The sequence below is a fragment of the Thermoflexus hugenholtzii JAD2 genome, from assembly GCF_900187885.1.
Taxonomy (GTDB): Bacteria; Chloroflexota; Anaerolineae; order Thermoflexales; family Thermoflexaceae; genus Thermoflexus; species Thermoflexus hugenholtzii.
On the sequence record NZ_FYEK01000027.1, the window covers coordinates 1 to 57302 of the forward strand.

Here is a 57302-nt window from a genome sequence, read left to right on the forward strand (position 1 = left end):
GAGGCCCAGGCCCGCACGGAGGAGCGGGTGGCTCGCTTGGAGGAGGCGATAGCGCGTCTGACGGAGGCGCAGGCGCGGTCGGAGGAGCGTCTGAGCCGGCTGGAGGAGGCACAGGCGCGCACGGAGGAGCAGTTGAGCCGGCTGACGGAGGCCCAGGCCCAAGCGGAGGAGCGCCTGAGCCGGCTGGAGCGGACCGTTGCGGAGCTGACAGAGCGCCTGATCCAGCTGGAGCAGACTGTGGCGGAGCTCACGAAGCGCTTGATCCAGCTGGAGGAGCAGGTGCGCCAAATGGTCGAGGTGATCCGCCATCTGGCTTGGGAACAGCGGGATTTGCGAGACCAGTTGAATCGCTTCGGCTCCATCGTAGGGCTCAGCGCGGAAGGACGGATGGCCATCTACATGGAGCGGTGGCTGCAGGCCCAGGGCTATCGCCTGCTGATGCCGATCGCCTCGCTGCCGGTCGATTCAGAAACGGAGATCGATGGGATCACCCGGATTCAGGACGCTTCAGGAAACATGGAATGGGTGCTGGTCTCGGTGCGGGTGAAGGTCAGGCGACGGGATTTCGAAACCTTCGCGGGCGTGCTCCAGCGCCAGAAGATCCGGGAGCTGCTGAAGACCTACGGGATCACCGGGAAAGCCCGGCCCTTCATCTTCGGGATCGCCATGGAATGGGGGGTCGAGGAGGCGGCCCGCCGCCATGGGATCGGGCTGGTGATGGATGAGCGAGGGGAGATCGTATCTGCGGAGGTCTGGGAGCTGTGAAGCCGTCTTCACAAGTTGGGGGGACGCCTGAGGCGTCCCCCCAACTTTTCACTCGGCGTAGATCCGCACGTAGCGGTTCGGTTCCTTCCCGTAGCTGTGGGAGATCAGGTTGTACTGGCGGGCCAGCAGATGCTGCTGGCGTCGGATGTAAGCGTTCTGCGGCGAGAGATCCACGTAGCGGGCCTCCCCGTTGAGGATCTTCTGGATCGCCGCCTCCGCCTCCTCCAGGGCGCGGGCCAGCTGCGGATCCTCCTCCCCATCGGCCGGGGCCAGGTTCAGGATGTCCGCCAGGCAGCTCTCAATCTGGGTCACGGTGTTCGAGCGAACCACGTAGATGGGGATCCCGCGGCCCTCCGCCTCGGTGAGCGCCCGCGGATGCCGCCGGTAATGGGCCTTGGTGGTGATCACCACGTCCGCCTCGTGGATCTGCTCCACCACCTGGATGGGCGTCCCGAAGACGCTGGCGGCGCGCTGGAGCCGGTTGCGGGCCAGGCCTAACGGATACACCCGCAGCGGCCGGCGCGGCCCGTTGCCCGAGGGGGCCGGGGCGGCCCATGGCGATGGGGGCAGTCCCTCCTGCTCCTCCTCCAGGTCAAAGGCCCCCACTCGCTCGGCGCTCACCCGCGGGGGCGGCGTAGGTTCCCCGGGGGAGATGGGGGTAGTGGCGATGATTTCGCCCCGCCAGAAGGGGAGAGGCGACTTCCCTACCATCACCGCCCGTCGGAACCTCGGCTTCTCAATGTGGATCCGCCCCTCCTCATCCCGATAGCGCAGCTCCACATCCGGTTGCTGGCCCCGCAACAGGGCGTCCACGCTGGCGGCCACGTCGTGGTGGACCAGCAGGCGTTGCCGATCCTGGATCTCGATGAGCACATCGAAGGTAGGGGGCGCCCGGCGCTCCAGGACCGTCTTCTGGGTGCCGCGCCGTCGGGCCTCCTCGTCCGAGAGGGTCACGCTCTCCACCCCTCCCACCAGGTCGGAGAGGGTGGGGTTCATCAGCAGGTTCTCCAGGGTGTTCCCGTGGGCGGTGGCGATCAGCTGCACTCCCCGCTCGGCGATGGTGCGGGCGGCGATGGCCTCCAGCTCCCGCCCGATCTCATCGATGATGATGACCTCAGGCATGTGGTTCTCCACCGCCTCGATCATCACCTCGTGCTGGAGGCTGGGCTTGGGCACCTGCATGCGGCGCGCGCGGCCCACCGCCGGATGCGGGATGTCCCCATCCCCGCCGATCTCGTTGGAGGTGTCCACAATGATCACCCGCTTATGCTCTGCCAGGACCCGCGCCGCCTCCCGCAGCATCGTGGTCTTTCCCACGCCGGGGCGGCCCAGCAGGAGGATGCTCTTCCCTGAGAGAATGATGTCCTTGATGATATCGATCGTCCCGTAAACCGCCCGGCCGACCCGGCAGGTCAGGCCGATGATGTTCCCCCGCCGGTTGCGGATGGCGCTGATCCGATGCAGTGTCCGCTGGATCCCCGCCCGGTTGTCCGCATCGAACTCCCCGATGCGGGAGACCACATACTGGATATCCGTTTCGGTCACCTCCCGGGCGCACAAGGTGACCTCGCCATCCGTGTAACGGGCCTCCGGATAGCGCCCCAGGTCCAGCACCACCTCCAGCAACGCCTCGTTGCGGTTGCGATCCCGGACCGCCTGGGCGATGTCCGGAGGCAACACGTTGAGCAACGCTTCCAGGTCGTCTGTGATCTGAAATTGCGTCATTCTTGCGATCCTGCTCCTCCCGTCCAGATGCCGGAACGCCTTCCAGGGAGTTTCTGAAGGCTGTCGCTTCGAGATCATCTTATTCTACGGCGATCCTCAGGAGCTGTCGAGTTCCTGCAGCGCCGCCCGCATGGTCTCCAGGGGGGCCTCCTGTCCGGTCCACAGGGTGAAGGCCAGCGCGCCCTGATGGAGCAGCATCCCCAGCCCGTTGTAGGCCGGGATGCCGGCCACCTCCGCTAGGGCCATCAGCCGGGTCCGAGGGGGCTCGTAGATCAGATCGATCACCGCCTGGAGCCCCCACGGGAAGGGGCGATCCGGGGGCCAGAGGCAGGCTTCCACATCCGGGGCCATCCCCACTGGCGTGGTGTGGATCAGCGCCACGATGCCCTCGGGGAGGGGATCCTCCAGGTGGATGGGGTGCACCGGCGGGAGACGCAGGCCGGCGGCCGGGAACGACGCCTCCAGCGTTTCGAGCATCCGATGCGCCCGGTCCAGGCTGCGGTGGAGGAGGAAAACCTCGCCGACGCCCTCGAGGGCCAGGGCGGCCAGGACCGCGCGGGCGGCCCCTCCGGCGCCGATGATGGCCACCGTCTGCCCCTGCACGGACAGCCCGATCTCCTGCAAGGCGCGGCGGAACCCCTCCACGTCCGTGTTCTCCCCCACCCATCGCCCTTCGACCGCCCTCAGGGTGTTCACCGCCCCAACCGCCCGGGCCAGCGGGGAGATCTCATCCAGCAATGGGATCACAGCGGTCTTGTGGGGGACGGTCACGTTGGCCCCGGCGAAGCCCAGCGCCCGCAACCCCCGGATCGCGTCCTCCAGATCCTCGGGGCGGACCGGCAGGGGCACGTAGGCCCAATCCAGGCCCATGGCAGCGAAGGCGGCGTTGTGCATCTGCGGGCTGCGGCTGTGAGCCACCGGCCAGCCCAGCAAACCGACCAGGCGGGTGGTCCCGCGGATGCGCGCCATCGCTCCCCTCCTGGGCTCTCCTGAAGCGCGGGGCGGGCTTCCCGGGCCTCACGGTTCCATTTCGATCTCCGCGCCGAGGGCCTGCATCCGCTTCACGAAGCCCGGGAAGCTGTCCCCGATGCATTCGGCGTCTTCCACAATGGTCTCCCCCTGGGCGATCAACCCGGCCACGGCCAGGGCCATCGCCAAGCGATGATCCCCGTGGCTGTGGACGACCGCGCCGCGCAGCGGGGTGGGCCCTTCGATGGCGAAGCCGTCTGGATGCTCCTCGATCCGCGCGCCCATCCGGCGCAGCTCGGCCGCCAGAGCGGCGATGCGGTCGCTCTCCTTCACCCGGAGCTCGGCCGCATCCCGCACCCGTGTGGTTCCCTCCGCCTGAGTGGCCGCCACGGCGAAGATGGGAAACTCATCGATCATGCGGGGGACCCAGGGGCCGGCGATCTCAATGGCCTGAAGGCGGACGGCGGAGGCCCCCAGGAGCCGGCCTACGGGCTCCCCGTGGCGTTCACCCTCCGGGATCACGCGGATCGGCGCGCCCATCGCCTGAAGGGCCTCGATCAGCCCCAGGCGGGTCGGGTTGAGCAGCAGGTCGGTGACCTCGATCTCCGAGCCCGGGATCAGCAGGGCGGCGACCAGCGGGAAAGCCGCCGAGGAGGGATCCCCGGGGATGGCGCAATCGAGGGGCGAGAGCCGCTCGGCCGGATAAACGGTGATCGTCCTTCCGTGCTGCTCCAGGGTGGCTCCCATCGCCCACAGCAGGCGCTCGGTGTGATCCCGGGAGGGCGCGGGCTCCACCAGGGTGGTGGGGCCCTGGGCGTAGAGGCCGGCCAGCAGCAGCGCGGACTTCACCTGAGCGCTGGCCACGGGCATCTCGTAGCGGATGCCGCGCAGCGTCCCTCCCCGCAGATACACCGGCGCGTGGCCTTCCGTCGTTCGAACCTCCGCTCCCATCCGGCGCAGGGGCTCCGCCACCCGCTCCATCGGACGCCGGGAGAGCTGGGCGTTGCCGACCAGGGTGCTGGGGAAGGGGAAGCCGGCCAGGATCCCCATCAGGAGCCGCATGGTGGTCCCGGATCCCCCGCAATCCAGTGGGGCGGAGGCCGGCTGAAGGCCGCGCAGCCCCCGGCCGTGGACGATCAGGCGGTCCGCGGCCGGGCGCTCCACCTCGACCCCCAGCGCGCGGATGCAGCGCAGCGTCGCCTCGCAGTCAGCCGCCGGGAGCCAACCCTGGAGCGTCGAAGTCCCTTCCGCCAGGGCGGCGAACAGCAACGCCCGGTGGGAGAGGGATTTATCCCCGGGCACCCGGATCACACCATGCAGACGAGCGGGTGGGCGAACCCTCAAGCGCATCGATCCTTTCCTGCGTGATCCGAGATGGTGAAGATCCCCTGGCTCTGGAACGGATCCTAGAGCCTCGTCTTTCCCCATTATAATTTGAAGCGGGCATCCCTCGTCCTCGGCGGCCTTGGGGATATCCCAAACAGTGGATAGGAGGTGGCGATGGAGCGGAAGCCCAAGCCGTATACGGTGGCCGAGATCATGACCTCGCCGGTAGTGACCGTCCCGCCGGATATGCCGGTGGAGGAGGCGCTGCATCTGATGGTGCAAAAGGGGATCTCCAGCGTGGTGGTGGAGCCGGAGGGGCCCCATGGGACCTGGGGGATCATGACCAAGCGGGACATCCTCAAGAAGGTGGTGGCTGCGGACCGGCCGCTGAAGGGCCTGAAGGTCCGCGACCTGATGAGCGCGCCCCTCATCACCGTCTCCCCGGATACCACCATCCGTCAGTGTTCCATCATTATGCTGGATGCCAATATCCGACGGGCCGTGGTGATGCAGGACGGCCGGCCCGTCGGCATCGTGAGCGACACCGACATCTTCCAGGCCGTGGAGGAGCGTGGGTGGGGTCCGGATTGAGCCCTGAGCTCCCTCGGCCCATCCGGGTGCGGCGACTGGCCGCGGATGGCCGGCTGCGCGTGATCTACGTCGGGCGCCTCATGCGGGCCTCCCCGGAAGCGCTGGTGGTGGAGGCCTTCTGGGAACGCCCCCCGCTGGACCTGGGGTATGTCCGCCTGGAGCCTCAGGATCGGTTCGTGGAGTATTTCTTCCCGGGCCGCTGGTTCGTGATCTATGAGATCCACCATCATCGGGACGATCGGTTGAAGGGCTGGTATTGCGACATCGTCTATCCCCCGCGGGTTTCGGAGGAGGAGATCGAGCTCCGCGATCTGGCCCTGGACGTCTTCGTCACGCCGGCGGGGGAGGTGCGGGTGCTGGATGAAGAGGAGTTCGAAGCGCTCCGGCTGTCGGAGCGCGACCCCTCCGCCTATGCGGCGGCCCGTTCGGCCCTCCGGGATCTGCTGAGGATGGTGGAGCGGCGAGATCCCCCCTTCGGCATCTTGCCCTGGGCGGCGGCTTGATCCTCGCGAGCGTGAAGGCACAGGCCGAGGAGGAGAAGGCTTTGCGAAGGCGCTGGGCTTGGGCGCTGGCATGTTTAACGCTGGCAGGGAGTGTGCGGTTCGCAATGGCCGCCCGCATGCCGGTGGAGGCGGATGAGCCCACTTACCTTCGAGCGGCCTATCACTATGCGGTCCTGCTGCGCCAGGGAGATATCGGAGCCGTCCCCTCTCTTTGGGAGAACCCCGAGCATCCAGCCCTGGTCAAGCTCCTTTACAGTTTAGCCTGGCTAATCCCGTCGGGGGACAGGTGGTTCTCCGATGCCCTGTGGGGGGCTCGTCTCCTGTCGGTCCTCTTCGGAGCCGCGGCGGTGGGTCTGGTAGCCTGGATCCATCCGGCAGCCGGCTTGTTGCTTGCCGTTCATCCTCTCACCATCTATTACACTTCAGCTGCTCTGCTGGAATCCATCCCCCAGTTCCTTGCCATGCTGGCGGTCCTGTCATGGCGTTCAGCAAGCCGTCGAGGCGCTCGCTGGTCTTATCTGGGCGCGTTCGCATTAGGAGCAACAGGCGCGGCAAAATGGGCGTATGTGCTCCCCTTGCTTCCCGGATCGATCGGAATGCTTCGACGCTCCCGAGGCACCGCGATCCTTTTAGTGGTGGCGGCGGTTTCCTTTGTGTCTCTGAACCCGCCGATGTGGATGGATCCCCTTAGATACCTACGAGAGACGATCCGCTATCATTTCACATATTCCACCTCAGAGCATGTCCAGCGCTATGGCCTCCCCTGGTATCAGCCTTTCCTTTGGCTTAGCCACTCCCTTCCAGAGGCGTTGATTTTGACCCTGGGGCTCGCGGGGGCCGTCCGGGGCTTGTTCGATTCTACCTTTCGGAAGCAGGTTGCATGGGGCGCTCTGAGCGCTGTGATCTTTCTGCTAGCCTGGCCGACGAAATGGCCTCACTATGCGCTTGTGGCGACCCCTTTTCTCTCCCTCATTGCCTCGGATGTGCTGGCCCGAGGGCAACGCACTCGAGCCCTCTTAAGTGTCATGGGGATCCTGAGCATGATCGTGAGCGTGCGTATGATCATAAGACAGCATCCCTACCTGGATCCGGGTCTGCTGGAGCATCGCATCCCCAAACCTTTCGAGGCACGCTGGGAAGGGATCCGCCTGGAAGGGGTGCGATGGGAGGAGGCGGGGGCCCGGGAGAGTGTCCTCTCTCTCGTTGTGTGCTGGCGTCCGGAACGCCCGGCGGCTTCGAATCTCTCTGTCTTTGTGCACCTGTTAGGGGAGACGCCAAACCCCCGTACCGGGAGCGTCCTCTGGTCCCAAGTGGATGCCCAGCCTCTCGGAGGCGCCTATCCGGCGACCCTGTGGGTGCCCGGCGTGGTCTTCTGCGATCGTTATCGGATCGCCCGGCCGCCGGATCTGCCCCCGGGGATCTATCTGCTCACCACCGGATGGTATCGCTGGGAGGATGGTCATCGGATCCCGCTACACGAGGGCCCTCAGGATCCTCGTTATCCGGATGCTTTGGTGATCGGACGCTGGGTCGTTGGGGGGATGAGATAGCAAGGATTGCGGGGAAGGGGGGATCCAGACAAAATAGAGATACTACGCCGCGTGGGTTCTTTTCAACCCTTCCCGTCACAGGAGGGCGCCATGGGTTACGGATACGCCGGGCGGATCCTGCACGTGGATCTCAGCGAGGGGCGTTTGTGGGTGGAGACCCCACCGGAGTCTTTCTACCGCACCTATATGGGCGGCAGCGCCATGGGCCTCTACTACATCCTGAGAGAGATGCCGCCGGGCATCGACCCCTTCGATCCCCGCAACGTCCTGACCCTCTTCCTCAGCCCGCTGACCGGTGCGCCCATCTCCGGCCAGTCCCGTCTGATGGCGAACGCCAAGTCTCCCCTCACCGGCGCCATCGGGGATTCCCAGAGCGGGGGGTTCTTCCCCGCCGAGCTGAAATACGCCGGCTTCGACGGCATCGTGATCCGCGGGCGCGCTCCTCGGCCGGTCTACCTCTGGATCCACGATGGGGAGGCCGAGCTGCGCGACGCCTCCCACCTGTGGGGACGGATCACCGGGGAGGCGGAGCGAATGCTCCAGGAGGAGCTGGGCGACGATCAGATCGAGGTGGCGCAGATCGGCCCGGCCGGCGAGCGTCTGGTCCGCTTCGCCGCGATTATGAACATGTCCAACCGGGCCAACGGGCGCACCGGAATGGGCGCGGTGATGGGCTCCAAGAACCTGAAGGCCATCGTCGTCCGGGGCCGTCGCAAGGTGACGGTGGCCGACCCGAAAACGCTGGCGGAGCTGGCCCAGTGGGGCGCCCGCCACATCGAAGACAACCCCGACGTCCAGGGCCTGGCCCTCTATGGGACGGCCAGCGTGGTGGCCTGGCAGCAGATGGCCGGCACCCTCCCGACCTACAACTACAACGCCGGGCAGTTCGAGGGCTTCGAGAAGATCACCGGCGAGCGGATGGCCGAGACCATCCTCAAGGAGCGGGACACCTGCTACGCCTGCGTGGTGCGCTGCAAGCGGGTGGTGGAGACGGAGTGGAACGGCCGGAAGGTGGATCCTTTCTATGGAGGTCCGGAATACGAAACCATCGCCACCTTCGGCTCCTATTGCGGGATCGACGATCTGGACGCCATCGCCCTGGCCAATCAGCTGTGCAACCAGTATGGGGTGGACACTATCTCCTGCGGGGCGACCATCGCCTGGGCCATGGAATGCTTTGAGAACGGCGTCCTCACGGAGGCGGAGATCGGCTTCCCGCTCCGCTTCGGCGACGCAGGGGCCATGCTGCGCCTCCTGGAGATGATCCTGAAGCGGGAGGGGATCGGCGACGTCCTGGCCGAAGGCTCCGCCCGGGCCGCGGACCGGCTGGGGAAGGGCCACGAGTTCCTGATCACGGTGAAGAACCAGGAGGCGCCCGCCCATATGCCGCAGGCCAAGCGCTCCCTCGGGCTGATCTACGCCGTCAACCCCTTCGGCGCCGACCATCAGTCCAGCGAGCACGACCCCATGTATGAAGAGGGAGCCTCCGAGCTGTACCTGCGCCGTCTCGCCCTCCTCGGCCTGACCGATCCCCCGCCTCCCGGCAGCCTGAACGAGGAGAAGATCCGCTTCGCCTACCTGACCCAGCTCTTCTATTCCTTCCTGGATTCCGCCGGGCTCTGCCAGTTCGTCTATGGCCCCGCCTGGACCCTCTACGGCCCCGAGGAAACGGTGCAGATGGTGCGGGCGGTGACCGGGTGGTCGGATTTCACCCTGGAGGAGCTGCTGCGCATCGGGGAGCGCCGGCTGAACATGCTGCGCTGGTTCAACGCCCGGGAAGGCCTGGACCGCCGGGCGGATCAACTGCCGAAGAAGTTCTTCAAGGCGTTGCAGGGGACCGGGCCGACGGCGGGGGTGGCCCTGAGCCGGGAGGAGATGGAGAGGGCGCTGGATCGCTATTACGAGATGGCCGGCTGGACCCGGGAGGGGATCCCGACACCGGAGAAGCTGCGCGCGCTGGGCCTGGGCTGGCTTCTGGAGGCCTGAGGGAGGCCGTCCCGGGTCGGAGGGTGGAGGGACAGCGATGCCCTCTACGATGGAGCATGTGATGGCCCTGAGCGTGACCATCGGGCCGCGGGGGAGCACCACGGAGGCCGAGCGGGCGGCGGCGGATTACGCGGCGGAGGTCTTCCGGGCGCTGGGCCTCACCCCTCATGTGGAGCCCTTCGTCAGCGCGACCTCCGCCTGGCGGCCTTACGCCATCGCCACCGGCGGGATGCTGCTCATGGTCCCCCTGTTCTTCCTGGGCGGGCGATGGATCGCCGCCCTCGGGACGTTTCTGCTCATCCTCTGCACCGTCCTGGAGCTGACCTTCACCCCGAACCCCCTTCGCCTGCTGGTCCCGAAAGGAAGGAGCCAGAACGTCTACGCCGTCCTCCCGCCGGCCGGACCCGTCCGGGAGCGGGTGATCCTGTGCGGCCATCTGGACACCCATCGCACGCCCTGGGCTTTCTCCTCGCTGCGGGCCCTGGCCCTTTACCGGACGCTGGTCACCCTGGGGTTGCCCGGGGCGCTCGGGATGGGCGCGCTGTTCGGGATCGGAGCCTGGACCGGGGATCCCCGGTGGGGGTGGCCGGCGCTGCTGCCCGCCCTCCTGCTCGCGGCGGTCTTCGCCATGGCGGTGCAGGCGGATCTCACGCCCTACACCCATGGGGCCAACGACAACGCCACCGGGGCGGGGATGGTGCTCGCGCTGGCGGAACGGCTTCGTCGGGAGCCCTTGCGCCACACGGAGGTCTGGGCCCTCTGCACCGGATGCGAGGAGGTCGGGGCCTATGGGGCGGCGGCCTTCGTCCGCCGCCATCGCGACCTGGGTCGCCCGATCTTCATCGTGCTGGATACCGTGGGTGGGCCCGGGAGCGGGCCGTGCGTCCTGGTTCAGGAGACCATGCTGCTTCCCCTTCGCAGCGATCCGGAGTTGCTGGCCCTGGCGGAGGAAGTGGCCCGGTCGTATCCGGAGCTGGGCGCCTATCGATGGCCGAACTTTCGGGGGGCCTACACGGACGGCGCCCCGGCCGTCCGGGCCGGGTGGCGGGTGCTCACCCTGGTGAACCTGCGGCCGGATGGGGTGCTCCCCTACTGGCACCAGCCTTCGGACGTGTATGAGAACGTGGATCCGGGGGTGGTGGCTCGCACCGAGGCCTTCGTCTGGCAGCTGCTGCAGGCCATCGACCGGCAGGCCATCGCGCGTGGATAAGCCCCTCACCGGGAACATGCGGTCGGGGGCGGGGAAGAGGCGGTTGGTGCCTCCCCCGCCCCCGGTTCATTCGGTGGGGGCCGCTCCAACCCTCGGATTTGCCGGGTGCTCCCCTTTGAACGAAAATGAAAGGCCTCATCCATGACGGAGAAAGGCCTATGGCGCTCCGGCCGGAGTTCCCGCTGACGATCCAGGCCGACCGGACGGTCTGGCTGGAGACCCGGCATCCCGGGTATGAGCTCGCCCGGGACGCCTTGGCCCGTTTTGCGGACCTGGAGCGGAGCGCCGGGCCCATCCACGTCTACCGCATCACTCCCCTCTCGATCTGGAACGCCGCTGCCCTGGGCCTCACGGCTGCACAGATCCTGGAGGACCTGGAGCGCTTGAGCGGCGGCCAGGTCCCCGAGGGCTTGCGGGAGGACATCCGGACCTGGATGGCCCGCTACGGCCGGCTCCGCCTGGAGATGGGAAACGGGCGGCTCTGGCTGGTGGCCGACGATCCCGCCTTGCTGGCCTGGGTGCGGGCCCAATCCGTGGTGGCCCCCTTCCTGGCCCCCTCCGGAGAGGCGGAGGCGGACCGGGTGGCGGTGGAGCCCCGGGCCCGGGGTGCCCTCAAGCAGGCCCTCCTCTACCTGGGATATCCGGTGGAGGATATGGCCGGATACGTGGAGGGCGCCCGCCTGGACCTCCGGCTGCGGTCCACGTCCCGGGCCACCGGCGAGCCCTTCCGCCTGCGCCCCTATCAGGAGAAGGCCGTGGAGGCCTTCCTCCGGGCCGGCAGCGGGGTGATCCTGCTCCCCTGCGGGGCGGGCAAGACCATCGTGGGCCTGGGGGTGATGGCCCGGCTGCGCACCGCCACCCTGATCATCGCCACCAGCACGGTGGCCGCCCGCCAATGGATCGCGGAGATCCTGGACAAAACGGATCTAAGCCCCGATCAGGTCGGGGAATACACCGGCCATCGCAAGCAGATCCGTCCGGTCACGGTGGCGACTTACCAGATCCTCACCCATCGCCCCCATCGGGATTTCGAAGAGGACCTCCTCCGCCAGTTCCCGCATTTCCGCCTCTTCAGCGCCCTGGACTGGGGGTTGATCATCTACGATGAGGTGCATCTCCTGCCGGCCCCGGTCTTCCGCATCACCGCCCAGCTCCAGGCCCGCCGGCGCCTGGGTCTGACGGCCACCCTGGTGCGGGAGGATGGGCTGGAGCGGGAGGTGTTCGCCCTCATCGGCCCTAAGCGCTACGAGGCCCCCTGGCGGGAGCTGGAGGCCCGGGGCTGGATCGCCGCGGCCGAATGCCACGAGATCCGCGTCCCGATGGCCCCGGAGGATCGCCTGCGATACGTGGCCGCGGCAGAGAAGGAGCGCTACCGCCTGGCGGCCACTAACCCGGCCAAGGAGCCGGTGATCCGCCAGCTCCTCGCCCGGCACGAGGAGGACACTGTCCTCATCATCGGGCAGTATCTGGATCAGCTGGAGCGCATCGCCCGCGCTGTCCGCGCCCCCTTGATCACCGGCCGGACGCCGGTGGCGGAGCGGGAGCGGCTCTTCGATCAGCTCCGGCGCGGGGAGATCCGCCGCCTGGTGGTCTCCCGCGTGGGCAATTTCGCCATCGACCTCCCCGACGCCAACGTGCTGATCCAGGTCTCCGGCACCTTCGGCTCGCGCCAGGAGGAAGCCCAGCGATTGGGACGGATCCTGCGGCCCAAGCGGAACGGGATCCTGGCCCACTTCTACACGCTGGTCACCCGCGACACGGTGGATCAGGACTACGCCGCCCGGCGCCAGCTGTTCCTGGTCGAGCAGGGGTATCGCTATGAGATTCTGGAGGCCGAAGAGCTGTCCCATTACCACCCGGCCGTGGTCGACGTGGCCGCCTGGCCGCGGGCCCTCCCCCCGCAGACGTCCGCCGGGAACGGATCCTCCCCCAATGGATCTGGATCGTCTGCTTGACCTCCTTCCCCATCCGGTTCGCGCGGAGGCCTTCCGCCTGTGGGCCTCCGGGGCTGTGCACCTGCGGACGCTGGGTCCGGAAGTGTGGATCGCCAGCATCTCCACGGAGTCGCGAGCGATGGAGACGCGCTGGCGACGTCCAGGCCCGGAGGAGGCGCGGGCCCCCGAGGCGTTGCGGATCCGGGGTTGCGGATGCCGGTCCGCGAAACCATGCGCCCACGAAGGGGCGGCATGGCTGGCCCTGCTGTTCGATGGGGGAGGGTTGCCCGAGGAGGCCCAAGCGGAGCTCCAGCGCCTGGAGGCCCAGTTGGAGCCGCAGACCGCCGTTGAGCTGCTGCGCCTCGCCCGGCGCCGCCGCTGGGCCCTGCCCCGCGGGCGCAAGCCGGAGCTGGTGCGGCGCTTGGCCGCCCGGCTCAGCGTCTACTACCGGCTGGGGCTGTGGCGGGAGGAGCTGGACCCGGAGCTGGAGCGCCTGCTCGGGCTGATCCGCCTGCTCGGCCAGGAGCGGGTGGACCCGGAGGAGCTGGAAGCCCGCTGGATGCGCTGGGCTGAAGGGGATCGCTTGACTTTCCGGGCCGTGTGGCGTCGGGCCATCCAGCAGGGCCTTCTGATCCCCTGCGCCCTGGGCCACGACGGGCGGCCGCGCCCTCACGCCCATCTGCCGGCTACCCTCCCGCTCTCCCAGCTTCCACCCCCTGTGTTCCCGGCCACGGTCTACCGTGGCTTTCCTCCTGAACAGACGGTCGCGGCGCCGCCCCTCCGGCTGCTTCTGGAGGAAGCCCGCCGCTGGTGGGTCCTGCGGCCGCCCGCCCGGATCCTCCGCCTTCATCCCCAAGCGCATCGCTTTCCCTGGTTATGGGGATGGCCCCACGATCCCGAGGAGGTGGAAGCGCTCCTCGCCCGCCATGCCGGATCGCCCCCTCCCTACGAATGGCTGACGGTCCCGGCGGAGGAGTTCGATCCCCGCGCCGTCGAGGCGCTGGGGGAACGCATGGGGTTGCCGTGGGAGGGTGCCGCCTTCATCGCCGAGATCCTCTGGCGTCTCTCCGGCGAGGGCTCGGGGGAAGCGTTCCCCTTCGCTCCGGGCATCGGGGAGGAGGATCCCATCGCCCGCTGGTGGGAGATCTGGCGGAGCGGGGCGACGCGCTTTGAGATCGCCTGGCTTCGACGTCGGGATCCCACGGTCCGGCTGGTGCGATCCCTGGGGTGGATGGGGGGGATCGAGCAGCTTTACTATGAGTGGGGACGGGGCCGGAAGGCCCTCATCGAGTTGCTGGCCACCCTGCCGGATGAATGGGTGGACTGGATGGATCTGGCCCGGGCGGTGGAGGCGGCCCAGCCGCCCGGCTTCGCGCAGGACCGGCTGGATCAGCCCTGGCGGTTGGTTCGCGGCCGGCCGGCCCAGGAGCCGGTTCCCATTGCCGAGCATCTGCGCGCCTATCTGGAGGGGACGCTGTTCTGGTTGGGGGCGGTGGCCCTGGTGTATGAGGGGGGATCGCTTCGGGCCTTCCGTCTGACCGCCCAGGGGCGTCGATGGATCCGGGGGGAGATCCCTGGGGCAGAGGAACCGGAGTCGCTTCCGGAGACCCAATGGCTGGACGAGAGGACATGGTCGGTGCGGCCGGGGCCGGAGGCGGCCCCGCTGCTCTGGCTGTCGGGTCGGATCGGCCGGCCGATGGGCTCCCCGTTCGTTTTCGCCCTGGACGAGGAGCGCATCGCCGAGGTGTTCCGGGAGGGCTATCGCCCGGAGGAGATCCTGTCCCGCTTCGAGGCCTGTGGCCTGCCGCCCACAGCCGCGCTGCGAACGGCCCTGGAACGGGTGTGGGATAGCATGCGGCGGGTCCAGGTGTTTGAGGAGGTCACCATCCTGGAGGCGGAGGACCCGTGGACCCTGCAGGAGCTGCTCGCGGCCACCGGGCTGGGATCGGCCATTCGGGGCTGGCTTGCCCCCCACGTCGTGGTCATCGAGGAGGCTGCTCTCGAGCGGCTGCTGAAAGAGCTCCGGGATCGGGGATATTTCCCCACGGTGGTGGAGGGTTGATCCACGGTTGTTGTAGGAGGGGCTTTCGCCCCGAACTCCTGTCTTCAAGATCCCGAAGGCCACGGATGAAGCCGCCCTCACAACCCCGAGCCTTCTGCTTTTGATGACGTGAGGGTCGCTTCCTGCTAGTTGGTGGCCGAAACGAATTTCGGCCCGCAGCGGCACAGGTCGCGGCTCCTATGGTCAACGGAGGGCCCGCATCCGTTCCGCCCGCCGATCCCAGGCGGTCTCCAGGGCCTGGAGGGGTTGCTCCAGGCCTCGCAGGGCCAGGGAGAGGTCCGCGCCTCCTCCCACCGCCTGCTCCAGGGCCTCCACGGCCTTCGGGAGCTCCTCGGCCTGCTCCAGGAGCTCCGCATCGAACCGGTAGAGGGCCTCCAGCTCCCTCTCCTCGATGCGGAGGGCGTCGAAGAAGCCGGCGTAGCCGTAGCTCGCCGTGCGAACGCGGTCGGCGAGGGTCTGGAGGCGACGGACAAGGCGGTCCAGCTCCTCCACTCGGGAGAGATCCCGGTCGGCCAGGCGACGCTGGGCCCGGAGCAGCCGGTCGGCGGCCTCCCGAAGCCGCTGGCTGAGGGCCTCCCGGAGAAGGCGGTCGGCGTCTCGCCGCAGCTCCTTCTCCTTGTATCCCGCGTAGCCCGGGAGGGCGCGCAGCCATCGCTCCAGGGCCGGCCGGTTCGCTTTCACCCGTTCCAGGATCTCATCCATCGTCGCCTCCCGACGCTTATGCCCTTCGCCCCTTGCCCTCCGCCATCTCGACGATCTGGCGGAGCAGGGTGACCAAGGTGACGGCGCTCTGGACCAGGGCGGCTGGGGAGGGGCGGGCGTCCCCGCCGCGCTCCCGTCGGGCCTTCAGGTAAAGATAGGCGGCCAGCACCCCGAAGAGCGCCCCCAGCAAACCCCCGATGAACAACCCCCATCGATCGCGACGCACGAATGATCCTCCCTGTGAAGAGGGTCCTTCATCGCCTCTATGATAGCCCACGTCGCCCTTCCGGGTCGAGGGATCCAAGAGCCTCCGGGAGGGCACTCCTCGTAGTCCACCTGTTGCAGCTCCATCCCAGGGGTCCAGAGCCAGAACCAGACATGGGTGCGCTGGCACATGGCGCCCTGCGGGTTCCGAAAGGGGACGGTGCGGGAGAGGGCCAGGCCCGTTCCCTCCCGCTCCCGGATCAACCACATGCGATAGCGATCGGATCCCAGCTGCCAGCGGAGATCCCCGCGGGCAGTCAGGGTCCCGATCAGGCAGATCCCGCAGCCCACCCCTGCGACGGCCAGGGCCAGAAGCGCGGAGAGGGCGGTCTCAACCCGTTGCCGCATGGCGGTCCCTCCAAAGGCGCATAAGGGGATGGAGGTCTTTCACGCTTCTTCTCCCTGGAGGTGGATCAGCACGAGCTCGGGAGGGCACATCAAGCGCATGCGGGGCATCCCCAGGCCCTCCATCCCCAACCCCCGGCTCACATACATGGTGGTTTCCCCACGCCGATACAGCCCCATCTCGTAGCGCTTGCCGTAGATGGAAGCTGTGACCAGCGCGCCGATCCCCGGGAGGCGGATCTGACCCCCGTGGGTGTGGCCGCACAGGTAAAGGTCGATCCCCAGAGCGCTGGCCTCCGGGAAAAGATCCGGGGAGTGATAGAGCAGGATGGTTACGGCCTGAGGGGGAACCTGGCGCATCAGCTCCCGCAGGCGCCGGCCGTCCTCCTCCGGGTCGTGGGTGCAGGTGAGGCCGATCAGGCAGATCTCGGGGCCCGCATGGGCCAGCTGGCCGAACCGGGCGATCTGATCATCCAGCCAGGTGATGTGGGTGAAGCCGAACAGGATCCGCCGCACAACCTCCGGCGGGTCCACCAGCGGCGTGCCCGTCACCAGGTAAACCCCTAGCGGGGCCTGCAGGGCCTCCAGGAAGCGGCTGCACTGCGCCTGGGCGATGGGATCGCGGACGTAGCTCAGGTTGAGGAGATCCCCCGTGAAGACGATGAGATCGGGATCCAGCTGCTCCGCCCAGCGAAGCACCTCCTGCTCCCGCCGCGTCAGGCGCTCCAGGTGGAGATCAGTGAGGTGAAGGATACGCAGCGGGGGCATCCCCCGGAGCTTGGGGGAAGCGATGACCAGCTCCGTCAGGGTGAGGCGGAAGGGCTCCCGATACAAGGCGTTCAGCAGGTTGCCGGTGAAGGCCAGGTGGCCGATGAGGGCCAGGCTGGCCGCCCAGGGGGAAGGGTGCAACGGGAGCGGGCTCAGGCTCAGGAAGAGACGGAACAGGCTGAAGGCCAGGAAGGGCGGCTTGGGAGGGCCGAAGGAATAGCCCCGGCGGGGGAGGCTGATCAGCATCGCCGCGTCGCCGGCGGCGAAGGTCAGGAAGAGCCCGGCGGCTACCGCGCCGGCCATCCGGGAGCGATAGACCTCCTCCCACGCCAGCCCCACCCCGCCGCTTAGGGCCAGCGTCCAGAGGCCCACGAGGCCCCACGGCAGGCGCTCCAGTCGGTCCAGGAAAACCATGAATCGATGAAAGGGGCTCTCCTCCGTCCCGGGACGGAACCGGCGGCGCCGGACCGGGACCGGGGCGGTCTCGCGGATCGGCGCGGGGGAAGGGGTTCCCTTAGGGGTTTCGGATCCAGACCCCAAAGCGTCCTGTCCTTCCGTGTTCCGCACGGTGGGAGAACCAAAGCCCGGTGTGGCACGCGGTGCAGATCCCGGCGGTGATCACGGCGGGCACGCCCAGGCGTCGCAGATGAAGGCGGACCGCCTCCGGAAGATCCAGGTGCCAGGCGCCGTTCCGGCGGCGCAACAGGAGGGCAGGGCCCAACCGGGGGCCCAGGGCCTCGATGACCTCCGGGCCGACAGCGTAGCAGCAGCCCCCGATGCCGGGACCCAGGGCGGCGTGGAGGGCCGAGGGTCCGCGACCCAGATGCCGCTCGAAGGCCTCCAGGGCGGACTCCAGGATGCCGGCCGCGAGGCCTCGCCAGCCCACATGCACCAGGCCCACCGCCGGGAGATCTGGATCGGCGAGCAGAACCGGGATGCAATCGGCGAACCGCATGAACAGGGCGAGCCCCCGCTCCGCCGTGATCAACCCGTCCACGCCTTTGAGGGCCGCTCCACCATGCCGGGCGTCCACAACGAGGACCCGGTTTCCGTGGACCAGCCAGGCGGTGACGGTCTCTTCGGGGCGCAGGCCGGCCGCGGCGAAGGCCCGTCTGAGGTTCTCCGCCACGGCGGCGGGATCATCGCCCACCGAGTGGCTGAGGTTTAGGGAAGCGAAAGGCGGCGCGCTGACCCCGCCCCGGCGCGTCAGAAAGCCGTGAGGGATCTCCCCCCACGGGGGATCCGCGAACCGATAGAAAAGGATCGATCCGTTGCGGATCGCTTCCCAGCGTGTCATGGGGAAACTTCCAGCAGGACCTTCAGCACCCCCTTGCGGGCGGCGTGCTCGAAGGCCTTGTCGGCCTCCTGCAGGGGGTAACGGGCGTGGATCAACGGCTGGACGTCCACCAGCCCCTGGCCCAGGAGGCGGAGGGCCGGCTCGAAAGGCCCGCAGCGGGATCCGATCACCGCCACCTCGTCCACGGCAACCATGGTGAGGTTGGTTTCGACGGTGCCGTGATAGGTGCTCTTCAGCACCAGAGTTCCCCGGGGGCGCACCCAGCGGCGGGCCAGATGAAAGCCTTCGGGGGAGCCGGTGCATTCCACCACCACATCGGCGGAGAGCTCGTCTACGTCCTCCACGTGGGCCACCGGGATCCCGCGTCGGGCCAGCAGGGCCAGCTTGTTCGGGTTCCGGCCCACGACGAGCAGGTCGCAACCGGTGAGCTGCAGGACCTGGGCGACGAGGTTGCCCAGCTTGCCGTCGCCCAGCACCACCACCCGATCCGTGGGGTGGATGTGGATCTGCTCGGGGATCTCCAGGGCGGCGGCCAGGGGCTCGACGAACACGGCCGCTTCATCCGGGATCTCAGGGGGCACCTCGTGCAGGTTCACCACCGGCAGGAGGAGATACTCCGCGAAGGCCCCATCCCGCCCGGAGATGCCCAGGGTCGTCCGGTTCGGGCAGTGGGTGGGCCGTCCGGCGCGGCACGTAGGGCAGACGCCGCAGGCGGCGTTGATCTCACCCACCACCCGCTTCCCCACCCACTCGGGATGATCCGGGGCCTCTTCGACGACGCCGACGAACTCATGGCCGGGCACGCCGCGGAAGTTCAGGTAACCTCGCATCAGCTCCAGGTCGGTGTTGCAGATGCCGGCCAGCTTTACCCGGATCCGCGCCTCCCCGGACGGCGGGGAAGGGGTGGGATAGTCTCGCCGGATCTCCAGGCCACGGTTCAGGTAGACGGCCCACATGAACGCTCCTCCCGCTCAGGGAGATGGCCCCGAGGCGTCCGCCACCGGAAACCGCCTTCGGGCTTCTGAGTTTTCCCTTATTTTAATCGAAGCGGACGCCTGCCGCTTTTCCTCGCTCTCTGCTCTATTGGGAGCCTTCGTGCTTCCCATCCGCGGATGGCTCCCTCGCTCCCTCCTCGACGTCGGGCGCGCCCCGAGCGGCCCCGCATATCCCAGATAACCCAAACGCTCCGTTAAGGTTTCCCAAATCCCTTGTGCAGGTGGGGCGGATTCATATAATGGAGGCGTAGAGTGGGGAGAAGTGGAGGAGAGTGGTGGGGGCGAGAGGGCGGCGCAAGGCGGAAGCGGAGCGGCCGGTGGCTTCCCCGGGGGAGACCCCGATGTTCCTGGGGGAATACCGGCATGGGATCGACGCGAAGGGACGGATGTTTCTCCCCGCGCGCTATCGCCCCTTTTTTGCGGCGGGGGCGGTGCTGACCCGGGGCCTGGAGCCCTGCCTGTATCTGTTCACGCTCCCGGAGTGGCACCGCGTCGCGGAGCGAATCCGCCAGCTGCCCCTGACCGCCCCCGAGGCGCGGGAGTGGCGCCGTTTCTTCTTCGGAGGGGCCTTCGATGTGGTCCCCGACGAGCAGGGCCGCATCCTTATCCCAGCCTCCCTCCGGGCCTACGCCGGCCTGGAAGGTCAGGCGGTCATCGTCGGGGTTCATACCTACCTGGAGATCTGGTCTCCATCCGCATGGCAGGAGATCCTGGAGCGCTTTCAGAACGGCCGCATCCCGCCCGAGCACTGGATCGGGTTGCAGGTGTAGCGGATCGGATCCGGCGGAATCCCTGAGCAGCGGCACGATGCACATCCCGGTTCTGTTGCGCGAAGTGCTGGAGGGCTTGCAGGTCCGCCCGGGCGGCGTCTACATCGACGCCACCGTGGGCGGCGGGGGACACGCCGCAGCCATCCTGGAGCGCTCCGCGCCGGATGGCCGCCTGCTGGGGATCGATCGGGACCCGGAGGTGCTGGAGCGGGCGCGGGAGCGCCTGCGCCCCTTCGGCGAACGCGCGATCCTGGTCCACGGCTCTTACGCGGAGCTGCGGCGGATCGCGGTGCGCTATGACTTCCTGGAGGTCGACGGGATCCTGTTCGACTTGGGGCTCTCGTCGTGGCAGCTCTCGGATCCCCATCGGGGGTTCAGCTTTCAGATCGAGGGCCCCCTGGACATGCGCTACGACCCGGGCCATGGGATCCCGGCGGCGGAGATCGTGAACCGGTGGCCAGAGAAGCAGCTGGCGGAGGTGATCCGGCGCTATGGGGAGGAGCGCTTCGCCCGGCGCATCGCCCGGGCCATCGTGCGAAACCGGCCCATCCGCACCACCACGGAGCTGGCGGAGCTGATCGCCCGGGTGGTCGGGCGTGGACGGGAGGATCAGCATCCGGCGACGCGGACGTTCCTGGCCCTGCGGATCGCCGTCAACGAGGAGCTGCAGGCGTTGGAGCAGGCCCTCCCCCAGGCGGTCTCCCTGCTCCGGCCCGGAGGGCGCCTGGCGGTGATCGCCTTCCATTCCCTGGAGGATCGCATCGTGAAGACGTTCTTCCAGCGCGAATCCCGGGATTGCCTCTGCCCGCCGCAGGTCCCGGTTTGCACGTGCGGGCATCGGGCCACCCTGCGCCTGGTGACCCGCAAGCCCATCCGTCCGTCCGAGGAGGAGGTCCAGATCAACCCGCGGGCGCGCAGCGCGCGCCTGCGCATCGCCGAGCGACTGGAAGATCCCACACGAATCGTTCGCGGTGTGCTTGGACGATGAGCCGCCGACGACGGGTGTTGCTGACAACGGTGGGGGGGATCCTGTTCATCGCGGCCTTCTCCCTTCTGTTCACACTGCTCTCCACGGCTGCGGTGGAACAGGGGCAGATCGTTCAGCAGCTCCGCGAGGTCCGCGCGGCGCTGGAGCGGGAGAACGCGGCCATGGAGGAGATCATCGCCCGGGAGAGCGCGATCCCACGCCTGGTGGAGCGGGCCCGCGCCCTGGGCTTCCTCCCGGGGGAGGGCGCTTCGGCGCTCCCCCTTTCCCTGCCGGCGCCACGCCCGACGCCGGGGATGCGGCCATGAGGGAGGCCTCGCTCCCCCTGCGCTGGCAGCCGGCCGCGTTCGCCCCCGCCCTGATCCTGGGGCTGGTGGTGATCCGGCTGATCTATTTGTCGTTTTATGCGCCGGGAGGGCTTCTCGGGGTTCAGACGCTGGAGCTCCGCCTGGAGGCCCGCCGCGGCCGTATCCTGGATCGGAGAGAGGCGGTGCTGGCCCTGGATGTCCCGCGTTATCAGGTCGTCCTGGAATATCGACCCATCGCCTATGGGGGGGATCCAGAACGGCGGGCGGTATGGCTGCGCCGGGTGGATGAGGTTCTGAGTCCGCTGCTGGGCTTCTCCGTCCAGGAGGCCGCCCGGAGCTGGCCCGACACTTGGTGGCAGCTCCCGATCGCCTGGGAGGTGCCGGAGGACCTCGCCCGGGTGATCGCCCGTCGCATCGAAGAGGCCGGGCTGCGGGGGGTCCGGGTGATGCCTTACTGGAAGCGGATGTACCCGGAGGGCGCATTGCTCGGCCCGGTGACGGGCTTCGTCGTCTTCGGATCGGACGCCCGAGGTGTGGAGGGGCGGCGAGGGGCCAGCGGGGTGGAGCGGGCTTATGATGGGGTGTTGAGCGGGAGGGCGGTGATCCTGCGGGTGCCGGTGGATGCCGAGGGGCGCCCCCTGCCGCTGGAGGAGGCGGCCCTGGAGGAGCCGGAGCCCGGCGGGGACGTGGTCCTCACGCTGGACCGAACGATCCAGGCGGTGGTGGCGGAGGAGCTGGCCCGGGGCCTTCAGGAGAGCGGAGCCCAGCGCGGGGACGCTCTGGTCCTGCGCCCGCGCACCGGGGAGATCCTGGCCATGGTCAGCCTGCCCGCCTTCGATCCCAACGCGCCGGAGACCCTGGAGCGCAACGCGCGCAATCCGATCGTCCAGGATCTGTATGAGCCGGGCTCGGTCTTCAAGATCCTGACGATGGCGGCCGCCCTGGAGGCCGGCGTCGTCCGCCCGGAGACCCGTTATATGGATCAGGGGTGCGTGGAGTTCGGAGGGGCCCCGATCTGCAACTGGGATCGGGATCGCTATCCCGGAGGGCGGGGCTGGCTGGATATGACCGAGCTGTTGATCTACTCCCGCAACGTGGGCGCTGCGTATCTGGTCCGCCTTCTGGGCCCGGAGCGCTTCTACGCGGCGCTGCATGCCTTCGGGATCGGGGAACCAACCGATGTGGATCTGCCCTATGAGACAGCGGGCCGGCTCCGGGCCTATGGAGATCCGGATTGGAGGGAGGCGGACCTGGGGCGCCAGTCCTTTGGCCAGGCGGTGTCCGTGACCCCACTGCAGATGGCGGTGGCCGTCTCCGCGGTGGCCAACGACGGCCTGATCATGCGGCCCTTCATCGTGCGGGAGCTCCGAACCACCCAGGGGATCCAACGCGTTGAGCCCCGAGTCCGGCGGCGGGCCATCTCGGCCGAGACGGCGCGGACCCTGCGGGAGATGCTCGCGGCGGTGATCGAGCGGGAGGCGGTGAAGGCCCGGGTGCCGGGCTACCGGATGGCGGGCAAGACCGGGACGGCGCAGATCCCCACGCCGGTGGGCTACGATCCCCGGGACACCATCGCCTCGTTTGTGGGGTTCGGCCCGGTGGAGGATCCCCAGGTGCTGATCCTGGTGAAGCTGGATCGGCCCCGGCGCTCCCCCTGGGGCTCGGAGGAAGCCGCTCCGGTCTTCGCCCGGATCGCGGCGCGGATCCTCCCGATGCTGGGGATCCCGCCCTCGGGCTCCCCGGAGGGCCGGTGACCTTGGCTTCCGGCCAGTGTGTTCAGGAGCGTTGGGGATGGCGGAGAACAGCGGAATGCGTGTGGCGGTTCAGGGGATGACCCTGGCGGATCTGGCGGAGGCGCTGAGCGGACGGCGCCCGCCCTGGGAGATCCCGATCCGCCATGTGTCCATCGACTCCCGGGTCTGCGGGGAGGGGGATGTGTTCATCGCCCTGCCGGGGGAGCGGACCGACGGCCATCGCTATGTCGGGGACGCCTTCCAGCGCGGGGCGATCGCCGCCCTGGTCCATCAGGAGGTGTCCGAGGGGGCGATGCAGGTGGACCTGGAGCGAGGGCCCTGGCCGGAGTCCCTGGAGCTCCCGGTTTGCTTTCGGGTCTCGCAGACCCTGGAGGCCCTCCACCGGTGGGCGGGATGGTGGCGGGCGCGCTTCCCGGTGCGGGTGATCGGGATCACGGGGAGCGTGGGGAAGACCAGCACGAAGGAGCTGACCTGGGCTGTGCTCTCCCGGCGTTACGAGACGTTGAAGAGCGAAGGGAACTTAAACAGCGAGATCGGTCTGCCCCTGATGTTGCTCCGTCTGACGCCGCGCCATCAGCGGGCGGTGCTGGAGATGGGGATGTATGCCCGGGGGGAGATCGCGGCCCTTTGCGCCATCGCCCGCCCCATCGTGGGCGTGGTCACCATGGTGGGCCCTGTCCATCTGGAGCGTCTGGGGAGCATGGAGGCCATCGCGGCGGCCAAGGCCGAGCTGGTGGAGGCCCTGCCCGAAGATGGGGTAGCCGTCCTCAATCGGGACGATCCTTACGTGCGGGAGATGGCGGGGCGGACCCAGGCGCGGGTGTTCTTTTACGGGCTGGATCCGGAGGCGGACCTGTGGGCGGATGAGATCGTGAGCGAAGGGCTGGAGGGAATCCGCTTCGATCTTCATTATCGGGGAGAGACCTTCCGGCGGGTGCGGGTCTCCCTGCTGGGCCGGCACAGCGTGCACACCGCCCTGCGGGCGATCGCCGTGGGGGTCCTGGAGGGGTTGACCTGGGATGAGATCTTCGCCGGCCTGCGGGACCCGCGGGCGCAGCTGCGCCTGGTGGCGGTGCCCGGGCTGAACGGCTCGATCATCCTGGACGACACTTACAACGCCAGCCCGCCATCGATGCTGGCCGCGCTGAACCTGCTGGCGGAGCTGGAGGGCCGCAAGATCGCGGTGCTGGGGGACATGCTGGAGCTGGGGACATATGAGGTCGAGGGGCACCGGCTGGTGGGCGGGCGAGCGGGGACGGTGGTGGATCTCCTGATCACCGTGGGGCCTCGGGCACGCATCATCGCCCGGGAGGCGATGGCGGTGGGCCTGCCGGCGGGCCGGGTGTGGGTCTGCGACTCGAACGCCGAGGCCATCGAGATCCTCCGCCGCATCCTGAAGCCCGGCGATGTGGTCCTGGTGAAGGGCTCCCGGGGCCTGCGCATGGAGGAGATCGTGAACGCCCTGTGTGAGGGATAAAGGAAGGCGGCGGGGTTGCCGGCCCGTCGGTCTCATTCCCGCTGGACAAGGAGGTCGAGTGGCGCAGGCGCTGTTCATGGGCGGTCTGTCCTTCCTGCTGGCGGTGATCTGGGGGCCGCCGCTGATCCGCTGGCTGCGGGCCAACGGGGTTGGGAAGAAGATCCGGATCGAGGGGCCACGCACGCATCAGGTGAAGGTGGGGACGCCCACCATGGGCGGCCTGATGATCGTGTTGCCGGTGGTGAGCCTGACCCTCGTCCTGAACCTTGGGAACCTGATCGCCAACACCGCGGCCGGACGGGCGTTCCTGCGTCAGATGGGCTGGACAGGGGATCAGTTGATTGGGCGATCGATCCTGGTGCCGGTGGCGGCCATGCTGGCCTTCGGGGCCCTGGGGGCGGTGGACGACTGGATGGGCACGCGGGGGGGCAATGGGTTGCTGGCCCGCCACAAGTTCCCGATCCAGATCGTCCTGGGGACCGCGCTGGCGCTGGTGCTGCACTTCGGGATGGGCCTGCGCAGCATGGCCATCCCCACGGTGCCCCAGAAGATCGACATCGGGTTGTTTTACCTGCCCATCGCCGTGTTCATCATCGTGGGCTCGGCCAACGCGATCAACCTCACCGATGGGCTGGATGGCCTGGCGGGGATCATCACGGCCACGTCGTTCATCGCCTACGGGGTGATCGCCTATCTCCAGGGCCAGATCTATCTGGCCACCTTCGCCTTCATCGTGGTGGGGGCCTGCATGGCCTTCCTGTGGTTCAACGCGCACCCGGCCCAGCTGTTCATGGGGGATGTGGGCTCCCAGGCCCTGGGGGCCACCCTGGGGGTGGTGGCGTTGATGACCGGGCAGTGGCTGCTGTTGCCGGTGATCGCCCTCATCCCGGTGGCTGAGACCCTCTCGGTCATCCTGCAGGTGGCTTACTTCAAGTGGACGAAGGGGAAGCGCCTGTTCCGGATGAGTCCGCTTCATCATCACTTCGAGCTGCTGGGCTGGTCGGAGACCCAGGTGGTGCAGCGGTTCTGGCTCATCGCCATCTGGTCGGCGATGATCGGCGTGGCCCTGGCGTTGCTGTGAGGTGAGGTCGGATGCGGGAGCTCAGGGGCGCGCGGGTGGTCATCCTGGGGCTGGGGCGGCAGGGCACGGCCCTGGCCCGCTGGCTGGTGCGGCAGGGCGCCGAAGTCACGGTGAGCGATCGGCAGCCCGCGGAGCGCCTGGGGAGGTTCCTCCAGGCCCTGGAGGGTCTGCCGGTGCGTTATGTGCTGGGGGACCATCCCCTCTCTCTGTTGGAGGGCTGCGACCTCCTCTGCCTGAGCGGGGGAGTCCCTCTGGACATTCCCATCGTCCAGGAGGCCGTCCGGCGGGGGATCCCCCTGGCCAACGACGCCCAGCTGTTTCTGGAGCGGTGCCGGGGGTGGACGGCGGGAATCACCGGCACCTCGGGGAAGACGACGACGACCGCCCTGGTGGGGGCGATGTGCCAAGCGGCGGGCTTCCGCACCTGGGTGGGCGGCAACATCGGCAATCCCCTCATCGAGTTCGTGGAGGAGATCGGTCCGGAGGACCGCGTGATCCTGGAGCTGTCCAGCTTCCAGCTAGAGATCATGACAGTCAGCCCGCGGGTGGCGGCGGTGCTGAACATCGCGCCCAACCATCTGGACCGTCACAAGACCATGGAGGCTTACATCGCGGCCAAGCAGCGCATCCTGGACTTCCAGGACGTTGAGGACGTGGCGGTTCTGGGGTATGACGACCCGAACGCCCGGTCCCTGGCGGCGGCGGTGCGGGGGCGGCTGCGGTTCTTCAGCCGCGAGCGGGAGGTGGCACGGGGAGCGTTCCTGCGGGAGGGAACCCTCTTCCTGCGCTTGGGCTCCGAGGCTTGGTCGATCTGTCGCGTGGAGGAGGTGCGCTTGCGGGGCCGTCATAACCTATGGAATGTCCTGGCGGCGGCGGCCGTGGCGGGCAGCCTGGGCGCGGACATCGGCGCCATCCGGGAGGCCGCCCTCACCTTCTCTGGGGTGCCGCACCGGCTGGAGCAGGTGCGGGAGGTGCGGGGCGTGCGCTATGTGAACGACTCGATCGCCACCACGCCGGAGCGGGTTCGGGTGGCCCTGGAGGCCTTTGAGGAGCCCATCGTGCTGCTGGCGGGCGGGCGGGATAAGGGTCTCCCCTGGGAGGAGACGGCGGAGGTCATCGCCCGCCGGGCTCGTGTGCTGATCGCCTTCGGGGAGCTGGGGGATCGCATCGTGGAGGCCGCCCGGGCGGCCCGCGCCCGGGTGGACGGGGTGGTTCTGGAGCATCTCGAGCGGGTGGCCACCCTGGAGGAGGCGGTGGCCCGGGCGGCCGGGCTGGCCCGGCCGGGAGAGGTGGTGCTCCTCTCCCCCGGGGGAACCAGCTTCGACGCTTATCGGGATTTTGAGGAGCGCGGCATGCATTTCCGTCAGCTGGTGGAGGCGCTGTCATGACCGCCGCGCGAAGAAGGTGGCATGACCTGGCCATCGCTCGAAGCAGGCTTCCGGCCTCGCCGCTTCCCCTCACGCCCCTGGAGCTGGGGTTGCTCGTCGTGCTCGCCGTGCTGGTGCTCTTCGGACTGTTGCTGGTTTACAGCGCGACCTACTACTTGGCGCGGCATGCCTTCGAGGATCCCTTCTATTTCGTCCGGCGCCAGGCGGTGGCGGCCCTCCTGGGGACCGTCGGCCTCCTCGTTCTCTGGCGGATGGATTACCACCGCCTGCAGCGGCTCTCCATCCCCCTGATGGCCATCGGCGTGCTTTCCCTGATCGCCGTGCTGATCTTCGGGGAGGACCGGCTGGGGGCCCGGCGCGCCTTCTCCGGGGGCTCCTTCCAGCCTTCGGAGTTTGTCAAGCCGATCCTCATCCTCTATCTGGCGACTTGGCTGCCCACCAAAGGGGAGCGGCTGCGGGAGTTCCATCGGGGGTTCATCCCCTTCCTGCTGGTGCTGGGCCTGGTGGTGATCCCGATCTTCCTGCAGCCGGATCTGGGGACAGGGTTGTTGATCGGGCTGGTGGCCGCCTGGATGTTCATCGCCTCCGGCGCCACAGTGCTCCAGATCCTCGCCGGGGTGGTCCTGGGAGCCGGAGCGTTCGCAGGGCTCATCGCCGTGCATCCCCATGCCATGGCTCGGCTTTCCGGCTATCTGCAGATCCTGCAGGGGACGGGCGGGGCCGGCTCCCATCTGGGGGCGGTATGGGAGGCCATCCGCTCCGGCGGGCTGTTCGGGAAAGGGCCCGGGGCGATCGGGTATACCCTGAGCGGACAGGTGCCGCTGCCGCATTCCGACAGCGCCTTTGCGGTGGTGGGGGAGGCCTTCGGGTTCGTCGGGGTGATGCTGCTCATCCTCATGCTCACTACCTGGGTGATCTTGGGGTTCATCACGGCAAGCCGCGCCCCGGACACGTTTGGGGGGTTGCTGGCCCTGGGGGTAACCCTGTGGATGGCCTGGCAGGGGTTGATTAACCTGGGTGGGCTGACCGGCGTGCTCCCGTTCACAGGGCTCCCGTTGCCGTTCATCAGTTACGGCGGATCCGCGTTGCTTAGCGAGCTCATCGGGGCGGGGATCCTGCTCAGCGTGGCCAGGAGGATACAGGATGCGAATCTGGATCGCCGCGGGGGGGACCGGCGGGCACATCTACCCGGCGCTGGCCGTCGCCGAGGCGCTGCAGGACGTTGAGCCGGACCTGGAGGTGATCTGGGTTGGCACGCCGGAGGGAATGGAGGCCCGGCTGATCCCGTCCCGGGGCTTTGTGTTCCTCCCGGTGGAGGCCGGCGGGGTATATGGGTTGGGGCCTCGAGGGGCCCTGCGGGGGCTGTGGCGGATCGCCCGGGGGGTTCGGCAGGCGTGGCAGGCGATGGGGCGGCTGCGCCCGCAGGTTCTCTTCACCACCGGGGGCTTCGCCGCCGTCCCGGCCGCCCTGGCGGCGGCCCGGGCCGGGGTTCCCATCCTGGTGTATCTGCCGGACTTGGAGCCGGGGATGGCGGTGCGGTTGCTGGCGCGCCTGGCCGCCCACGTGGCCGTGACGGCCCCGGAAGCCCAGCCCTTTTTCCGGGGACGACCGGTGACGGTCACGGGGTATCCGGTGCGGCGCCGCCTGATGGCGGCGGCGCGGGATCGGGAGGCGGCCCGTCGGCGCGGCCGCGCCCGCTGGGGGTTTGCGGAGAACCTCCCAGTGGTGCTGGTGTTCGGAGGCAGCCGCGGAGCGCGCCGGCTGAACCGGGCGGTGGATCGACATCTGGAGGCGCTGGCGATGGAGGCCCAGGTGCTGCACCTCACCGGGCCGGCGGATCTCGAACGCATGCAGGCGCGGCGGGCGGCGCTGCCTTCAGAGATCCGGGCGCGTTATCAGCCGGTCGCGTATCTGGAGGAAGAGATGGGGGAGGCGCTGGCCATGGCGGACCTGGCCGTTTGCCGGGCGGGGGCTTCGACCCTGGGAGAGCTCCCGCTGTTCGGGCTGCCGGCGGTGCTGGTGCCCTATCCCTACGTGCGGCGCCATCAGGAGCGCAACGCCGCCTATCTCGTCCGCCATGGAGGCGCGGTGAGGATCCCTGATGAGGAGATCGAGGAACGGCTCGGGGAGGTGGTGCAGGAGCTGCTCCGGGACCCGGACCGTCTGCAGGGAATGCGCCGGTCCATGGGGGCGCTGGCTCAGCCGGAGGCGGCGGAGCGGCTGGCCGCGCTGGTGCAGCGTCTGGCCGCTTCCACCCCATATCCGGAAAAGCGCCCAGCGCAGGGGAGGGCGGGATGATCGCGCTGCACACCGTCTTCTGGGCTTTCGTCGCTGTGTTCGCGTTGATCGGCGCCCTGCGGGGGGTGGCCAAGGAGATCCTGGTCAGCACTTCCATCGTGGGGGTGATGTTCCTGTTCAGCCTGCTGCAGCAGTTCGCCCCCGCCATCTGGGAATCCCTCACCCGGGATCCCGCCACCGGTTTCTTCGCTGAGACCTTCGCCATCGCCCTGGCGGCGATCTTTGGCTACGCCGGACCGGCCCTCTCCGTGCAGCTGGCCGGACGGGCCAAGCGGGAGAAAGGGGTGGAGATCATCGCTGGCTTCGCTGCCGGCGCCATCAACGGGTGGCTGATCGCCGGATCGATCCTGTTCTTCCTGCACCGCGCCGGCTACCCGTTCCCAGAGGTGATCCAGCCCCCGGCGCCCACCAGCCCGATCCTCGACATGCTCAGCTGGATGCCGCCGGCGTTGATCAAACCCCCACTGCTCTATTTCGCGGTGGTCATCGTCCTGTTCATGCTGTTGATCTTCTATCTTTGAACGAATTACCGTAGGGGCGGCTTCAGCCGCGACCCTTGCGCCATCGAAGACGGAAGGTTTGGGATTGTGGGAAGCGAATTCATCTGTGGCCTTTGGGACCTTGAAGGCGGAGGTTTGGGGCTGAAGCCCCTCCTAACAAAGATCAATGAGGATGAAAAATGTTCTCTTTGCGACCGGGCATGGCCTTTCATCTGATCGGGATCGGGGGGGCCGGGCTCTCGGCCCTGGCCATCGTGCTGCATGAGGCCGGCTACCGGGTGAGCGGGTGCGACCGGGCCTCCTCGCCGTTTACGGAGGCCCTCCGCGCCCTCGGTATCCCGGTTCATATCGGTCACGACCCCGCTCATGTGGGCGAGGCGGAGGTGCTGGTGCGGTCCTCCGCTGTGCCGGCGGACCACCCGGAGGTCCGCGCCGCCGAGGCGCAGGGACGACCGGTGGTGAAACGGGAGGCGGTGATCGGAACGCTGATGGCGGATCGTTGGGGGATCGCCATCGCCGGAAGCCACGGGAAAACCACCACCACAGCCATGATCGCCTGGATCGCCATGGCCGCCGGGCGGGATCCCACCTTCATCGTCGGCGGGCTGATCCATGGGCTGAACCGCAACGCCCGGGCCGGGCGGGAGGATCTCTTCATCGTGGAGGCCGATGAATACGACCGGATGTTCCTGGGCCTCCGACCCCGCATCGCGGTGGTGACGACCATCGAGCACGATCATCCGGACTGTTATCCGACGCCGGAGGCGTTCTTTGAGGCCTTTCAGGCCTTTGCGGAGCAGGTGCCGCCGGAGGGGCTCCTGGTGATCTGTCATGCGGATCCCGAGGCGCGGCGCCTGGCCGATCTTCTGGAGCGCCAGGGCCGACGGGTGATCCGATACGGATGGGGGCCGCCGGCCCGCTGGTGGGCGCGCCCCCTCGCGGTGGATCGCTTCGCGCTCTTCCGCGAGGGCCGGGAGGCCGGCGTCCTCAGCCTCTCGATCCCTGGCCACCATCACGGGCTGAACGCCCTGGCCGCCCTCGCCGTCGCGGAGGCCGTGGGGATCCCGCTGGAGACGGCGCGGGAGGCCCTGAGCCGGTTCCCCGGGACCGCCCGGCGCTTCGAGGTGAAGGGGGAAGTGCGGGGCGTGCGGGTCATCGATGATTACGCGCACCATCCGGGGGAGATCCGGGCCACCCTCCAGGCGGCCCGCGCCTGCTATCCCGGCCGCTCCCTGTGGGTGGTCTTCCAGCCCCACACCTACAGCCGAACCCGGGCCCTGCTGGGGGAGTTCGCGGCCGCGTTCGAGGATGCGGATCACGTCCTCCTGCTCCCCATTTACGCCGCCCGGGAGACGGACACCCTGGGGGTGCGCAGCGAGGACATCCTGCAGCGGATGAGCCATTCGGACGCCCGATGCGTCCCGGATTTCGAGGCCGCGGTGGACTTCCTGCGTCGCCACGTGCGGCCCGGGGATGTGGTGCTGACGCTGGGGGCCGGCGACGTCTATCGGGTGGGAGAGCATTTGCTGGAAGCGCTGAAGGTTTCGGAGGAAGAATGATGTCACGCCCGATGGCCCTCCCCGGCGAGGCGCTGACCGCGGTCCTTCGGCGATGGGGGTTGACGCTCCAGCGAGGGGTCCCGCTGGCCCGCTTCACCACCGCCCGCATCGGCGGGCCCGCCGACGCCCTGGTGATCGTGGAGGAGGTTCCGGCGCTGGCGGAGGTGGTCCGGGCGGCCTGGGCCGATGGGATCCCGGTGACCCTGCTGGGGGGTGGATCAAATGTGCTGGTCTCCGATCGTGGGGTGCGGGGGCTGGTGGTGGTGAACCGGGCGCGGGAGCTGCGCTTCGAGCGGGATGGACGGGTGTGGGCGGCTTCCGGTGCCGCGCTCTCGACGCTCGCCCGGCTGTGCGCCGAGCGGGGATGGGCCGGCCTGGAGTGGGGCGTGGGGATCCCGGGCACGGTGGGTGGCGCGGTGGTGGGGAACGCCGGGGCCCACGGAGGCGACATCGCGGGCTGCCTGGAATCGGTGGAGCTGCTGCTGCCGGAAGGGGAAGTCGTGACGTGGTCGGCGGCGCAGCTGGAGCTGGGGTATCGCACCAGCCGGCTGAAGACGTGGCCTCATCCCCGACGGCCGGTGGTCCTAACAGCTCGCTTCGCCCTCCGCCCGGCGGACCCGGAGGTCCTGCTGGAGCGCATCGCCGCCTTTCACGCCTATCGCCGGCGCACCCAGCCCGGAGGCGCCAGCATCGGCTCCATGTTCCGCAACCCGCCTGGGGACTATGCCGGCCGCCTGATCGAGGCCGCCGGGCTGAAGGGCGCTCGATGCGGGGGCGTGGTGATCTCTCCCCTGCATGCGAATTTCTTCATCAACGAAGGGAACGGCACCGCGGCGGATGTGCGGGCCTTGATGGCCGAGGCACAGCGCCGCGTGTGGGAGCGGTTCGGCGTCCTCCTGGAACCGGAGATCGAGATGATCGGGGAGTGGGAAGATGAAACGGCGGATCCGTGTGGGGGTGCTCTTCGGCGGGAGGTCGGGGGAGCACGAGGTGAGCCTCCTGTCGGCCCAGTCGGTCATCCGGGCGCTGGATAAGACCAAATACGAGGTGATCCCCATCGGCATCACGAAAGAGGGCCGCTGGCTGACCCGGGGGGATCCGATGAAGGCCTTGACCGGCGGTGCCGTAACCATGGCCGACCTGATCGGAACGGAACCGGTGGTGGAGCCGGAGTCGGCGGCTCCCCTCGCCCGTGCCGAGCGCCGCGAGCTCATCCCGGGGGTGCACGCCGATGGCATCCCACAGGTGGACGTGATCTTCCCCGTGCTGCATGGACCCTTCGGGGAAGATGGCACCATCCAGGGCTTGCTGGAGCTGGCGGACATTCCCTACGTCGGGGCGGGGGTGCTGGCCTCGGCGGTGGGGATGGACAAGGTGGTGATGAAGGATGTCTTCCGGGCCCACGGCCTGCCCGTGGCCCGTTACATCGTGGTCTTCCGACGGGAGTGGGAGCGGGATCCGGAGGGCGTGATGGAGCGGGTGGAGCAGGAGATCGGCTTCCCCTGTTTTGTGAAGCCCGCCTGCCTCGGATCCAGCGTCGGCGTCTCGAAGGTGAAGCGGCGGGAGGAGCTGCCAGCCGCCCTGGCCGAGGCGGCCCGCTACGGGCGCAAGATGCTGGTGGAGCGGGCCATCCCGTCGCCCCGGGAGATCGAGGTGAGCGTGCTGGGGAACGAGGATCCCATCGCCTCCGTGCCCGGGGAGGTGATCCCGGCGGGGGAGTTCTACGACTACGCAGCGAAATACCTGGACGACCGCACGCGGCTGGTGATCCCCGCTCCCCTGGAGGAGGAGCTGGCGGAGCGCATCCGCGCCCTGGCCATCGCGGCCTTCCGGGCCATCGACGCCTGCGGCATGGCGCGGGTGGACTTCCTGCTCTCCCGGGAGACCGGGGAGCTGGTGGTGAACGAGATCAACACCATCCCGGGCTTCACGGCGGTCAGCATGTATCCGCGCCTGTGGGAGGCCAGCGGGTTGCCGTATCCGGCGTTGCTGGACCGGTTGATCGAGCTGGCCCTGGAGCGCTACGCCGATCGCCGGCGGGACGCCATCTCCTATGAGGGGTTGACATGGCTTTCCGCTCTTCACGATCACCGCGCGCGGGAAGAAGACGACGGCGGACCCTCCACGCGGTGAGCCCGGCCCCGATGGCGGTGGCCCTCTGGGCATGGCGGCCGGTGGGCTCCCGGCTGGCCGCCCTGGGGTTGCTGGGGCTCTGGCTGATCGGTGGGGGGATCCTTCTGGGGCATGAGGCCTTCTACACCCGCCTGGACGTGGCCGGAGCGCGGACGCTTTCGCCGGACGCGCTGGCCGCGGCCGCGGGGATCGATGGCCTGCACATTTTTTGGGTGAACCCGGAGGAGGCCGCGGCCGCCGTCCGCCGGCGGTTCCCCTCCCTCGAGTCTGTCGAGGTGCGTTGCCGTTGGCCGGCTTTCTGCACGCTCTTTGTGGTGGAGGGGCAGGCGCCCTGGGAGTGGATCAGCGGGGATCTGCGCCTGATCCTGGATGGGGAGGGCCGGGTGATCGAGGGAGGGACTGTCCAGGCCCGTCGGCGCCTGGAGGTCCACGGCCTGCCGCCTCCGACGCCCGGGCAACGGGTGGACCCCGGGTTGTGGGCCCGCATGCAGGAGCTGTCCCAGGCCTTCCCGGAGGTCTCTGCCTTCCGCTACGAGGCCGGTCGGGGGTTCTCCTTCGTCGATCCGGCCGGCTGGACCGTATGGCTGGGGGAGTTCGGCTCGATGTCCGCCCGGGCGGCGATCTGGCGGGCGCTGCGATCCGCTCTGGCCGCCCAGCATCCCGCCCCCGCATATCTCGACCTGCGTGTCCCAGAAGCGCCGGCCGTCGGTTTTCAGGTTGAAAGGATCCAACCATGACGCTGGTGGCGATGGACATCGGAAGCAGCAAGATCTGCACCCTGGTGGGCGAGGCCGATGAGGCCGGGGTCCTCCGGATCCTGGGGGTGGGCGTGGTCCCGGCCCGGGGGATCCGCCGAGGGGTGGTGGTGAACATCGCGGAGGCCACCGATGCGATCCGGGCTTCGGTGGAGCGGGCTGAGCGGACCAGCGGGTATCAGATCCGCCGGGCCATCGTGGGGATCGCCGGGCCGTATGTGGCCTCCGTCAACAGCAAGGGCACGGCCTCGGTGTTGCGGGGGGAGCGGGGCATCACCCCGGCGGATGTGCAGCGGGCGGTGGAGAACGCCCGCGTCATCGCCATCCCGCACTCCCGTGAGATCCTGCACGTGCTCCCCCGGGCGTTCACGGTGGACGGCCAGGAGGGGATCCGGGATCCCATCGGCATGTATGGCTTTCGCCTGGAGGCGGAGGTTCACATCGTCACCGCCGAGGTGGGCCCGTTGGCCAACCTGCGCCGCTGCATCGAATCCGCCCAGATTGAGGTGGAGGAGTTCGTCCTCTCGCCCCTCGCCTCGGCGGAGGCGGTGATCACCGAAGGGGAGCGGGAGATGGGGGTGGCCCTGGTGGACATCGGGGCGGGGACGACGGACCTGGCGGTCTTCGTGGAGGGGAGCGTGGCCTACACCACGGTGATCCCGGTGGGTGGGCAGCACATCACCAACGACCTGGCTTATGGCCTGCACGTCCCCGCCCCGGTAGCGGAGGAGATCAAGATCCGGCACGGCCACGCCCTGGCCGCTGCCATCCCTGCGGAGGAACAGATCACCGTGCAGGGGTTCGGAGACAACGGCCCGGTTACATTCTCCCGCCGGGAGATGGCGGAGATCATCGAGGCACGGGTTCAGGAGATCTTCCAGCTGGTCCTGGGGGAGCTCCGGAAGTCCGGCTACGAGCGGCTGCTGCCGGCCGGTCTGGTCCTGTGCGGAGGGACCGCGCTGTTGCCGGGGATCCGGGAGGTGGCGCGGGAGCACACCGAGATGCCGGTGCGGATCGGCATGCCATGGGATCTGGGGGGGCTGGCGGAGACCCTGCGTTCGCCGGCCTTTGCCACCGCGGTGGGCTTGCTCCGGTGGGGCCTGCGGGCGGATGCGGCGGCCGCATATGCCGCTTCCGAAGGCTCTTGGTGGGCCCGCCTCTGGCAGGCGGTGCGGGGGATCCTGCGGGAGATCCTGCCCGGATGAAGTCGGCAGGCGAGTGATCGGGGCGATGCGCCCCGGGCGGATGTTCAACTCAGGTCGCAAGGAGGTGCGGGATGGACGCGATGACGACGGGTCAGACGCCGGCCAAGATCCGTGTGGTGGGCGTGGGCGGCGGGGGCAGCAACGCCGTCAACCGCATGATCGAGGAGGGGCTCCGCGGGGTGGAGTTCATCGCCGTCAACACCGATGTGCAGGCCCTCTCCCTGGCCAAGGCCGATCGCCGCATCCACATCGGGGAGAAGATCACCCGCGGGCTGGGCGCAGGGGGCAACCCCGAGATCGGCTACAAGGCCGCCGAGGAGTCCGCGGACCTGATCTACGAGGCGCTGCGGGGCTCCGACATGGTCTTCATCACCGCTGGGATGGGCGGCGGTACCGGGACCGGGGCCAGCCCGGTGATCGCTCGCATCGCCCGGGAAGTGGGGGCCCTGACCATCGGGGTGGTGACCCGCCCCTTCTCCTTCGAGGGTCCCAAGCGGGCCAAGGCGGCGGAGGAGGGCATCAACCGCCTGAAGGAGAACGTGGACACCCTCATCGTGATCCCGAACGATCGCCTGCTGGAGATCACCGATAAGAAGGTGACCCTGGTCCAGGCGTTCCGCATGGCCGATGAGGTGCTCCGCCAGGGCATCCAGGGCATCAGCGAGCTGATCACCGTCCCCGGCCTGATCAACCTGGACTTCGCCGACGTGCGCACGATCATGGCCGAGGGCGGGGCGGCGCTGATGGCCATCGGGGAGGCCTCCGGGGAGAACCGCGCGGTGGAAGCGGCCCAGCAAGCCATCTCGAGCCGGCTGCTGGAGGTAACCATCGACGGCGCCCGGGGGATCCTGTTCAACGTGACCGGCGGGCCCGACCTCACCCTCCACGAGGTCCATCAGGCGGCGGAGATCATCCGTCAGGCGGCCCATCCCGAGGCCAACATCATCTTCGGCGCCGTCATCGATGAGGCCATGCAGGATCGGGTGCGGATCACGGTGATCGCCACCGGGTTCGAGCGTCCACCGCTTCAAGGCCGTCGCCCGGCCCAGGCCGCCACGCCGGGGCGGGCGGAGACCGGCGCCCCACGCCCCGAGGAGGGCCGGCGTCCGCTCAGCGATCGCAGCTTCTCCGAGGGGGACCTGGACATCCCGGCCTTCCTGCGCCGGCGGGGTTGATGGATAGGGCGCTTCCCCTTCCGCCCGGGGTGATACGTAGGAGGGTGAGGGAGAGCAGGCGGCCGCTCTCCCTCACCCTGTTGAGGGTTTCAATGCCCCAGATCCTTTACGGAGGCCTTTCGGGGTTGCCAGACCAGCCGGGCCTCGCGGAACCGGGAGAGGCGCGCCCGGGCCGCCTCCCAGAGGGGGCGCAGATGGGCCGCCCGCACCCGGAACTCGCCCCGCAGCTGGGTCAGGATCAGCCGGCTGTCCCCTCGGACCTCCACGGTGAAGGCGGAGGGGTCCTTTCCCGTCTGTTCGATTCGGCCGATCAGGTCATCGAGGGCGGCGATGAGGGTGCGATACTCCGCCTCGTTGTTGGTCATCGCCTCCCCGAACTCCAGCCGGCGCACATCCTCCCGTCCGTCCCGCGTGTGGAGGCGATACGAGCCGTAACCGGGGCCCGGGTTGCCCCGGCTGCCGCCATCGAAGATCACGATGTAGTCCGGCGCGGCGCGCGGCATGGGTTCGCGCTCTGGATTTCTATGTGAGATGAGCCTAAGATAGAGATCATGCCGTTGAGGGCGAAAACGAAGAAACCCCCGACCCTCCCCCGGAGGAGGGCGCGGCGGATCCTCCCTCAACGAGCTTTTCTCCGGGAGCACCGATGGCGCGTCGGGATCGACCGGGCATCGCCGTGTTCATCGATTTCGAGAACATTGTAACCGCAGCGGAGAGCCGTTACTACACCCTGGACCTCCCGCGCCTGTTCGCGGAGCTCGGCCGGCGCGGGCGTCTGGTTCTGAAGCGAGCTTATGGGGACTGGTCGCGCTTCACCAAATACCGGGAGGAGCTGCTCCGACACGGGGTGGATCTGGTCCAGATCTATTCCTACGGCCACAAGATCGCCCGCAACCGCGCCGACGTCCGCATGGCCATCGATGCCATGGAGGTGCTCTTCACCCGACCGGAGATCCAGATCTTCGCCATCATCTCGGGGGACAGCGATTTCTCCAGCCTGATCACCCGGCTCCGGGAGCACGGCAAGTTCGTCATCGGCGTGGGCGTCCAGGGAGCCACCAGCGACCTGATCCCGGCCCTCTGCGATGAGTTCGTTTACTACGACACCCTGATCGTCTCGGAGGGAGGAGCGGCTCCCACCCCAGCGCCTCCTTCGACCCCGGAGGGTGAAGCGCCGGCCCCCACCCCGGAGGCCATGGGAGCGGCGGAGCGCTACCGTCGTTACCTGGAGGACTGGGGCTTCGCGTTGCTGGAGGCCACCGTTCGGCGCATGGGGCTCACCCGCCTCTTTGAGGCCCTGCGGACGGGAGCCTCCGACCTCACTCTCACCCGCTGGCTGGAGCAGGCGAACTGGGAGGGCCTGGATCTGGAGGAGAGTGGCCGCCAGGAGCTGAGCTGGTTGCTGCTGTTGAGCCCCGCCCTCTCCTTCGGCGCCCTCCCGCCTTCCTCCGTCACGCCCATCCAGGGGTTGCGGGTGACGAGCCTCAAGCGGTTCATCGAGGCGGCGGAGAGCGGGATGATCCGGTTCCTGGGCATGGCCAACTGGCCCCTGGAGCCGGAGGCCCTGGCCCTCCTGCTCGGCCTCCCCATCGGCGAGGTGGAATCCATCCTGCGGGGAATGGTGCGGGAGGGGGTCCTGGCGTCCGAGAACGGCGTCCTGCGCTGGGCGCGTCCGGAGGATCCGCTGCGGGAGGACGTCTTCGAGCCGCTGCGGGTAGAGCTGGCCGGGGTCCGTTATCCCTCCGGGATCACCCCCTCCCTGGGGGAGGCCCGGGCGCTGTTCGAGGAGGGGATGAGCTATCGGCGCGATCGAAACTTCCCCATGGCCCTGGACCGCTTCCGGCTGGCGCTGCGGATGACCCTGGACCTGTGGGAGGCGCGTGCGCCGGGGGTCGGGCCCTATGAGATCCGCTGGCGCGCGGCCAGCTACTGCTCGGTGCGGGCCGGTGAGCTCTTCAACAACCGCCGCGACTACGCCGGCTCCCTCCCTTACTACCACGCCTTCATCGCTCTGATGATCCCCGGCGATCCGGTCTGGGAGAAGCTCCGCGGGCTGGTGGACTTCATGCTTCATTACGCGCTGTCCGCCTTCTCCGAGAATCAGATCCCGGTCGCCGCCGGACCGTTCGTACGGCGTGTGCTGGAGCTCTTCCACGATCCCGACCCCACGCGGGGGGAACGGGTCCGGGCATGGGTGGAGACAGTCGCCTCCCTGAACCCGACCATGATCGCCTGGCTGCTGGATCAACTGGCCGGAGTGGAGGCCCCGGAGGAACAGAAATCGCCCCTGGAGGCTTTCCTCCGGGCTCACATGCAGGAAGCCCGGTCTGTCCGCTGATGGAAAGCCCTCCGGCCCTCCCCGGCGCGCCGCGGATTCCGACGGCCGCCTCGCCGGGCTCCGGAACTCTATGGGAGGATCCCGGACGATGACCATCCGATGGCTGGGAAGAGCGCTGGCGCTCATCGGCTTCTTGATGGTGCTTCAGAGCCTGGCATGGATGTCCCGCGTCCCCCCGATGGGGGCGAGCCCTTCCCGTTTGGCGAACGGCGAGGAGGCCGTGACGGCGATCCCATCGCCCGCTTTGCCCGCGGCGCCGCCGACGCCAACCCCTTCTCCGATGCCGACCGCGACGCCTACGCCGGTGCCGCCCACTCCGACGCCCACGCCGGGGCTCCCCGCGCGCTGGGCGCTCACCCCCACACCCCCTCCCGCGCCCGTCGGGGTCCCGGAGGGCGCGCCCCCTCCCCGTCCGCTCCTCTCGTTCCCTCCGGGCCGCGTCAACCTTCTGTTGCTGGGGAGCGATCGACAGCCGGGGGAACGGGTCGGTCGCACGGATACCATCATCCTGGTTTCCATTGATCCGGAGGGTCCCTCCGCTCGCCTGCTCAGCATCCCCCGCGATCTGTGGGTGTATATCCCGGGCTGGCAGTCCCACAAGATCAACACGGCTTACCCCCACGGGGAGCTCTCCGGGTATCCCGGCGGCGGCTACGGTCTTCTCCGCGACACCCTGCGCTACAATCTGGGGATCGCAACCCACGGATACGCGCTGGTGGACTTCCAGGGGATGCGGGCGATCATCGACGCCCTGGGCGGGGTGGACGTCCTGGTCCGTTGCCCCCTTTACGACGTCTTCCCGGATCCCGATGATCCGACCATCACGGGGACGCTGAATTTGCCTGCTCCCGGCTATTATCATCTGGACGGCAAGCAGGCCCTGTGGTATATGCGATCCCGTTATTCCACCGGCGATGCGGATCGCGCCCGCCGCCAGCAGCAGGTGCTGGAAGGGATGCTGGATCGTCTGAAGGAGGGCGGATGGCTGTCCCGGGCACCCGCTCTCTGGTCCGGCCTGCGTCAGACCGTGCAGACGGATCTGGGGTTAGATGAGGTGCTCTGGCTGGCCTCCCTGGGGCTTCGCATGGACCGTTCGCGCATCGCGCGCGGCTCCCTGCATCCGGTGTTGGCTTCGGCGAGGATCACGACCACTTCGGAGAACGAGCTGTTCATTTATCTGCCCACAGAGCAAACATATGCTTACCTGGAGCGGTTCCTGCTCGGGCCGCTTCCATCCCAGGCCTCTCCGCTCACCCGGGTGGAGTTGATCAACGCCAGCGGGAACGCGCTTTACGCCGGGATGGCCGTAGAGATCCTGCGGGAGGCCGGGTTCGGCGTGGTCCGCACGGCGGAGGTGGAACCGGACGGGCGGCCGAGCCGGGTGCTGGCGCTCCATCCGGAGAGCTCGGCCGGGGCGGTCCAATCCCTCCTGCGCGCGCTTCATCTGCCGGCGTCCCGGCTGGAGTCCGCCCCCGAGCCCGGGGCGGAGGTTGCCTATCGCATCTGGCTGGGCACGGATTTCAACCCATGTGGGCGCTGAAGCTTCCCTGCCTCAGAGGTTGACGATGCGTCTGAAGGCGATCGAGCTGCACGGGTTCAAGAGCTTCGCCACGCCCACCCGCCTGGAGTTCCCGGGACGGGTGACGGTCATCGTGGGTCCCAACGGCAGCGGCAAGAGCAACATCGCGGAGGCCATCCGCTGGGCCCTGGGCGAGCAGAGCCTCTCCACCCTCCGGGTCCGCCGGGGGGAGGATCTGATCTTCGCTGGCAGCGACCAGCGGCCCCGCGCCGGCATGGCGGAGGTGACGCTGATCTTCGACAACGCGGAGGGCGATCTGCCGGTGGACTTCGCCGAGGTCGCCCTAACCCGGCGGGTCTACCGCGATGGGGAAGGGGAGTATCTCCTCAACGGCAACCGGGTCCGTCTGCGGGACATCCAGGACCTGCTGGGCGCCACGCCCCTGGCCCGGCGGACGTATACCGTCATCGGTCAGGGGTTGGTGGATGAGGTGCTCCGGATGCGGCCGGAGGAGCGTCGAGCGCTGTTCGAGGAGGCCGCCGGCATCGCCCTCTACCGGATGAAACGGGAGGAGGCCCTTCGGCGCCTGGAGGCCACCCAGCAGAACCTGACCCGGGTTCGGGATCTGCTCGCGGAGATGACGCCGCGGCTGAACAGCCTTCGCCGTCAGGCGGAGCGGGCGCGCCAGTATGAGGAGACGCTCTCCCGTCTGAAGGCGCTCTGGCGCCGATGGGCCGCGCGCCGGATGGCCGCGCTGCGTCGGAGCCTGGAGGAGGCGCAGGCGGCCGTCGCCGAGGCCGAGGCCGCCCGGCTCCGTCACCAGGAACAGCAGGCGGCCTCCGAGGCGGAGGCGGCGCGGCTTCGAGAGGAGATCCGGCGTCGGCGGGCCGCCCTACAGGAGGAAGAGGTCGCCTGGGGGAAGCTTCAGGAGGCCCTCGCTGACCTGCGCCAGCGGCAGCAGGCCCTCGAGGAGGCGCTCCGGGCCGTCCGGGAGCGCCGGGAGGCGTTGCAGGAACGTCAGGCGGCCCTGGAGGCCCGGCAACACGCGCTGGAGGAGGCCCGGGAGGCGCTGTTGCGCCGCGCCCAGGCGCTGCAGGCGCAACGTCAGGAGTGGGAAGCGCGCCATGAGCCGCAGCGCGCCCGAGGCGAGGCCCTCCGTCGTCAGCTGGAGGCGATTCAGGAGGCGGAGCGGCAGCGCGAGGCGGAGGCCGACCGCCTCGCCCGTCGGCGCCTCTCCCTGGAGGCGTTCTTACGCGAACTGGAAGAGCAGGCACGCGAGGAGGCCAGCCGTCGGCAGGAACGGGAAGCCCGACAGGCCGCGTTGCAGGAGGAGCGGGAGCGGCTCCGTCGGGAGGCCCAGGCCTTACAGGAGGCCCGCGAGATCCTGGACCGTCAGGTCGCCCAGGCCCATCGGTCCCTGGAGGAGGCGGAAGCGGAGGTCGCCCGCGCCCGGGAGGCCCTCGCCCGAGCGGAGGCCGACCAGGCTTACTTGGAATCTTATGCGGAAGCCCTGGCCCGACGCCGGGAGGCTCGGGAGGGATGGTCGGAGGACCTGCGGGCGATCCTCTCCGCCGGCCTCCCCGGGGTCCTCGGGGTCTTGGCGGATTTCCTGGAGGTTGATCCCGGCTGGGAGGTCGCCGTGGCGGCCATTCTGGGGCCGCTGCTCCAGGCGCTGATCGTGCGCGAGGCCCGCGTCCTGGAGGCGCTGCGCGCCCAGGTTCGCCACGGCCTTCCAGTGATCCTTCTGGACGCCCTGCGCTTCGAGCGGCCCCGCCCGGCCCGACATCGGTTCCTGCTTTCCGGAAGCCCGCCCGTGCCCGCCGGCCTGCTTCCGGCCGCCCGCGTCGTGCGTGCCCCTGAGCCCCGTCTGCAGGCCTGGCTTGAGCATCGTCTGCAAGGGATCTGGCTGACGAAGACATGGGAGGAGGCCCGGGCCCTGCGGTCGCGTCTGCCCCGATCCGCCCACATCCTCACCCCAGAGGGCGAGCGCATGAGCGGGGAAGGGATCGTGTGGATCGGCCGGCACACGGCGCCGGAGTCGGCAGGGTGGATCGAAGAATCGCAATGGCGCGCGCTGCGGGGGCAGCTGGAGGAAGCCCGGCGGGCCCGACGGCACGCGGAGGAGGCGCTGGAACAGGCGATGGGCCGATGGCATCGCGCCCGGGAGGCCCTGGCAGCCCTCGAGGAGGAGCGCCGCGCCCTCGAAGCCCGATGGGAGGCCCTTCAGCGCGCCTTCCGGGAGGTCGAGGGACAGCTGGAGGCGGAGGCGCGAGCCCTCCAGGCCATGGCCCGGGAAGCGGCGGCCTGGGAGGCCCGGCGGGCTGAGCTGGCAGCCGAACAGGCGGACCTGACCCGACGGGAACAGGCCCTCACCGAGGAGCGACAGGCGCTGGCGGAAGCCCGAGCCTCCCTGGAGAGGGAGCTGGCAGCCCTGGGCCTAGAGGGGATGGAGCAGGAACTGGCCCGCCTGCGAGCGGAGGAACGGTTGCTGGAGGAGGAGCGCCGTCAGGTGGAAGAGCAGATCGCCCGCCTGATCGCGGAGCGACAGGCTCTCGAAGTCGAGCGGATGACCCTGGAGGATCCGGAGGGCGCGCCCTCATGGCAGGCCCTGGAGGCCGAGCAAGCCCAGCTTCAGGAAGCCCTCCGGGATCTGGAGGCACAGCGTCAAGCACGGGAAGCCCGGCGGGCTGAAGAGATGACGCTCCTTCTATCCCTGGAATCGGCCTTCGAGGCCGTATGGGAGCAGGTGGAAACCCTCCGCCGCATTGGGCAGGAGCAGGAGGAAGCGGTGCACGCCGCGCGGCTGGAGCGGGTGCGCCGGGAGGGGGAGTTGCGGGCCTTTCAGCAGGCGTTGCAGGAGGAGTGGCGCCACCTGGAGGGAGCCGCCGGGTCGGAGGAGGTCGGGGAGCTGAACTTGGAAGCGCTGGAGGAGATCCAGACGGAGGAGCCGCTGGAGGCCCTGGAGGCGGAGGTGGAGGCGTTGCGGCGGGCGTTGCGCCGGCTGGGGCCGGTGAACCCCGAGGCGGCCGCCGAATACGCCGCGCTCCAGGAGCGCCACGCCTTCCTGACCGCCCAGGTGGCGGATCTGGAAGCGGCGTCCGCCTCCCTGCGGCAGACCGTGGAAGCCCTGGATCAGCAGATGCAGCAGGCTTTTATGGAGACGTTCCGGGCGGTGGGCCGCGCCTTCCGGGAGACCTTCACCGCGCTGTTCGGCGGGGGAAACGCCCGCCTGGCCCTCACCCCAGCCGAGCGATGGGATGAAGCGGGGGTGGAGATCTACGTCCGCGTGCCCGGGAAACGAACCCAGAGCCTCATGATGCTCTCAGGAGGGGAGAAAGCGCTGACGGCCACCGCCCTCATCTTCGCCCTGCTGAGCGTCCGCCCTTCCCCCTTCGTGATCCTGGACGAGGCGGATGCCGCGCTGGATGAGGCCAACATCGGCCGCTTCCGGGAGATGATCCGCCGGCTGTCCGAGCGCACTCAGTTCATCCTCATCACCCACAACCGGGGCACCGTCGAGGTCGCGGACGTCCTGTATGGGGTCACCATGCGCCCCGATGGCACCTCCCAGGTCCTGAGCCTGCGCTTGGAGGAAGCGGAACGGGTGATGGCAACGCCGGCGAAGCCATGAGCCACCCTTCGGTAGGAGCGGCTTCCGCTGGGGCCTATCGTAAGAGTGGCTTCAGCCGCGACCCACTAAGTAAGCTGAAATTCATTTCAGTCTGCATCCTGGGGATGAGGGGGAGCGCCTGCCACCGAGGCTTTCGCCGCGACCCTCGCTGTCTCGAAGACGAGGGTTCGGGTTATAGGAACAGTCTTCGCCACGGCCGCTCGCGGGATCGAAAACGAAGGTTCGGGACGAAAGCTCCCCCTCCAAAGATCGATGTCTGTAGGAGCGCTTTCGCCGCGACCTTTCGCAGGCTCGAAGGCGGAGGTTCAGGCCGAGGTCTATCCTGTCAAAAGCAACCGGCGGTGTCCTGGAGCGAGAGTTCGGGGCGAATGGGCTTTAAATTAATCCAGACACCTTCGGAAAAGCGGGGATTCCCTGCATCGGATGGGATAGCAGTTGAAATGAATTTCGAGATACAGCGCGCATGTTCGAACCCCCAGTCCGATCTTTAAACCCTCTGCGAGCTCCAGACCAGGATGTCCGAAGGGCGTGGGAAGCCAGCTTTTCTCGCTCTCCGAACGAAGCCATCCCTTTCGGTGCGAGAGGTGAGGGAGTGGCCGAGCGCGGGGGAATCTTCCGCATGCCGTCGGGTCCTCTCCGGGTATAATCGAATTGTCAGGCAGCGACCCGGAGCCTGTTTGCCCGGATGTCTCTCTCTGACCGGTGAGGGTTGCACGACCCACGAGCTCAGGCCCGAACCGATGCACGCGAGGCGCTCGCCGGTGGGAGAGCCGGGAGGTTGGCATCTTCCGTTCTTTTAGCCGGCGCAGGCCGGTCGTCGGCCGAAGGCTTTTGCGCCGATTGAAATCGGCCTTCTCAGGCGCTGCGCGCCGGGCGTCGGCCTTCGCCGACGCAAAAGACAACCTTCGGTCGGCGCAGGCCGACCGTTGGCCGAAGGTCTCTTGAGGTCGAATTCATTCGGCGTGCGGGCCGGTCGTCGGCTGAAGGCGTTCGCGCCGATTGAAATCGGCCTTCTCAGGCGCTGCGCGCCGGCGTCGGCCTTCGCCGACGCAAAAGACAATCCTTCGGTCGGCGCAGGCCGACCGTCGGCCGAAGGCCCTCGAAGGTCGAATTCATTCGACGCATCCGCCGACCGTTGGCCGAAGGTCTCTTGAGGCCGAATTCATTCAGCATCCAGGCTGACCCTCGGCTGAAGGCCGTTCGAGGTCGAATTCATTCAACGCGCAGGCGCGCGACCCGGAAGGGAAGGGGGAACCGGATGCAGGAGATCACGCTTTCCCAGTATAGCGCGGAGATCGAACGCCTGCTCCAGGACGAAGCCTATGATGAGGCCATCGCCCACTGCATGCACATCCTGAAGCGCTACCCGAAATACCAGCGGGCCTACCGTCTGCTGGGCCAGGCTTACCTGGAGAAGGGCCAGGATGATGCGGCGATGGACCTCTTCGCCCGGGCCCTGAGCGCGGATCCGGAGGATTTCCTCCCCCGCATCGGCCTCAGCGTGATCTACGAGCGCCGTGGGCAAATCGCCGAGGCGGCCTGGCAGATGGAACGGGCCTATGAGCTGCTCCCTTACAACGAGTTCATCCGGGAGGAGCTGGCCAAACTCTACGCCCGCCGGGACGGAGCCCCCCCGGAGTTCCTGCCCCTCACCCGGGGCGCCCTCGCCCGCCTCTACGCCCGGGGCCATCTCTACGCCGCCGCCATCGCGGAGCTGGAGAGCCTGCTCCAGGAGGCGCCCCAGCGCGCCGACCTCCGCGTCCTTTACCTGGAGGTGCTGTGGCGGGATGGGCGGCGCCTCGAGGCCGCGCGGGTCGCGCAGAGCCTGCTCCAGGAGCTCCCCTATTGCCTGAAGGCCAACCTCATCCTGGGTGAGTTCTGGATGGCCAGTGGCCGCGAGGCGGAGGCCCGCGAGCTGTTCCGCCGCGCCGCCGCCGTAGACCCCGAGCTCACCCTGGTCCCGGATCTCCTCGGGCCGACGGCCTCGATCCAGCCGGCGGAGGTGCGGATCGAACGCCTGATCTATGTGCCTCCCACCCCGGCCTACGCCCGACCCGCTGTGGAGGAGGGCGAGATCCCCGAATGGCTCCAGGCCCTGGGCCTCCCATTGGGAGAGGAAGTCCCGACCGCACCCGCTGCCGAGGAAGCCCCAGCCGCGCTGGAAGCCCTGGAAGCCGCCCCACCGGAGACTCCCCAAACCCCATCCCCCGAGCCGGTGGCGGAGACCCTGGAATGGTTACGATCAATAGAGGTGACTCCGGTGGAGCCGGAGGAAGAACCTTTGGGGGCTCCGGAGGAAGTCCCGCCTCCGGAGCTGGAGTTGCCGGAATGGCTACAGGAGGAGTTCTCCCTCCCCTCCGAAGCGCCTTCGTGGATGGAAGGACCGGGGGAGGGGGAGGCTGGACCTTCATGGATGGAGGGTCTCTTCCCGCCGGAGATGCCCGCCCCAGTCTCTGAGGCCCCGAGTGAAGAGGCGCCGCCCGAGATCCCGTGGGAAGCCCCCGGGGAGCTCCCGCCGGCCCCGGAGGAACCGGGAGAGGTCCCGATGGAGAGGCCGGGCGAGGAGGCTGCGCCGGAGGTCGCCGGCCTGCCGCCGCTGCCGGAGTCGCTGAGCCCGGAGGAGGCCCTGGCCTGGCTGGCCCGGATCGCCGAGGGCAAGGAGGAGATGCTGCGGGCCCAGGCGCAACAGGAGGCGGAAGCCCGTCTGGCGGAGATCCTGGGCCGTCGGCCGCCGGAAGCTCCCACCCCCCCGCTTCCGACGCCGCCGGAGGAGATCCCCGAGGCTCCCATAACGGAAGCCGCTCCGGAGGCGGCGTCAGCCGAAGAGGCCGCGCTCCCGGACTGGCTGCTGGCCCTCAAGCCACCGGAGGAGGAGATCGCCCCGGCCCTCGAGGAGGAGGAACGCCGGTTCCGGGAGCTCCTGGAGGAGGCGGCCGCCCAGCCCCTGGAGATCCCGCCGGAGTGGCAGGCGGCGATGGGGATCTTCCCGGAGGCCCTTCCGGAGGCGCCATCTCCGGAAGCGGCCCCGCTCGAAGCAGCGCCTCCGGAGGAGATCGAGACGCCACCGCTGGAAGGCGCCCTCCCCTTCCCGACGCCGGAGATCGCCCCCGAAGCTGTCGGCGAGGCGATGCCGGAAGATCTTCAAGTCGAGGAAGTGTGGGAAGGGAAGGGACTAGCCCCGGAGGCCGTTGAGACGGCACCTATCTGGGATCTCCTGGCGGTGGATGAGGGCCTCCCGCCGGCTGGGAAGATCCCGGAGCCCGCCCCCGCTGTGGATCCCCGCTGGCTGGAGCGCCTGCACGCGGTGCCGGTCGCCGAGACCATGGCCGGCGCGCTGCTGGGGGTCCTGGCGGATTATGAGGCCCGCCTGAAGGCCCAGCCTCGGGATCACGAGACCCGCCTGGCAATGGCCCGGTTGCTCTTCAACTTGGGCGACACCGCCCGGGCCGTTCGGGAGTATCAACGACTGATGCGGGTGGCGGCGATGCGGGAGCGCGTGATCGCCGATCTGGAGCAGGCAGTGCAGCTGCGCCCCGACGAATCCCGCCTGTGGCAGGCCTTGGGGGATGCCTACCAGGAGGCCGGGAAGCTGCAGAAGGCCCTGGAGGCCTATCGCCGGGCTCTGGCCCACCTGGGTTCGTGAGCAGCGGGTTGAGCCCTGGGGCCCCGGCTCGCTTCCCCATCTATCCCGGACTCGGAGGCCCATCGATGCGCATCGGGATCCTGAGCGACACCCACGATCATATCGAGAACACGCGTCGGGCTTTGGAGATCCTCCGCCGGGAGGGGGTGGAGCGCCTCTTCCACTGCGGGGACGTGACCTCGCCGGAGGTGGTGGCCCTTTTCGAGGGCTGGGATGTGCTCTTCGTCCGCGGCAATCTGGACCGCCTGGAGGCGCTGGAACCGGCGGTGGTGGCCCTGGGGCGTCAACCCTTCCTGGGGGATGAGTTGACCACCACTCTGGCAGGCCGGCGCATCGCCCTCCTCCACGGCGACGACACGGCCCGCCTCCAGCAGCGCATCGCCTCCGGGGAGTTCGACTACGTGTTCCACGGCCACACCCATCGGCGTCGGGACGAGCGGGTGGGGCGGACCCGCGTGATCAACCCGGGGGCCCTGGGCGGCGTCCGCCACGAGAGTCGCTCGTTCTGCATCCTGGACCTGCAGACCGACGAACTCCGTTTCATCGAGGTTGAGGAATGAGGGAGGAACTCTTCCCGCCGGACACTCCGTTCCGCATGGCGGTGCCCATCGAGGTCCGCTTTCGGGATCTGGACGCGATGGGGCATGTGAACAACGCGGTGTATTTCACATATTTCGAGCATGCGCGCTTGCACTACCTCCGCCGGCTGGCTGAGGTGCCTCCCCCGCTGGAGCCCCTGGGGATGATCGTGGCCGAGGCGACCTGTCAGTATCGGGCGCCCATCACCCTGGGGATGCCGCTCCGGGTCTGGATCCGGGTGGGGGAGATCCGTCAGCGCAGCTTCGTCTTCCTCTACCGGATCGAACGCTGCGACACCGGTCAGGTGATGGCCCTCGGCCGCTCGGTGCAGGTGGCTTACGACTACGCCCGCGGCGTCTCCGTCCCGATCCCGGAGCCGTGGCGGGAGCGCTTCCGCGCCTTCGAGGAAGGGCAGCTGGAGCTGGCCCTCTCTTCTCCCTCACGATCCGATGGGGGCAAGGATGATCATCGTGGATGCCCATGAAGACCTGGCCTGGAACGCTCGCTCCTTCGGCCGGGATTACACCCGCTCGGCCCATGAGACGCGGCAGCGGGAGGAGGGGACGGAGATCCCCCGTCTGAACGGACGGTGCATGCTGGGCCTGCCGGAATGGCTGGCCGGGCGGGTGGCGGTGATCTTCGCCACCGTCTTCGTGATGCCGGCGCGCCACGCCCGCTCGGCGATGGAGCGAACCTACCGCACCCCCGATGAGGCCTACGCAGAGGGGATGGCCCAGCTGGATTACTATGAGCGCCTGACGGAGACCCAGCCTCGCTTCCGGTGGATCCGCTCCCGTCGGGACCTGGAGGCCGTGCTGGAAACGTGGCGGGAACCCCTCCCGGAGCCTGACCCGCGGTGCATCGGGATCGTCTGCCTGATGGAGGGGGCGGACCCCATCCGGCGCCCGGAGGAGGTGGAGGTCTGGTATGAGCGAGGGGTGCGGATCATCGGGCCGGCCTGGAGTGCCACGCGCTACGCCGGCGGCACCGGGGAGCCAGGCCCTCTGACCGATGAGGGACGCCGGCTGCTGAAGGTGATGCAGGATTTCCCCCTTATCTTGGACCTCAGCCACATGGCCGAGCGGAGCTTCTTCGAGGCCCTGGAGCGCTATGAGCGGCCGGTCATCGCCAGCCACTCCAACCCTCAAGCCCTGGTGCCCGGGGACCGCCAGCTCTCCGACGCGATGATCCGCGCCCTGGCCGAACGGGACGGGGTGATCGGAGTGGTTCTCAGCAATCGCATGCTCAAGAAGGGCTGGACCCGGGGGGATCCCAAGGAGGCGGTCACGGTTTGGGATGTGGTGCGGGCCATCGACTACATCTGCCAGCGGGTGGGGGACGCCCGTCACGTCGGGATCGGGAGCGATTTCGATGGCGGCTTCGGGGCGGAGGAGACCCCGGCGGAGTTCGACACGGTGGCGGATCTCCCGAAGATCGCCGATGCCCTGCGACAGGCCGGCTTCGCCGAGGCCGATGTGGAAGCGGTGATGGGCGGGAACTGGTTGCGCATCCTGCGCCACGGGCTGGAGTGAGAGGAGCGCGGGGAGATGTGGTCGACAGGGGAGGGGTCGGAGGAGCGGCCGGTCCTGGTGATCGGGGCCGCAGGCCTGGACCTCAAGGGATACGCCGCGGGGGCCCTCCGCCTTGGGGCGACCAACCCGGGCCAGGTGCGGCGGAGCGTCGGCGGGGTGGCCCGTAACATCGCGGAGAACCTGGCCCGGCTGGGTCATCCGGTCTTCCTGATCTCCGCGGTGGCCGACGATGAGACCGGCCGCTGGGTGCTGGAGCGCACCCGGAGCGCAGGGGTCAACGTCGAGCATGTGGCGGTGATCCCTCAGGGCCGGACCGGCACTTACCTGGCGGTGCTGGATGAGCAGGGGAACCTGGTGGTCGCGGTGGACGACATGAGCATCCTGGAGGCCATCACCCCCCGCTATCTTCAAACCCGCCGCGCCCTCTTCGAACAGGCGGCCATGGTGGTCCTGGATGCCAACCTCTCGCCGGCCGCCCTGCGCATGGCCGTCCGCCTCGCCCGACGGTTCGGCATCCCGGTGGCGGCCGACCCCACCTCCCCCACCTTGGCCATGCGCCTCCGATCCATCCTTCCGGAGCTGCATCTGGTGACGCCCAACACCGCGGAGGCGGAGGCCCTCACCGGCCTGCCGGTCTCGAACGTGGACGAAGCCCTTTTCGCCGCGCGCTATCTCACCGCCCTGGGGGTGCGGGTGGCCATCATCACCATGGCGGAGCTCGGCTTGGTCTACGCCGCCGGGGACCTCAGCGGGCATATCCCTGCCATCCGCACCGAGATCGTGGACTTCACCGGGGCCGGGGATGCGCTGACGGCCGCGGTGATCTTCGCCCTGCTCCATGGGATCCCGATTGAGGAGGCGGTGCGCCTGGGGGTGGCCGCCGCCGCCCTGACCCTCCGCTCCCGGGAGACGGTCTCCCCGGAGCTCAGCCTGGAGCGGCTCTACGAGCAGCTGGTGATCTGAGATCCCTGCGGGGCGATGGCGTTTTCCATCCCCAATTCAGGAGACGCGAACGATGGGCGAGGTCTGGCCGTCCCGTTGGATGGAAACCTTCCTCCGGCTTCAGGAGGAGCTGGTGGCGCTGTTGCGGGAGCTGGTCCTCCGCGAGTCGCCCACCACCGAGAAGGCGGCGGTGGACCGGCTGGGGGAGTTCGTGGCCGAACGCCTGCGGGAGCTGGGGGCTCAGGTGGAGCGGATCCCCCAGGAGGCCGTCGGGGATCACTGGGTCGCCACCTGGGGCGATCCGGAAGCCTCCACGCAAATCCTGACCCTCTGTCACCTGGACACGGTGTGGCCATTGGGGACCCTGGAGCGCATGCCTTTGCGGGAGGAGGACGGGCGCCTCTATGGGCCCGGCGTCTTCGACATGAAAGGCGGGATCGCCGTCCTCCTCGGTGCCCTTCAGGGCCTGCGGACGCTCGGCCTCCATCCCCCGCACCGCGTCCGGATGCTGTTCACCAGCGATGAGGAGACCGGCAGCGAGACCTCCCGCCCGCTGATCGAGGAGGAGGCCCGGCGCAGCCAGCTGGTCCTGTGCCTGGAGCCCGCCCTCCCCGACGGCAGCCTGAAGACGTTCCGCAAAGGGGTGGGGGATTTCATCGTGATCGCGCACGGGCGCTCCGCCCACGCCGGCGCCGATCCCCAGCGCGGGATCAACGCCATCGAGGAGCTGGCGTATCAGATCATGCGCCTGCGCGCCCTGGCCGATCCCCGGCGCGGCACCACTGTGACGGTGGGGGTGATCCGGGGCGGCACCCGACCCAACGTGGTGCCGGAATACGCGGAGATGGTAGTGGACGTGCGGGTGGCGACCCGGGCGGAGATGGACCGGATGGAGAAGGCCTTCCGGAGCCTGCGGCCGGTCCTGGATGGCGCCCGCGTGGAGGTGCGGGGAGGGTTCAACCGACCCCCGATGGAGCGGGACGCCCGGATGGTCGCCACCTTCCGGCGGGCCTGCACCATCGCGGCCGAGCTGGGGCTGACCCTCACGGAAGGAGGGACCGGCGGGGGAAGCGACGCGAACTTCACCGCCGCCCTGGGCGTCCCCACCCTGGATGGCCTGGGGGCGGTGGGCAACGGCGCCCACGCCCTGGATGAGCACGTGTGGATCGCCTCCCTCCCGCAACGGGCCGCCCTGGTCGCCGCTTTGCTGGCTCGATGGACGGTATTATAAACAAGGAAGGGCAACGTGACAGTGGAGTAGGGAAGGGGAATGGAGATGGAGGAGCTGGCCCGCGCGGCGGAGATGATCCGCCGCTCCCGTTATTTGGTGGCCCTGACCGGAGCCGGGATCAGCACCCCTTCGGGGATCCCGGATTTCCGGAGCGAAGGCTCCGGGCTGTGGACGATCTACGATCCGATGGAGGTGGCCTCCATCTGGGCCTTCTCCCGCCGTCCCGAAGCGTTTTTTGAGTGGGTGCGCCCCCTGGCCCGCATGATCCGGGAGGCCCGGCCCAACCCCGCCCATTACGCCCTGGCCCGCTTGGAGGCTGCGGGCATCCTCAAAGCCCTGATCACTCAGAACATCGATGAGCTTCACCAGAAGGCGGGCTCCCGCCGGGTCATCGAGGTGCACGGGCATCTGCGGGAGGCCACCTGCATCCGGTGCTATCGTAAAGTCCCCGCCGCCCCTTACCTGGACGCTTTTCTGGAGAACGGGACGATCCCGCGCTGCGAGGTGTGTGGGGGAGTGCTCAAGCCGAACGTCATCCTGTTCGGGGAGCAGCTGCCGGCCCAGGCTTTCCTCGCCGCCCAGCAGGAGGCCCGCCGGGCGGATGTTTTCCTGGTGGCTGGCTCCTCCCTGGAGGTGGCCCCGGCGGGGGATCTCCCCATCCTGGCTAAGGAACACGGGGCCCGCCTGATCCTGATCAATCTCTCCCCTACCGCTGCTGACCGTTACGCGGATCTGCAGATCCGCGGGGATGTGGCGGAGATCCTCCCCCTCCTGGCGGACGCCGTGCTGGGACCCGCGCGGGAGGAGGCCTTTGGTGCGGAATGAACGTTCAGGAGGACCGGGATGGCGTTGAGGGGAAACCTGCGGGACTTCCACACCACCCAGTTGCTGAACCTCATCCACCTGGCCCGGAAGACCGGGACCCTGACGGTGGAAAGCCGCAACGGCACGGCCCAGCTGTGCTTTAAGGACGGCAAGCTGATCTACGCGGCTTTAGATCGTCAGGACGGCCGCCTGGCCGATGTGCTGATCCGGGCCGGGAAGCTCCGCCCGGAGCAGCTGCAAACCCTGGACCTCTCCCGGGTTCAGGATGACAAGGTCCTGGGGTTGAAGTTGATCGAAGCCGGCTACGTGACCCAGCAGGACATCCTCGCCAGCCTGCGGGCGCAGATGCTGGATGTGGTCTATCGGCTGTTCGCCTGGAGCGAAGGCGCCTTCCGCTTCGAGCCTCACCTCCAACCGGTCCAGAACCGCATCCCGGTCCCCGTGGACCTGGAGAACATCATCATGGAGGGGGTCCGCCGCCTCCGGGAGGTGGAGCGCTTGAAGGAGGAGCTCCCGGATCTGGACATTCCCGTCCGGCTGACCAGCCGCCCCGAGGCCATCCGCAAGGTGCAGCTGAGCCCCGAGGAGTGGCGGGTGATCAGTCAGGTCAACGGGCGGAACACCATTGAGCAGATCATGCGCCGTCTGAACATGGACGAGATCCAGATCCGCCGTATCATCTATGGGCTCCTCCAGGCCGGCCTGATCGAGCTCGGCACCCCGCCTCCGGCCGCGCCGCCGCCCGGGGTCCCGAGCCCCAGGCCCGGCAGCGGCGTCTCCCGCTCCGTCGTGGAGAAGCTGATCAATTACTTCCGCAGGCTGTGAGGTCCTATCCCCCAGGAGGGCAGACGATCCATGCAGGCGGTGAAGATCGTGGTGACCGGGCCTTTCGCCTCGGGCAAGACCCAGTTCATCCGCACCATCAGCGAGATCGAAGTGGTCTCCACCGAGCGGCGGATCTCCACGCCGGCGGAGCGGGCCATCAAGGACCAGACCACGGTGGCCATGGATTTCGGGCGGATCACCATCGATAAGGACCTCGTGCTGTATCTGTTCGGCACGCCGGGCCAGCGACGCTTCGATTTCATGTGGGAGATCCTGGCCGAGGGGATGCTGGGCTTCATCGTCATGGTCGATAGCACCAGACCGGAGACCTTCCGCGAGGCCCGCAACATCCTGGAGACCTTCCGCCGCTATGCCCAGACCCCCTTCGTGGTCGCCGCCAACAAGCAGGACCTTGAGGACGCCTGGGATCCGGAGGACATCCGCATCGCCCTGCGCCTGGACGGCCGGGTCAAGGTGCTCCCGTGCGTGGCCACCCGCCGCGACAGCGTGAAGGACGTGGTCCTGGAGCTGCTCTACGCCATCCTGGAAGAGCTGTCCGCTTCCCGCTAAGATGAGCTCCATCGTTACGGAACAGGGGATCGTTCACTATGAAGTCATCGGGCGAGGCCGGCCGGTGATCTTCCTGCACGGATGGCTGGGCTCCTGGGCTTATTGGATCGACACGATGAACGCCCTGTCCCGCCATTGCCGTTCTTACGCGCTGGATTTCTGGGGGTTCGGGGAGTCCGATCGCCAGCGCGCCAGCTTCACGGTCCCCAGCTTCATCGATCTGGTGACCCAGTTCATGGATCGACTGGGGATCGCCTCGGCCGCCCTGGTCGGCCACTCCATGGGTGGGACGGTCGCCCTGGGGGTCGCCCTGGCCCATCCGGAGCGGGTGACCCGGGTGGCGGTGGTGGGCTCCCCGATCACGGGGAGCTCCCTGAATTTCTTCCTGAAAATGGCCGGGCGGCCGTTCTGGGCCTTCCTGGCCTACACCTTCCCGGTGGCGGTGAAGGCGGGGACCTATCTGGCCTCGCCGACCATCACCCGGGCGTGGCGGACCTGGTATCGGATGTGGGAGCGGGATCTCTCCCGCACTTCATTGCGCTCGTTCTTCCAGAGCATCGGGAGCCTCCACCGTACGGACCTGCGGCCGCGGCTCCGGGAGCTGCGCGCGCCCGTCCTGGGGATCTATGGGGCCCGAGATAACATCGTCAACCCCGATCAAGCGTTCGTGCTGGCCCGGGAGGCCCCCCAGGCGTCGATCTTCTGGATGCCGGAGGCCGGCCACTTCCCCATGCTCGACGAGCCCGAACGCTTCCAGCAGGCCCTCGCGGATTTCCTGCTCGCATAAACCGAAGGATCCGTCTGGACAGGCAAGGACCCGGAATCCTCCCCTCAGACGGAGCATCGGTTAGCGTGCAATGACAGAGGGAAGGGGGGACCGATGAACGGGAAGTTGCGGAAGGTGATCATCCGGGATCGACGGCTGATCCCACCCTTCAACGAGCCGGCGCGGGATCTTATGGTGCTGAACAAGCCCCTCTGGCTGCACCAGCGGGATCTCCTCGCGCCTTACTGCGACGAGGAGCTGGAGGTGGACTCCCTGGACGAGGTGCCGGACGATCGGGTGCCGACCCTGGTGTATCGGGACAACCTCTTCTTCGATGAGCCCTTCCTGCGGACGTTCCTGGAGCGGGCGCGGCGTCTCAACAAGGCCTGCCGGGTGGCCTTCGCCCTCAACGACCCGGCCATCGTCCACCATGCCCTTCCCCTGCAGCGGGGCATCCGACGGGAGGGGGACGTCTATGTGGCCGATATGTGGTATTTCCCCTACGGGAAGGAATCCTACGCTCGCCCGCTGGTGATCGAGACCCTGGCCCGGGAGATCGGCTACTACCGGGTGCCGCGTTACATGGCGCCCCGCCAGGGGGATCTCACCTTCTGGGTGCCCTTGCGCGCCTTTCTTTCCATTGAGCACTGGGTCCATGTCTTCATGGCCAACTCCCCCTTCGGGATCTTCGCCGAGGGGGCCCGGATGGAGGACCGCATCCAGCGCCTGGACGTGAAGTTGCGCATCCTCTGGCGGGCCATGCTGGAGCGCCGTCAGGTCCTCTCCTCCTCCGCGCTGGTGCGCATCGGCCGCAACGTTCAGATCGACCCCACGGCGGTCCTCCAGGGGCCGACGATCATCGGGGACAACGTGACCATCGGGGCGGGAGCGGTGGTGGCCAACAGCATCATCGGCAACAACGTCAACATCGGCCAGGGGGTTCAGGTGCTGCTGAGCGTGGTGGGAGACGGCTGCTTCCTCCCCTTCCGGGCGGCTCTTTTCATGACCACGATGATGGAACACTCCATGGTGGCCCAGAACACCTGCCTGCAGCTGTGCGTGGTGGGGCGCGACACGTTCATCGGGGCAGGGACGACCTTCACGGACTTCAACCTGCTCCCCAAGCCGATCCGCACTCACTTCCGTGGCGAGCTGGTGGAGGCCGGCATGCCGGTGCTGGGGGGCTGCGTGGGCCACCACTGCCGTCTGGGCTCCGGGCTGGTGATCTACCCCGCCCGCATGATCGAGTCCGACGTGGTCCTCTTCGCCACCTCCGATCATCACGTGATCACCAGGAACGTGTATTACGAGGACAGCGATCACCTGCGCATCCCAGGCGGGGCCGCCCTGTATCCGCGTTTGTATCCGCGGGAGGAAGAGGTCGGCCAGCCGGAGGCGGCCCCGGCTCTGGAGCGAGGGAACGCCCCTTAAGCGGCATCGGCGCGTGGGACCGGCGAGGTGGAGGATGGGAACCTTCGCCTTCATGATCCATCCGATCGATCCCAAGCGGGACGTGCAGCGGAAGTTCCCGCTGCTGGGCCGGCTGCTGCCCGAGCCGGCCATCCACTTCTTCTCCGCCTACTTCCCCCCGGTGTATCTCTCCCGCGTCACCGGGATCCGCTCCCGGGCCACCGGGAGGACGGTGGAGGGTTGGCTGCTGGCGTGCCCGCTTACCCCGCAGCGGATGCTCTCCCTGCCGCTGGAGCGGGCCTATCGCAAGATCATCGAGACGGGGCGTCTGGCGGAGCGGCTCGGCGCCCACATCCTCGGGCTGGGGGCTTTCACCGCGGTGATCGGGGACGCCGGGGTCACGGTGGCCAAAGGCCTGCGCATCCCGGTGACGACAGGGAACAGCTACACCGTGGCGGTGGCTCTGCAAGCCTTACGGGAGGCCGCGGAGCGGATGGGGATCCCTCTTCCCGAGGCCACGGCAGCGGTGGTGGGCGCGGCCGGGGCTATCGGTCGGGTGGCCGCCCGGCTGCTGGCCCGAGAGGTGCCCCGGGTGATCCTGGCCGGACGCCGGGCGGAGCGGCTGGAGGCCCTCCGACCCCTCGTCGAGGCGGAGGGCGCGCGGGCCCAGGTGGCCGAAGGGCTGGAAGCTCTTCGGGAGGCCGACCTGGTCCTGGTGGTGAGCAGCTCCCCCGTCGCCATCATCAGACCGGAGCACCTGAAGCCCGGCGCGGTGGTTTGCGATGTCGCCCAGCCCCGCAACGTCTCCCCCCTCGTGGCCGCCCGGCGGGACGACGTCCTGGTCATCGATGGGGGGATCGTAGAGGTCCCAGGGGAGGTGGATTTCGGCTTCGATTTCGGGCTCCCCCCGCGCATGGCGTATGCGTGTATGGCGGAAACCATCACGCTGGCGCTGGAGGGCCGGTATGAGCCTTACAGCCTGGGCCGCCGCCTCTCTATCGAGCGGGTGGAGGAGATCGCCCGCCTGGCGGAACGCCACGGCTTCCGCCTGGCCGGCCTCATGTCCTTCGGACGCCCGCTGACCGAGGAAGCGATCGCCCGGATCCGCGCG

Annotated in this window: 47 protein-coding genes and 1 pseudogene (1 of these 48 running past the window's edge); 39 read left to right on the top strand and 9 right to left on the bottom strand. The window is 68.7% G+C overall.

The annotated features are described in order from the left end of the window. Positions 1–765 (top strand): annotated as a pseudogene (locus CFB18_RS16235) (hypothetical protein); the annotation flags it as partial. Between the two features lie 48 nt (positions 766–813). On the opposite strand, the gene CFB18_RS06260 reads toward CFB18_RS16235, so the two are convergent. From CFB18_RS06260 to aroA, 3 genes are all read right to left on the bottom strand, one after another. Further along, the gene (locus CFB18_RS06260; protein WP_088570948.1) at positions 814–2490 is read right to left on the bottom strand and encodes a R3H domain-containing nucleic acid-binding protein; all 1677 of its coding nucleotides are present in this window, start codon (positions 2488–2490) and stop codon (positions 814–816) included. Positions 2491–2586: 96 nt separating this feature from the next. After that, positions 2587–3459, bottom strand: a complete 873-nt coding sequence (locus tag CFB18_RS06265; protein ID WP_088570949.1) for a shikimate dehydrogenase — start codon at positions 3457–3459, stop codon at positions 2587–2589. Between the two features lie 48 nt (positions 3460–3507). After that, entirely contained in the window at positions 3508–4809 is a 1302-nt protein-coding gene (aroA, locus tag CFB18_RS06270; RefSeq protein WP_088570950.1) for a 3-phosphoshikimate 1-carboxyvinyltransferase, read from the bottom strand. Positions 4810–4959: 150 nt separating this feature from the next. On the opposite strand from aroA, the gene CFB18_RS06275 reads away from it, so the two are divergent. The 7 genes from CFB18_RS06275 to CFB18_RS06305 all read left to right on the top strand — a co-directional run bounded on the left by CFB18_RS06275 (position 4960) and on the right by CFB18_RS06305 (position 14621). After that, a complete protein-coding gene (locus CFB18_RS06275) occupies positions 4960–5376 on the top strand; it encodes a CBS domain-containing protein (protein WP_088570951.1) in 417 nt (138 codons plus the stop codon). Then, positions 5361–5879: a ribonuclease FAU-1 family protein gene (locus CFB18_RS06280; protein WP_088570952.1), complete on the top strand. Its 519-nt coding sequence runs from the start codon at positions 5361–5363 to the stop codon at positions 5877–5879. Before CFB18_RS06275 ends, CFB18_RS06280 begins: the two co-directional genes overlap by 16 nt. Before the next feature lie 41 nt (positions 5880–5920). Next, on the top strand, positions 5921–7429 hold the full coding sequence (locus CFB18_RS06285) for an ArnT family glycosyltransferase (protein ID WP_234977020.1): 1509 nt from the start codon (positions 5921–5923) through the stop codon (positions 7427–7429). Between the two features lie 90 nt (positions 7430–7519). Then, complete coding sequence (locus CFB18_RS06290) at positions 7520–9415, top strand: aldehyde ferredoxin oxidoreductase family protein (RefSeq protein WP_088570954.1); 1896 nt, start codon at positions 7520–7522, stop codon at positions 9413–9415. A 37-nt stretch (positions 9416–9452) separates the two neighbouring features. Continuing rightward, positions 9453–10625, top strand: a complete 1173-nt coding sequence (locus tag CFB18_RS06295; protein WP_088570955.1) for a M28 family metallopeptidase — start codon at positions 9453–9455, stop codon at positions 10623–10625. Between the two features lie 158 nt (positions 10626–10783). Continuing rightward, positions 10784–12580: a DNA repair helicase XPB gene (locus CFB18_RS06300; RefSeq protein ID WP_088570956.1), complete on the top strand. Its 1797-nt coding sequence runs from the start codon at positions 10784–10786 to the stop codon at positions 12578–12580. Next, entirely contained in the window at positions 12558–14621 is a 2064-nt protein-coding gene (locus tag CFB18_RS06305) for a hypothetical protein (protein WP_088570957.1), read from the top strand. Before CFB18_RS06300 ends, CFB18_RS06305 begins: the two co-directional genes overlap by 23 nt. Before the next feature lie 183 nt (positions 14622–14804). Here CFB18_RS06305 and CFB18_RS06310 read toward each other — a convergent pair whose 3' ends face one another. The 5 genes from CFB18_RS06310 to CFB18_RS06330 form a co-directional block, all read right to left on the bottom strand. Further along, positions 14805–15323, bottom strand: coding sequence for a hypothetical protein (locus CFB18_RS06310; protein ID WP_088570958.1), 519 nt, complete (start codon positions 15321–15323; stop codon positions 14805–14807). A 16-nt stretch (positions 15324–15339) separates the two neighbouring features. Continuing rightward, positions 15340–15549: a hypothetical protein gene (locus tag CFB18_RS14995; protein WP_143597538.1), complete on the bottom strand. Its 210-nt coding sequence runs from the start codon at positions 15547–15549 to the stop codon at positions 15340–15342. A 425-nt stretch (positions 15550–15974) separates the two neighbouring features. Then, a complete protein-coding gene (locus CFB18_RS06320; protein ID WP_143597539.1) occupies positions 15975–17240 on the bottom strand; it encodes a metallophosphoesterase in 1266 nt (421 codons plus the stop codon). Then, on the bottom strand, positions 17215–17997 hold the full coding sequence (gene pgeF, locus CFB18_RS06325) for a peptidoglycan editing factor PgeF (RefSeq protein ID WP_088570961.1): 783 nt from the start codon (positions 17995–17997) through the stop codon (positions 17215–17217). Before pgeF ends, CFB18_RS06320 begins: the two co-directional genes overlap by 26 nt. Beyond that, entirely contained in the window at positions 17994–18953 is a 960-nt protein-coding gene (locus tag CFB18_RS06330; RefSeq protein WP_088570962.1) for an MDR/zinc-dependent alcohol dehydrogenase-like family protein, read from the bottom strand. The genes pgeF and CFB18_RS06330 overlap by 4 nt, the downstream gene beginning before the upstream one ends. A gap of 314 nt (positions 18954–19267) precedes the next feature. On the opposite strand from CFB18_RS06330, the gene mraZ reads away from it, so the two are divergent. From mraZ to ftsZ, 16 genes are all read left to right on the top strand, one after another. Then, positions 19268–19762 (top strand): division/cell wall cluster transcriptional repressor MraZ, encoded by a 495-nt coding sequence (mraZ, locus tag CFB18_RS06335; RefSeq protein ID WP_234977021.1) that lies wholly within the window; start codon positions 19268–19270, stop codon positions 19760–19762. Positions 19763–19799: 37 nt separating this feature from the next. Further along, on the top strand, positions 19800–20750 hold the full coding sequence (gene rsmH, locus CFB18_RS06340) for a 16S rRNA (cytosine(1402)-N(4))-methyltransferase RsmH (RefSeq protein ID WP_088570963.1): 951 nt from the start codon (positions 19800–19802) through the stop codon (positions 20748–20750). Beyond that, a complete protein-coding gene (locus tag CFB18_RS06345) occupies positions 20747–21055 on the top strand; it encodes a hypothetical protein (RefSeq protein WP_088570964.1) in 309 nt (102 codons plus the stop codon). Before rsmH ends, CFB18_RS06345 begins: the two co-directional genes overlap by 4 nt. Further along, positions 21052–22809, top strand: a complete 1758-nt coding sequence (locus tag CFB18_RS06350) for a peptidoglycan D,D-transpeptidase FtsI family protein (RefSeq protein ID WP_088570965.1) — start codon at positions 21052–21054, stop codon at positions 22807–22809. The genes CFB18_RS06345 and CFB18_RS06350 overlap by 4 nt, the downstream gene beginning before the upstream one ends. Positions 22810–22846: 37 nt before the next feature. Beyond that, complete coding sequence (locus CFB18_RS06355; RefSeq protein WP_088570966.1) at positions 22847–24286, top strand: UDP-N-acetylmuramoyl-tripeptide--D-alanyl-D-alanine ligase; 1440 nt, start codon at positions 22847–22849, stop codon at positions 24284–24286. Between the two features lie 58 nt (positions 24287–24344). Continuing rightward, complete coding sequence (gene mraY, locus CFB18_RS06360; protein WP_200808110.1) at positions 24345–25367, top strand: phospho-N-acetylmuramoyl-pentapeptide-transferase; 1023 nt, start codon at positions 24345–24347, stop codon at positions 25365–25367. Positions 25368–25378: 11 nt separating this feature from the next. Next, a complete protein-coding gene (murD, locus tag CFB18_RS06365; protein WP_088570967.1) occupies positions 25379–26755 on the top strand; it encodes a UDP-N-acetylmuramoyl-L-alanine--D-glutamate ligase in 1377 nt (458 codons plus the stop codon). Then, positions 26752–27981, top strand: a complete 1230-nt coding sequence (locus CFB18_RS06370) for an FtsW/RodA/SpoVE family cell cycle protein (protein WP_088570968.1) — start codon at positions 26752–26754, stop codon at positions 27979–27981. The genes murD and CFB18_RS06370 overlap by 4 nt, the downstream gene beginning before the upstream one ends. Then, complete coding sequence (gene murG / locus CFB18_RS06375; protein WP_088570969.1) at positions 27899–29053, top strand: undecaprenyldiphospho-muramoylpentapeptide beta-N-acetylglucosaminyltransferase; 1155 nt, start codon at positions 27899–27901, stop codon at positions 29051–29053. Before CFB18_RS06370 ends, murG begins: the two co-directional genes overlap by 83 nt. Further along, positions 29050–29574 (top strand): CvpA family protein, encoded by a 525-nt coding sequence (locus CFB18_RS06380; protein WP_088570970.1) that lies wholly within the window; start codon positions 29050–29052, stop codon positions 29572–29574. The genes murG and CFB18_RS06380 overlap by 4 nt, the downstream gene beginning before the upstream one ends. Before the next feature lie 158 nt (positions 29575–29732). After that, positions 29733–31112, top strand: a complete 1380-nt coding sequence (gene murC, locus CFB18_RS06385) for a UDP-N-acetylmuramate--L-alanine ligase (protein ID WP_088570971.1) — start codon at positions 29733–29735, stop codon at positions 31110–31112. Further along, the gene (gene murB / locus CFB18_RS06390) at positions 31112–32146 is read left to right on the top strand and encodes a UDP-N-acetylmuramate dehydrogenase (RefSeq protein ID WP_200808111.1); all 1035 of its coding nucleotides are present in this window, start codon (positions 31112–31114) and stop codon (positions 32144–32146) included. Before murC ends, murB begins: the two co-directional genes overlap by 1 nt. Further along, complete coding sequence (locus CFB18_RS06395; protein ID WP_088570972.1) at positions 32046–33245, top strand: D-alanine--D-alanine ligase family protein; 1200 nt, start codon at positions 32046–32048, stop codon at positions 33243–33245. Before murB ends, CFB18_RS06395 begins: the two co-directional genes overlap by 101 nt. An 11-nt stretch (positions 33246–33256) precedes the next feature. Further along, on the top strand, positions 33257–33982 hold the full coding sequence (locus CFB18_RS06400) for a cell division protein FtsQ/DivIB (RefSeq protein WP_159461608.1): 726 nt from the start codon (positions 33257–33259) through the stop codon (positions 33980–33982). Next, the gene (gene ftsA, locus CFB18_RS06405; RefSeq protein WP_088570974.1) at positions 33979–35205 is read left to right on the top strand and encodes a cell division protein FtsA; all 1227 of its coding nucleotides are present in this window, start codon (positions 33979–33981) and stop codon (positions 35203–35205) included. The genes CFB18_RS06400 and ftsA overlap by 4 nt, the downstream gene beginning before the upstream one ends. Positions 35206–35276: 71 nt before the next feature. Continuing rightward, positions 35277–36380 (top strand): cell division protein FtsZ, encoded by a 1104-nt coding sequence (gene ftsZ, locus CFB18_RS06410; RefSeq protein WP_088570975.1) that lies wholly within the window; start codon positions 35277–35279, stop codon positions 36378–36380. Between the two features lie 89 nt (positions 36381–36469). Here the strand turns inward: ftsZ and CFB18_RS06415 are convergent, their stop codons facing one another. Then, positions 36470–36883, bottom strand: coding sequence for a ribonuclease HI family protein (locus CFB18_RS06415; RefSeq protein WP_088570976.1), 414 nt, complete (start codon positions 36881–36883; stop codon positions 36470–36472). Positions 36884–37026: 143 nt separating this feature from the next. On the opposite strand from CFB18_RS06415, the gene CFB18_RS06420 reads away from it, so the two are divergent. From CFB18_RS06420 to CFB18_RS06490, 15 genes are all read left to right on the top strand, one after another. Continuing rightward, positions 37027–38718, top strand: coding sequence for an NYN domain-containing protein (locus tag CFB18_RS06420; protein WP_088570977.1), 1692 nt, complete (start codon positions 37027–37029; stop codon positions 38716–38718). An 88-nt stretch (positions 38719–38806) separates the two neighbouring features. After that, the gene (locus CFB18_RS06425; protein WP_088570978.1) at positions 38807–40258 is read left to right on the top strand and encodes an LCP family protein; all 1452 of its coding nucleotides are present in this window, start codon (positions 38807–38809) and stop codon (positions 40256–40258) included. A gap of 25 nt (positions 40259–40283) precedes the next feature. After that, positions 40284–43868, top strand: coding sequence for a chromosome segregation protein SMC (gene smc, locus CFB18_RS06430; RefSeq protein WP_088570979.1), 3585 nt, complete (start codon positions 40284–40286; stop codon positions 43866–43868). 1258 nt (positions 43869–45126) lie between these two features. Next, on the top strand, positions 45127–47511 hold the full coding sequence (locus CFB18_RS16240) for a tetratricopeptide repeat protein (RefSeq protein WP_088570980.1): 2385 nt from the start codon (positions 45127–45129) through the stop codon (positions 47509–47511). A 65-nt stretch (positions 47512–47576) separates the two neighbouring features. Further along, positions 47577–48071 (top strand): metallophosphoesterase, encoded by a 495-nt coding sequence (locus CFB18_RS06440; RefSeq protein WP_088570981.1) that lies wholly within the window; start codon positions 47577–47579, stop codon positions 48069–48071. After that, positions 48068–48574, top strand: a complete 507-nt coding sequence (locus CFB18_RS06445) for an acyl-CoA thioesterase (RefSeq protein WP_088571249.1) — start codon at positions 48068–48070, stop codon at positions 48572–48574. Before CFB18_RS06440 ends, CFB18_RS06445 begins: the two co-directional genes overlap by 4 nt. Beyond that, a complete protein-coding gene (locus CFB18_RS06450; RefSeq protein WP_159461609.1) occupies positions 48552–49622 on the top strand; it encodes a dipeptidase in 1071 nt (356 codons plus the stop codon). Before CFB18_RS06445 ends, CFB18_RS06450 begins: the two co-directional genes overlap by 23 nt. A 15-nt stretch (positions 49623–49637) precedes the next feature. Next, a complete protein-coding gene (locus tag CFB18_RS06455; RefSeq protein WP_088570983.1) occupies positions 49638–50585 on the top strand; it encodes a carbohydrate kinase family protein in 948 nt (315 codons plus the stop codon). Between the two features lie 52 nt (positions 50586–50637). After that, positions 50638–51795, top strand: coding sequence for a M20 family metallopeptidase (locus tag CFB18_RS06460; RefSeq protein WP_200808112.1), 1158 nt, complete (start codon positions 50638–50640; stop codon positions 51793–51795). Between the two features lie 39 nt (positions 51796–51834). Next, positions 51835–52620 (top strand): SIR2 family NAD-dependent protein deacylase, encoded by a 786-nt coding sequence (locus tag CFB18_RS06465; protein WP_088570984.1) that lies wholly within the window; start codon positions 51835–51837, stop codon positions 52618–52620. An 18-nt stretch (positions 52621–52638) separates the two neighbouring features. Next, positions 52639–53445, top strand: coding sequence for a DUF4388 domain-containing protein (locus tag CFB18_RS06470; RefSeq protein ID WP_088570985.1), 807 nt, complete (start codon positions 52639–52641; stop codon positions 53443–53445). Positions 53446–53475: 30 nt separating this feature from the next. Then, positions 53476–54015 carry a GTP-binding protein gene (locus tag CFB18_RS06475; RefSeq protein ID WP_088570986.1) on the top strand — a complete coding sequence of 180 codons (540 nt, stop codon included), beginning with the start codon at positions 53476–53478 and terminating at the stop codon, positions 54013–54015. Positions 54016–54079: 64 nt separating this feature from the next. Beyond that, the gene (locus CFB18_RS06480; protein WP_159461610.1) at positions 54080–54802 is read left to right on the top strand and encodes an alpha/beta fold hydrolase; all 723 of its coding nucleotides are present in this window, start codon (positions 54080–54082) and stop codon (positions 54800–54802) included. 93 nt (positions 54803–54895) lie between these two features. Beyond that, positions 54896–56212, top strand: a complete 1317-nt coding sequence (locus CFB18_RS06485) for an LbetaH domain-containing protein (protein WP_200808113.1) — start codon at positions 54896–54898, stop codon at positions 56210–56212. Positions 56213–56246: 34 nt separating this feature from the next. Continuing rightward, positions 56247–57302: the 5' portion of a shikimate dehydrogenase gene (locus CFB18_RS06490; RefSeq protein WP_088570988.1), read on the top strand. Its footprint extends 102 nt past the window's final position; 1056 of the gene's 1158 nt are visible here — the first part of the coding sequence; the start codon lies at positions 56247–56249; the stop codon falls past the right edge of the window.

Coding starts and splice junctions, on each gene's coding strand:
- rsmH (WP_088570963.1), top strand. CDS start 19,800: ATGCACATCCCGGTTCTGTTGCGCGAAGTGCTGGAGGGCTTGCAGGTC.
- murB (WP_200808111.1), top strand. CDS start 31,112: ATGTCACGCCCGATGGCCCTCCCCGGCGAGGCGCTGACCGCGGTCCTT.
- CFB18_RS06350 (WP_088570965.1), top strand. CDS start 21,052: ATGAGGGAGGCCTCGCTCCCCCTGCGCTGGCAGCCGGCCGCGTTCGCC.
- CFB18_RS06455 (WP_088570983.1), top strand. CDS start 49,638: ATGTGGTCGACAGGGGAGGGGTCGGAGGAGCGGCCGGTCCTGGTGATC.
- smc (WP_088570979.1), top strand. CDS start 40,284: ATGCGTCTGAAGGCGATCGAGCTGCACGGGTTCAAGAGCTTCGCCACG.
- murG (WP_088570969.1), top strand. CDS start 27,899: ATGCGAATCTGGATCGCCGCGGGGGGGACCGGCGGGCACATCTACCCG.
- CFB18_RS06300 (WP_088570956.1), top strand. CDS start 10,784: ATGGCGCTCCGGCCGGAGTTCCCGCTGACGATCCAGGCCGACCGGACG.
- CFB18_RS06265 (WP_088570949.1), bottom strand. CDS start 3,459: ATGGCGCGCATCCGCGGGACCACCCGCCTGGTCGGTTTGCTGGGCTGG.
- murC (WP_088570971.1), top strand. CDS start 29,733: ATGTTCTCTTTGCGACCGGGCATGGCCTTTCATCTGATCGGGATCGGG.
- CFB18_RS06400 (WP_159461608.1), top strand. CDS start 33,257: ATGGCGGTGGCCCTCTGGGCATGGCGGCCGGTGGGCTCCCGGCTGGCC.
- CFB18_RS06380 (WP_088570970.1), top strand. CDS start 29,050: ATGATCGCGCTGCACACCGTCTTCTGGGCTTTCGTCGCTGTGTTCGCG.
- CFB18_RS06260 (WP_088570948.1), bottom strand. CDS start 2,490: ATGACGCAATTTCAGATCACAGACGACCTGGAAGCGTTGCTCAACGTG.
- ftsA (WP_088570974.1), top strand. CDS start 33,979: ATGACGCTGGTGGCGATGGACATCGGAAGCAGCAAGATCTGCACCCTG.
- CFB18_RS06425 (WP_088570978.1), top strand. CDS start 38,807: ATGACCATCCGATGGCTGGGAAGAGCGCTGGCGCTCATCGGCTTCTTG.
- CFB18_RS06310 (WP_088570958.1), bottom strand. CDS start 15,323: ATGGATGAGATCCTGGAACGGGTGAAAGCGAACCGGCCGGCCCTGGAG.
- murD (WP_088570967.1), top strand. CDS start 25,379: ATGCGGGAGCTCAGGGGCGCGCGGGTGGTCATCCTGGGGCTGGGGCGG.
- CFB18_RS06345 (WP_088570964.1), top strand. CDS start 20,747: ATGAGCCGCCGACGACGGGTGTTGCTGACAACGGTGGGGGGGATCCTG.
- CFB18_RS06485 (WP_200808113.1), top strand. CDS start 54,896: ATGAACGGGAAGTTGCGGAAGGTGATCATCCGGGATCGACGGCTGATC.
- CFB18_RS06420 (WP_088570977.1), top strand. CDS start 37,027: ATGGCGCGTCGGGATCGACCGGGCATCGCCGTGTTCATCGATTTCGAG.
- CFB18_RS06440 (WP_088570981.1), top strand. CDS start 47,577: ATGCGCATCGGGATCCTGAGCGACACCCACGATCATATCGAGAACACG.
- CFB18_RS06475 (WP_088570986.1), top strand. CDS start 53,476: ATGCAGGCGGTGAAGATCGTGGTGACCGGGCCTTTCGCCTCGGGCAAG.
- CFB18_RS06275 (WP_088570951.1), top strand. CDS start 4,960: ATGGAGCGGAAGCCCAAGCCGTATACGGTGGCCGAGATCATGACCTCG.
- CFB18_RS06450 (WP_159461609.1), top strand. CDS start 48,552: ATGATCATCGTGGATGCCCATGAAGACCTGGCCTGGAACGCTCGCTCC.
- CFB18_RS06295 (WP_088570955.1), top strand. CDS start 9,453: ATGCCCTCTACGATGGAGCATGTGATGGCCCTGAGCGTGACCATCGGG.
- CFB18_RS06465 (WP_088570984.1), top strand. CDS start 51,835: ATGGAGATGGAGGAGCTGGCCCGCGCGGCGGAGATGATCCGCCGCTCC.
- pgeF (WP_088570961.1), bottom strand. CDS start 17,997: ATGACACGCTGGGAAGCGATCCGCAACGGATCGATCCTTTTCTATCGG.
- CFB18_RS16240 (WP_088570980.1), top strand. CDS start 45,127: ATGCAGGAGATCACGCTTTCCCAGTATAGCGCGGAGATCGAACGCCTG.
- CFB18_RS06290 (WP_088570954.1), top strand. CDS start 7,520: ATGGGTTACGGATACGCCGGGCGGATCCTGCACGTGGATCTCAGCGAG.
- aroA (WP_088570950.1), bottom strand. CDS start 4,809: ATGCGCTTGAGGGTTCGCCCACCCGCTCGTCTGCATGGTGTGATCCGG.
- CFB18_RS06330 (WP_088570962.1), bottom strand. CDS start 18,953: ATGTGGGCCGTCTACCTGAACCGTGGCCTGGAGATCCGGCGAGACTAT.
- CFB18_RS06395 (WP_088570972.1), top strand. CDS start 32,046: ATGAAACGGCGGATCCGTGTGGGGGTGCTCTTCGGCGGGAGGTCGGGG.
- ftsZ (WP_088570975.1), top strand. CDS start 35,277: ATGGACGCGATGACGACGGGTCAGACGCCGGCCAAGATCCGTGTGGTG.
- CFB18_RS06460 (WP_200808112.1), top strand. CDS start 50,638: ATGGGCGAGGTCTGGCCGTCCCGTTGGATGGAAACCTTCCTCCGGCTT.
- CFB18_RS06305 (WP_088570957.1), top strand. CDS start 12,558: ATGGATCTGGATCGTCTGCTTGACCTCCTTCCCCATCCGGTTCGCGCG.
- CFB18_RS06370 (WP_088570968.1), top strand. CDS start 26,752: ATGACCGCCGCGCGAAGAAGGTGGCATGACCTGGCCATCGCTCGAAGC.
- CFB18_RS06415 (WP_088570976.1), bottom strand. CDS start 36,883: ATGCCGCGCGCCGCGCCGGACTACATCGTGATCTTCGATGGCGGCAGC.
- CFB18_RS06470 (WP_088570985.1), top strand. CDS start 52,639: ATGGCGTTGAGGGGAAACCTGCGGGACTTCCACACCACCCAGTTGCTG.
- CFB18_RS06355 (WP_088570966.1), top strand. CDS start 22,847: ATGGCGGAGAACAGCGGAATGCGTGTGGCGGTTCAGGGGATGACCCTG.
- CFB18_RS06445 (WP_088571249.1), top strand. CDS start 48,068: ATGAGGGAGGAACTCTTCCCGCCGGACACTCCGTTCCGCATGGCGGTG.